General features: G+C 51.4%; 45 protein-coding genes and 3 tRNA genes. 29 read left to right on the forward strand and 19 right to left on the reverse strand.

Going from position 1 to position 57671, the window contains the following annotated elements:
* Positions 1–1106 precede the first annotated feature (1106 nt).
* Positions 1107–1183: transfer RNA gene (locus DXB92_RS04855), tRNA-Arg, on the forward strand.
* Between the two features lie 176 nt (positions 1184–1359).
* Here the strand turns inward: DXB92_RS04855 and DXB92_RS04860 are convergent.
* Positions 1360–1446: transfer RNA gene (locus DXB92_RS04860), tRNA-Leu, on the reverse strand.
* A gap of 79 nt (positions 1447–1525) precedes the next feature.
* Between DXB92_RS04860 and DXB92_RS04865 the strand changes: the two genes are divergently transcribed.
* From DXB92_RS04865 to DXB92_RS04880, 4 genes are all read left to right on the forward strand, one after another.
* Positions 1526–2509: a DnaD domain protein gene (locus tag DXB92_RS04865; RefSeq protein ID WP_117732825.1), complete on the forward strand. Its 984-nt coding sequence runs from the start codon at positions 1526–1528 to the stop codon at positions 2507–2509.
* 787 nt (positions 2510–3296) lie between these two features.
* Entirely contained in the window at positions 3297–3833 is a 537-nt protein-coding gene (locus DXB92_RS04870) for a nitroreductase family protein (RefSeq protein ID WP_117732827.1), read from the forward strand.
* Positions 3834–3961: 128 nt separating this feature from the next.
* Complete coding sequence (locus tag DXB92_RS13520; RefSeq protein WP_181976911.1) at positions 3962–4201, forward strand: hypothetical protein; 240 nt, start codon at positions 3962–3964, stop codon at positions 4199–4201.
* A gap of 208 nt (positions 4202–4409) precedes the next feature.
* A complete protein-coding gene (locus DXB92_RS04880) occupies positions 4410–5144 on the forward strand; it encodes a YwaF family protein (protein ID WP_117732831.1) in 735 nt (244 codons plus the stop codon).
* Between the two features lie 161 nt (positions 5145–5305).
* Here the strand turns inward: DXB92_RS04880 and DXB92_RS13525 are convergent, their stop codons facing one another.
* Complete coding sequence (locus tag DXB92_RS13525) at positions 5306–5443, reverse strand: hypothetical protein (RefSeq protein WP_181976912.1); 138 nt, start codon at positions 5441–5443, stop codon at positions 5306–5308.
* A 340-nt stretch (positions 5444–5783) separates the two neighbouring features.
* Positions 5784–6029, reverse strand: coding sequence for an AbrB/MazE/SpoVT family DNA-binding domain-containing protein (locus DXB92_RS04885; protein WP_021682769.1), 246 nt, complete (start codon positions 6027–6029; stop codon positions 5784–5786).
* 403 nt (positions 6030–6432) lie between these two features.
* Here DXB92_RS04885 and DXB92_RS04890 point away from each other — a divergent pair.
* Both DXB92_RS04890 and DXB92_RS04895 read left to right on the forward strand, forming a co-directional pair.
* A tRNA-Lys gene (locus DXB92_RS04890) sits at positions 6433–6508 on the forward strand.
* A 13-nt stretch (positions 6509–6521) separates the two neighbouring features.
* Positions 6522–7850: a serine hydrolase domain-containing protein gene (locus DXB92_RS04895; RefSeq protein WP_117732833.1), complete on the forward strand. Its 1329-nt coding sequence runs from the start codon at positions 6522–6524 to the stop codon at positions 7848–7850.
* A 2079-nt stretch (positions 7851–9929) separates the two neighbouring features.
* Here the strand turns inward: DXB92_RS04895 and DXB92_RS04900 are convergent.
* Entirely contained in the window at positions 9930–11255 is a 1326-nt protein-coding gene (locus DXB92_RS04900) for a cation:proton antiporter (protein WP_021682740.1), read from the reverse strand.
* A gap of 405 nt (positions 11256–11660) precedes the next feature.
* Positions 11661–13829: a glycoside hydrolase family 9 protein gene (locus tag DXB92_RS04905; RefSeq protein ID WP_117732835.1), complete on the reverse strand. Its 2169-nt coding sequence runs from the start codon at positions 13827–13829 to the stop codon at positions 11661–11663.
* Between the two features lie 1591 nt (positions 13830–15420).
* Here DXB92_RS04905 and DXB92_RS04915 point away from each other — a divergent pair.
* The 6 genes from DXB92_RS04915 to DXB92_RS04940 all read left to right on the forward strand — a co-directional run bounded on the left by DXB92_RS04915 (position 15421) and on the right by DXB92_RS04940 (position 22918).
* Positions 15421–16359, forward strand: a complete 939-nt coding sequence (locus DXB92_RS04915) for an L-lactate dehydrogenase (protein ID WP_040647891.1) — start codon at positions 15421–15423, stop codon at positions 16357–16359.
* Between the two features lie 158 nt (positions 16360–16517).
* Positions 16518–17696 carry a malic enzyme-like NAD(P)-binding protein gene (locus tag DXB92_RS04920; protein WP_117733068.1) on the forward strand — a complete coding sequence of 393 codons (1179 nt, stop codon included), beginning with the start codon at positions 16518–16520 and terminating at the stop codon, positions 17694–17696.
* A gap of 485 nt (positions 17697–18181) precedes the next feature.
* Positions 18182–19024, forward strand: coding sequence for a helix-hairpin-helix domain-containing protein (locus tag DXB92_RS04925; protein ID WP_117732839.1), 843 nt, complete (start codon positions 18182–18184; stop codon positions 19022–19024).
* Between the two features lie 346 nt (positions 19025–19370).
* Entirely contained in the window at positions 19371–20864 is a 1494-nt protein-coding gene (locus DXB92_RS04930; protein WP_117732841.1) for a carbohydrate ABC transporter substrate-binding protein, read from the forward strand.
* A 123-nt stretch (positions 20865–20987) separates the two neighbouring features.
* A complete protein-coding gene (locus DXB92_RS04935) occupies positions 20988–22031 on the forward strand; it encodes a sugar ABC transporter permease (RefSeq protein WP_117732843.1) in 1044 nt (347 codons plus the stop codon).
* Positions 22031–22918: a carbohydrate ABC transporter permease gene (locus tag DXB92_RS04940; RefSeq protein ID WP_117732845.1), complete on the forward strand. Its 888-nt coding sequence runs from the start codon at positions 22031–22033 to the stop codon at positions 22916–22918. Before DXB92_RS04935 ends, DXB92_RS04940 begins: the two co-directional genes overlap by 1 nt.
* Positions 22919–23078: 160 nt before the next feature.
* On the opposite strand, the gene folD is transcribed toward DXB92_RS04940, so the two are convergent.
* Genes folD through DXB92_RS04960 form a run of 4 tightly spaced genes read right to left on the reverse strand, consistent with a single transcriptional unit; the run spans position 23079 to position 27614 of the window.
* Positions 23079–23930 (reverse strand): bifunctional methylenetetrahydrofolate dehydrogenase/methenyltetrahydrofolate cyclohydrolase FolD, encoded by an 852-nt coding sequence (folD, locus tag DXB92_RS04945; protein ID WP_021682959.1) that lies wholly within the window; start codon positions 23928–23930, stop codon positions 23079–23081.
* A 6-nt stretch (positions 23931–23936) separates the two neighbouring features.
* Positions 23937–25028 carry a prolipoprotein diacylglyceryl transferase gene (lgt, locus tag DXB92_RS04950; RefSeq protein ID WP_117732847.1) on the reverse strand — a complete coding sequence of 364 codons (1092 nt, stop codon included), beginning with the start codon at positions 25026–25028 and terminating at the stop codon, positions 23937–23939.
* A 20-nt stretch (positions 25029–25048) separates the two neighbouring features.
* Positions 25049–26335: a pitrilysin family protein gene (locus DXB92_RS04955; RefSeq protein WP_021682957.1), complete on the reverse strand. Its 1287-nt coding sequence runs from the start codon at positions 26333–26335 to the stop codon at positions 25049–25051.
* A gap of 1 nt (position 26336) precedes the next feature.
* Positions 26337–27614 carry an insulinase family protein gene (locus DXB92_RS04960; RefSeq protein WP_021682956.1) on the reverse strand — a complete coding sequence of 426 codons (1278 nt, stop codon included), beginning with the start codon at positions 27612–27614 and terminating at the stop codon, positions 26337–26339.
* 1277 nt (positions 27615–28891) lie between these two features.
* Between DXB92_RS04960 and aroB the strand changes: the two genes are divergently transcribed.
* Genes aroB through DXB92_RS04985 form a run of 4 tightly spaced genes read left to right on the forward strand, consistent with a single transcriptional unit; the run spans position 28892 to position 32892 of the window.
* Complete coding sequence (gene aroB / locus DXB92_RS04970) at positions 28892–29944, forward strand: 3-dehydroquinate synthase (protein ID WP_117732851.1); 1053 nt, start codon at positions 28892–28894, stop codon at positions 29942–29944.
* Positions 29941–31185 carry a 3-phosphoshikimate 1-carboxyvinyltransferase gene (gene aroA, locus DXB92_RS04975; protein WP_117732853.1) on the forward strand — a complete coding sequence of 415 codons (1245 nt, stop codon included), beginning with the start codon at positions 29941–29943 and terminating at the stop codon, positions 31183–31185. Before aroB ends, aroA begins: the two co-directional genes overlap by 4 nt.
* Positions 31163–32254, forward strand: coding sequence for a chorismate synthase (gene aroC, locus DXB92_RS04980; RefSeq protein WP_117732855.1), 1092 nt, complete (start codon positions 31163–31165; stop codon positions 32252–32254). Before aroA ends, aroC begins: the two co-directional genes overlap by 23 nt.
* Before the next feature lie 59 nt (positions 32255–32313).
* Complete coding sequence (locus DXB92_RS04985; protein ID WP_117732857.1) at positions 32314–32892, forward strand: DUF4364 family protein; 579 nt, start codon at positions 32314–32316, stop codon at positions 32890–32892.
* 481 nt (positions 32893–33373) lie between these two features.
* Here DXB92_RS04985 and DXB92_RS13540 read toward each other — a convergent pair whose 3' ends face one another.
* From DXB92_RS13540 to DXB92_RS05005, 4 genes are all read right to left on the reverse strand, one after another.
* A complete protein-coding gene (locus tag DXB92_RS13540; RefSeq protein WP_181976915.1) occupies positions 33374–33523 on the reverse strand; it encodes a hypothetical protein in 150 nt (49 codons plus the stop codon).
* An 18-nt stretch (positions 33524–33541) separates the two neighbouring features.
* On the reverse strand, positions 33542–34255 hold the full coding sequence (locus tag DXB92_RS04990) for a DUF4230 domain-containing protein (RefSeq protein ID WP_117732859.1): 714 nt from the start codon (positions 34253–34255) through the stop codon (positions 33542–33544).
* 186 nt (positions 34256–34441) lie between these two features.
* Positions 34442–35800 carry an NADP-specific glutamate dehydrogenase gene (gene gdhA / locus DXB92_RS04995; RefSeq protein WP_117732861.1) on the reverse strand — a complete coding sequence of 453 codons (1359 nt, stop codon included), beginning with the start codon at positions 35798–35800 and terminating at the stop codon, positions 34442–34444.
* Between the two features lie 766 nt (positions 35801–36566).
* On the reverse strand, positions 36567–37217 hold the full coding sequence (locus DXB92_RS05005) for an HAD family hydrolase (RefSeq protein WP_117732864.1): 651 nt from the start codon (positions 37215–37217) through the stop codon (positions 36567–36569).
* A 614-nt stretch (positions 37218–37831) separates the two neighbouring features.
* Here DXB92_RS05005 and DXB92_RS05010 point away from each other — a divergent pair.
* The 5 genes from DXB92_RS05010 (at position 37832) to DXB92_RS05030 (ending at position 44831) form a co-directional block, all read left to right on the forward strand.
* Positions 37832–39322: a transglutaminase domain-containing protein gene (locus tag DXB92_RS05010; protein ID WP_181976917.1), complete on the forward strand. Its 1491-nt coding sequence runs from the start codon at positions 37832–37834 to the stop codon at positions 39320–39322.
* Positions 39323–39334: 12 nt separating this feature from the next.
* A complete protein-coding gene (locus tag DXB92_RS05015; RefSeq protein WP_117732868.1) occupies positions 39335–40138 on the forward strand; it encodes a dockerin type I domain-containing protein in 804 nt (267 codons plus the stop codon).
* 502 nt (positions 40139–40640) lie between these two features.
* A complete protein-coding gene (locus DXB92_RS05020; RefSeq protein WP_181976918.1) occupies positions 40641–41510 on the forward strand; it encodes a prohibitin family protein in 870 nt (289 codons plus the stop codon).
* A 56-nt stretch (positions 41511–41566) separates the two neighbouring features.
* Positions 41567–42277, forward strand: coding sequence for an NERD domain-containing protein (locus DXB92_RS05025; protein WP_117732872.1), 711 nt, complete (start codon positions 41567–41569; stop codon positions 42275–42277).
* Positions 42278–42539: 262 nt separating this feature from the next.
* Positions 42540–44831 (forward strand): GGDEF domain-containing protein, encoded by a 2292-nt coding sequence (locus DXB92_RS05030; protein WP_181976919.1) that lies wholly within the window; start codon positions 42540–42542, stop codon positions 44829–44831.
* Between the two features lie 92 nt (positions 44832–44923).
* Here DXB92_RS05030 and pflA read toward each other — a convergent pair whose 3' ends face one another.
* The 4 genes from pflA to pflB all read right to left on the reverse strand — a co-directional run bounded on the left by pflA (position 44924) and on the right by pflB (position 48448).
* The gene (gene pflA / locus DXB92_RS05035; RefSeq protein ID WP_117732876.1) at positions 44924–45685 is read right to left on the reverse strand and encodes a pyruvate formate-lyase-activating protein; all 762 of its coding nucleotides are present in this window, start codon (positions 45683–45685) and stop codon (positions 44924–44926) included.
* 144 nt (positions 45686–45829) lie between these two features.
* Positions 45830–46069 carry an autonomous glycyl radical cofactor GrcA3 gene (gene grcA3, locus DXB92_RS05040; RefSeq protein ID WP_046436038.1) on the reverse strand — a complete coding sequence of 80 codons (240 nt, stop codon included), beginning with the start codon at positions 46067–46069 and terminating at the stop codon, positions 45830–45832.
* A gap of 57 nt (positions 46070–46126) precedes the next feature.
* The gene (locus DXB92_RS05045; RefSeq protein WP_021680445.1) at positions 46127–46336 is read right to left on the reverse strand and encodes a hypothetical protein; all 210 of its coding nucleotides are present in this window, start codon (positions 46334–46336) and stop codon (positions 46127–46129) included.
* A 36-nt stretch (positions 46337–46372) separates the two neighbouring features.
* Positions 46373–48448, reverse strand: a complete 2076-nt coding sequence (gene pflB, locus DXB92_RS05050) for a formate C-acetyltransferase (protein WP_117733070.1) — start codon at positions 48446–48448, stop codon at positions 46373–46375.
* 432 nt (positions 48449–48880) lie between these two features.
* Here pflB and DXB92_RS05055 point away from each other — a divergent pair, with 432 nt between their 5' ends.
* A complete protein-coding gene (locus DXB92_RS05055; protein ID WP_117732878.1) occupies positions 48881–49741 on the forward strand; it encodes an LD-carboxypeptidase in 861 nt (286 codons plus the stop codon).
* Here the strand turns inward: DXB92_RS05055 and DXB92_RS05060 are convergent.
* Complete coding sequence (locus DXB92_RS05060; protein ID WP_117732880.1) at positions 49721–50842, reverse strand: SLC13 family permease; 1122 nt, start codon at positions 50840–50842, stop codon at positions 49721–49723. The two genes, DXB92_RS05055 and DXB92_RS05060, sit on opposite strands and share 21 nt — an antisense overlap.
* 340 nt (positions 50843–51182) lie before the next feature.
* Between DXB92_RS05060 and mnmA the strand changes: the two genes are divergently transcribed.
* From mnmA to DXB92_RS05075, 3 genes are all read left to right on the forward strand, one after another.
* Positions 51183–52268: a tRNA 2-thiouridine(34) synthase MnmA gene (gene mnmA, locus DXB92_RS05065; RefSeq protein WP_021680449.1), complete on the forward strand. Its 1086-nt coding sequence runs from the start codon at positions 51183–51185 to the stop codon at positions 52266–52268.
* Positions 52269–52461: 193 nt separating this feature from the next.
* Positions 52462–52896: an Rrf2 family transcriptional regulator gene (locus DXB92_RS05070; protein WP_021680450.1), complete on the forward strand. Its 435-nt coding sequence runs from the start codon at positions 52462–52464 to the stop codon at positions 52894–52896.
* Positions 52897–53383: 487 nt separating this feature from the next.
* The gene (locus DXB92_RS05075; protein WP_040646368.1) at positions 53384–54313 is read left to right on the forward strand and encodes a magnesium transporter CorA family protein; all 930 of its coding nucleotides are present in this window, start codon (positions 53384–53386) and stop codon (positions 54311–54313) included.
* Between the two features lie 76 nt (positions 54314–54389).
* Here DXB92_RS05075 and DXB92_RS05080 read toward each other — a convergent pair whose 3' ends face one another.
* Positions 54390–55646 (reverse strand): hemolysin family protein, encoded by a 1257-nt coding sequence (locus DXB92_RS05080; RefSeq protein ID WP_117732882.1) that lies wholly within the window; start codon positions 55644–55646, stop codon positions 54390–54392.
* Between the two features lie 157 nt (positions 55647–55803).
* Between DXB92_RS05080 and DXB92_RS05085 the strand changes: the two genes are divergently transcribed.
* From DXB92_RS05085 to DXB92_RS05095, 3 genes are all read left to right on the forward strand, one after another.
* Positions 55804–56313: a GtrA family protein gene (locus DXB92_RS05085; RefSeq protein WP_117732884.1), complete on the forward strand. Its 510-nt coding sequence runs from the start codon at positions 55804–55806 to the stop codon at positions 56311–56313.
* A gap of 78 nt (positions 56314–56391) precedes the next feature.
* Positions 56392–57075: a DUF421 domain-containing protein gene (locus DXB92_RS05090; RefSeq protein WP_117732886.1), complete on the forward strand. Its 684-nt coding sequence runs from the start codon at positions 56392–56394 to the stop codon at positions 57073–57075.
* Positions 57072–57446 carry a DUF4363 family protein gene (locus DXB92_RS05095; RefSeq protein ID WP_117732888.1) on the forward strand — a complete coding sequence of 125 codons (375 nt, stop codon included), beginning with the start codon at positions 57072–57074 and terminating at the stop codon, positions 57444–57446. Before DXB92_RS05090 ends, DXB92_RS05095 begins: the two co-directional genes overlap by 4 nt.
* Positions 57447–57671 lie beyond the last annotated feature (225 nt).

Raw genomic sequence — 57671 nt, forward strand, 5'->3', positions numbered from 1 at the left:
ACTTTTATTATACGCGATTTTTTCCGGTTTGTCAAGTCTGTTTTTGCTTGGCAACTGCGAGGAAGCCATATTTATTCTTGCGAAAAACAACGAAAACTATGGTTTGACATTTTTCGCGTAGTGTGATATAATAAAAAGCCGAGGGCATACCTGAAACGGTAGGCGGTTTGTTCGGAGTACTCCCTCCCATTTGCATAATCCAGCATATGGGAGGTGATTGCAGTGGATAGTTTTGTTACATTTCGTGATTTACTGGAAATCGGAACGTTTCTGATTTCTCTGGCAACATTTATCACTTCATTGTATAAAAAACATGGCAACCGTAATCACAAGAAGAAAAAGAAATAACCGCCCCTGAAGTTCCCCAACTTGTGACGGTTATTCTATAACATATTCGCAAATGGGAGCAGACCGTCTACTGGTGTGCTCTCTTTACTTTTATTATACGCGATTTTTGCTGGTTTGTCAAGTCCGTTTTTGCTTGACAACTGCGAATAACCTATACTTATTCTTGCGAAAAACAGCATAAACTATGGTTTGACATTTTTCGCGTAGTGTGATATAATAAAAAGCCGAGGGCATACCTGAAACGGTAGGCGGCTCGCTATCCTTGGGCGAGTCTGCCGTCGCCATTTCCGCTGGGCGACGGGCTGGTCGATTCCGGCTCCCAGAAAGGGAGTGAGTGATATGGAATACGTAACTTGGTCAGATTTGATTCAGTACAGTATCCTGATCGTTGCTATTATAGCATTGATGCACGATATTTTCCATAATAACGATAATAAACGGAAATAACCGCCCCAAAGCTTCCAACTAAAGGCGGTTATTTCTTAACCATTTCATTGGGAGCAGACCGTCTACTGGTGTGCTCTCTTTACTTTTATTATACGCGATTTTTTCCGGTTTGTCAAGTCTGTTTTTGCTTGGCAGCAAATGCACTGCGTTTGCCCTTTCTGTCACTCCCTTAAGCAAAAAACCGCCGAAATTGCGTGTGATACAGACTTTTTTTGAAAATCCCGAAAAAAATTCGAAAAAACGCTTGACAAGCTGCAAAAGATGTGATATAATAGCTATTGTTGTGAGGACAACGGTTCTCAAAAGAAAATGTGCCCATAGCTCAGCTGGATAGAGTGACTGGCTACGAACCAGTAGGTCGGGGGTTCGAATCCCTCTGGGCACGCCAAGTATTTCTTTCGAAGTACGGAAACATACCTGTGTTACATTATGTAGCATGGGTTTTTTTTCTATCTGTTTGCCGGCAGTCAGGCATGTTCCCCGCCGGACAGGCATAGAATTTCATGGGGCATCTCCCATGGAAAACAAAAATCGCCCATACCAAAGGGTACAGGCGATCAGATTTGGTGCCGACAGTGGGACTTGAACCCACACGCCATTGCTGGCAACGGATTTTGAGTCCGTCTCGTCTGCCAATTCCAACATGTCGGCGACAACATAACTAATTATAGCACAAACGTCAACCGCTGTCAAGTCTTTTTTGCAATTTTTTCGCAGGGAGGAATTTTTTGTGAATCTTAGCGTACATATCTCCGGCTTCGGGCAGATGTTCGGCGTGCCGAATGCCGTGGTAGACCAATATCTGAAGCTGGCAACGCCGTCCCAGCTGAAAGTGCTGCTCTATCTGCTCCGCAGCAACCGCCCGAACCTTGCACACGATGAGATCGCCAAGGCTCTGGGCATTCCGGAGGAACTGGTGGAAGAAGCGGTGCTGTTCTGGTCGCAGACTACCCTGTTCACTGTGGAAGAACAGTCTGCCGAACAGCCGCAAAAAAACGCGGAGCAGCCCACAGCCAGACCGGCTGCGGAAAAGCAGTCCCGCGGCAGTCAGCCGCATCTGCTCCAGACCAGCAAAAAATGCGGCGAGATGAGCCCGCTGGAAATTTCCACCGCACTGGAAGCTTCCGAGGACTTGAAAGACCTGTTTCGCATGTCGGAGCAGCAGCTGGGCAGACCGCTGCGGCACATCGAGCAGAAGTCCCTCGTCTGGATGCACGACGGCAACAACATCGGCAGCGAGATCATTCTCACGGTGCTGCTCTACTGCAAGTCCATCGACAAGTGCAGCGTCAACTACGCCGAAAGCATCATTACGCAGTGGTGGAACGAGGGCATTCACACGCTGACGCAGGTCAACGATGCCATTAACGATATGGAATACCGCCGCAGCTTTACCGGACACATTCAGAAAGCCTTCGAGATGCACCGAAAGCCCACCACGAAACAGCAGGAGTTCATCGACATGTGGCAGGATAAAAAGATCCCCATGGAACTGATCGTCTACGCTTACGAAAAGACGGTGGAGAGCACGGGAAAACTGGTTTTCGAATATCTGAACTCGATCCTCACCCGCTGGACAGAAGCCGGATACCGCACCCGTGTCGATGTGGACACGAAAGATACCCCGCCCAGCAGCAAAAAGACCGGCGGTAAACCCAGCACGCCCCAAAGCGAAAACGGCGACGCGTATCAGTCGTTTATTTATAATGAGTAATAGGCGGGAAAGCCTGAAAAAGCCTCCCCTGAAAGGGGTGACTCCCCACGGGGTGGGGAGATGCCCGCAGGGCAGAGGGGACCGCTCAGTACGAGGGGAACCGCCGGCAGGCGGTGGAGGGGTTCTTCGTGAAATCTTTTGCTTGATGTAAAAGATTTACGAGATAACCCCTCAGTCAAGCCTGCGGCTTGCCAGCTCCCCTATAGGGGGAGCCTATACACAAAAAGGGAGCCTGAATGAAAAAGCCTCCCTTGAAAAGGGAGGGGGACCAGCGAAGCTGGTGGAGGGATATTTCGTAAATCTTTTCCCTGTTGTATCAGATTCCACAGAAGCACCCCTCAGTCACCTGCGGTGCCAGCTCCCCTAAAGGGGAGCCTGATTAAAGCCTCCCCTTTAGGAGTGACTCCCCACGGGGTGGGGAGATGCCCGCAGGGCAGAGGGAACCGCTCAGTACGAGGGGAACCGCCGGCAGGCGGTGGAGGGGTTCTCCCTTTGTGAAATCAAGGGCAGCTAATCCCCCGCAAAGTTCCCCATTCCCCCCTTGCAATCCCCCAAAAAACATGCTATAATGAAGGCAATACCGCACAAAGAGCGTCTGACGACTTTGCACGCCATCTGCTTGCAAATTTCCCGTCATATTTCACAAAAATGCTCGTGAATACATCAAGTATTCACTCCGCTTTTTGTTTCATCTGACGAAAAATTTGACGACGCATCTGTCGCACAATCTTTGTGCGGTATTGCCTGAAGAAAAACCACCCGCGACCACCGGAAAGGAAGATACGTCATGAATTTTATGGAACTTGCGAAAAAGAGATGCTCTGTCCGTGCCTATGAGGACAAGCCCGTTGCACCGGAACACTTACAGGCGGTACTGGAAGCCGGACGGCTGGCTCCCACCGGAAAAAACCACCAGCCCCAGCGGCTTCTGGTGGTGCAGTCGCCGGAGGGACTGGAAAAAATGGCAAAGGCGATGCACAACACCAACGCCTATACCGCCAAGGCAGTCATCATGGTTTGTTCCGATACATCGGACTGCTGGGTTCGCAGCTTCGACGGGCACTGCATTCATGAGATCGATGCGTCCATTGTCACAACGTATATGATGCTGGCGGCAACGGAACAGGGACTGGGCTCTCTCTGGGTGGAACGGTTTGATCCGGCGATCCTGCGGGAAGAATTCCACCTGCCGGAAAACTACGTGCCGGACGCTCTGCTCTGTCTGGGCTACCCCAAGCCGGAGGCAGTCAAGGAGCCGTCCCGCTACGACACCGAACGCAAGCCGCTGGAAGAAACCGTGTGGTTTGAAACTTATCAGGATTGATGCGGAGCATATTAAGGTAAGGCAATACCGCACAAAGATTGTGCGACAGATGCGTCGTCAAATTTTTCGTCAGATGAAACAAAAAGCGGAGTGAATACTTGATGTATTCACGAGCATTTTTGTGAAATATGACGGGAAATTTGCAAGCAGATGGCGTGCAAAGTCGCCAGACGCTCTTTGTGCGGTATTGCCGTAATAAAAAGACCGGATTTCTCTTGGAGAATCCGGTTTTTTGTTTGGTGCGGTTTTGGCAATTGGCTGCCTTTGAAATGCAGGAGGAGGGTGTAAAGCGTGACATGGTGGGGGAAGATTTCCCAGAAGAAATCCCTCCGGCACTTCGTGCCACCTCCCTTTTCAAGGGAGGCTGAATAAAAAAATGCCTCCCCTTTAGGGGTGACTCCCCACGGGGTGGGGAGATGCCCGCAGGGCAGAGGGGACCGCTCAGTACGAGGGGAACCGCCGGCAGGCGGTGGAGGGGTTCTTTCGTGGAATCTTTTCCCTGTCTGGACGTATTCCAATAAGAACCCTTGTATTTTTCACAAAAATGCGGTATACTGAATAGGAGAGGGTGAGGAGATGACGTACTTCTGGACAATTCAGGAACATGTGCCGGACGGGCTGGGGTTTCGGCTGTTTGGCATTGCCCATTTGCTGTGGCTGGGCGGGATCGTTCTGGCAGTGCTGGCGATTGCCCTGACCTGCTGCCGCTGGAAACCGGAAACTGTGCACCGGCTGTTATGCGGGCTGACATGGGCAGCACTTTTGCTGGAGATCTGCAAGGACGGCGTGCTGCTGTACACGGGGCAGTTTCGTCCCAACTATCTGCCGCTGGATCTGTGCGGGCTGTCCATTTTTGTGGAATTTGCCGCAGTGCGAAAACCCCGTCCGCTGCTGCTGGAACCGGTCTACAGCCTTTCACTGCCGGGAGCGTGTCTGGCACTGCTGTTTCCCAACTGGTTCTCGCTGCCCCTGTGGAACTTTTTCAGCCTGCACAGCTTCCTGCTCCACGGGCTGCTGGTGCTGGTGCCGGCGGTGCTGCTGGCTCGCGGGATACTTCGCCCCAACTGGAAACGGCTGCCGTTTTGCTTCACCTGTGTGGCGGCGGCGTGTGTGCCGGTTTCGCTGGTGAACCGCCACTTCGGCACCAACTTTTTCTTTCTGGAACGCCCGTCCTCCGGTTCGCCGCTGGTCTGGTTTGAACAGGTGTTCGGCAGTCATCTGATCGGGCTGCCGGTGCTGATGGCTCTGATCTGGGCAGGCATGTACGGAATTCCCGCGGTACTCCGACGTTTGTGCGGCGGGCGGAGGTAGAATCGCCGGTCATATTGTTGCATAAATCGATAAGCAAAAACAGACTTGACAAACCGGAAAAAATCGCGTATAATAAAAGTAAAGAGCGCACACCAGTAGACGGTCTGCTCCCACTGCATTATGTTAAAGAATAACCGCCGCAGTTTGGAGACTAGGGGCGGTTATTTCTTTTTCTTGCCGTGGTGATTCTGATTACTATTTTTATGATTATAGTAAATGTATAAGATCACGCTGATGCAATCCAGCAGAAAGCTGCCGATTCTCAGCAAATCACCTAAAGTGATGTATTGATCCATCATACCGATCACCTCCCATCTGTTCCAATGAGCAGTGGGAGCAAAAATCAGAAAAAGACTTGACCGCCTACCGTTTCAGGTATGCCCTCGGCTTTTTATTATATCACACTACGCGAAAAATGTCAAACCATAGTTTGTCTTGCTTTTCGCAGGGAAAAATACAGTTTGTCAAGCAAAAACAGACTTGACAAACCAGCAAAAAATGCATAAGAAAAGAGAGTCTGCCAGTACAGCAGACGATCTGCTTTCACGCAAAAGGCTCTGCCTCAAAGCAAAAAAACGCCGGACAATGCCGGCGTTTTCTTCTGTCCGGTAAAGAAAGCTGCTGCCGGACAGTTTGTTTTTAAAGATAGTCCTTGATAAGGCCAACGCAGGACTTGCAGACTTTCTTGTCGTTGAAGTCGATCAAGTCATCTGTGCGTCCGCAAAGAGCACAGCTGCACTGTGCCTTCTGGATAATGATTTTTTCACCTTCGGTGTAGATCTGCAGGTAGTCGTTGCACTCGATCTGCAGCTGCCGACGCAGTTCTTTCGGCAGGACAAAACGTCCGAGGCTGTCTACACGACGCATAATGCCAGAGTCTTTCATTTTACACAATCTTCCTTTCTGCCTGTTTGCTTTTACCAGAAGTAAACAGATTCCTTTGCCTGTTTTTGAAAAGAAATACACAGTTTCTGCCGGATCTCTGCGGGCAGACCTGTCGGTTTTACTGCTGAAAAAACAGCGATTCCGCAGTGCTACAGAGATCTAAAGTGCATTTTCTATGGAAAACAGGTCGCTTTCAGACCGGAGGAATGTATTCCGATCTACAAGTGCTATTATACAACATTTTCCGAAATCTGTCAATCTATAAAATGACTTTTTTCTCCCTATTTCGGAAACTTATCATTCCATAATTTTTTCTTATATTGAAATTGTAAGAAAAAGCAAAAAAGCACTTGACAGAACCGGAATGATGTGCTATAATAATATACGTTGCTTGCAGCATCATGAGATATTAGCTCAGTTGGCAGAGCATACGCCTTTTAAGCGTAGGGTCGAGGGTTCAAATCCCTCATATCTCACCAAGAAGTCCGTATCATGGTTTGTGATACGGACTTTTTGCTGTATGCGGCAATCTTATCAAAAATCCGCCTGTCGGATTTTTATGAGGTTGTCCTGAAGCCGGTTCCGCGGGCAGCCGGCAGGAGAGAAAGGCGGCGTAGCGGCGTGGAACTGGAAAAACAAATCCGGCTGGCTGGTCGGGTAGATTCTGTCATTCAAAAAGGCATGCAGGAGGGAAAGATCACCGGTGCCTGCGTAGGCGTATACCAGAATCAGGAAGAATATTTGTGTAAGGCATACGGTCTGGCAGATCGGGAACAGGAAACGCCCATGCGGACGGACACCCTGTTCCGCATCTTCTCCATGACCAAGCCGGTGACGGCGGTGGCGACCATGCAGCTTTGGGAGTCCGGCAAGCTGGAACTGAGCGATCCGGTTTCGTGGTATATTCCTGCCTTTCGGGAGAAGCTGGTAGATGTGCACGGTGAACTGGTGCCGGCGAAGCGGGAGATCTGCATTCAGGATTTGCTGAACATGACCTCCGGCATTCCCTATCCGGACTGCTGGAGCGAATCCCAGAAGAAAATGGGGGCGTTTTATGGCGAGATCGACCGCCGGAACGCCACTGACCACCCTGTGGATACGCAGGAATTCGCATGGCGTGTGGGGGAAGAAGTGCCGCTGCTGTTTCAGCCGGGAGAGAAGTGGTCATATGGAGCTTCGGCGGATATTCTGGGGGCAGTGCTGGAAAAGGCGGCAGACATGCCATTGGACGAGCTGTACCGGAAGCAGATCTTCCAGCCGCTGGGCATGACAGATACAGATTTCTACGTGCCGGCGGAAAAGCGTTCCCGTCTGGCACAGCTGTATCAGTATCACTGGGGCGAAGATTTCTGCGGGCTGGCGATAGAGCCGGATCCCCATCTGGGCATGACGGACTACCGGAAGAAGCCGGCGTTTTTCTCCGGCGGGGCGGGGCTGATCTCTACCATGCAGGACTATGCCCGGTTTGCCAATCTGCTGGCGGGAAAAGGTCTGCATCGGGAAAGCGGCGTGCGTCTGATCGGCGAGAACACATGGCGGTATCTCACCACGCCGCAGCTGAGTGATGCCCAGAAAACGGGAATTGACTGGGAGCAGCTGAAAGGCTATACCTATGGCAACCTGCTGCGGGTGCTGGAAGATCCGCTGGTGTGCATGACCAATGTGCCGGCTGGGGAATTCGGCTGGGACGGCTGGACAGGACCGTATTTCTGTGTGTCCCCGCAGGACGGCACTGTGCTGTTGTATCTGATTCAGGTCTGCGGCGGCAGCACCAGCGATATTGTGCGGAAACTGCGGGCGATCACATTCGGGTGCTTGTGATGATAAAGTGAAAAACAGACTTGACAAATCAGCAAAAATCGCGTATAATAAAAGTAAAGAGAGCACACCAGTAGACGGTCTGCTCCCACTATGTGCTATTCGAAGATAACCGCCTAAGTTGGGAAGCTGGGGCGGTTATTTCCGTTTTTTGAAGTTTAAGTAAGCAAGATACGCCTTAAAGACTTCGCAAACCATGCTAATGCACTTGACGAGAATGTCTATGTTCATTCGCACTCACTCCCTTCTGGGAGCAGGAATCGACCGCCTACCGTTATTGGTATGCCCTCGGCTTTTTATTATATCACATTACGCAAAAAATGTCAAACCATAGTTCCCGTTGTTTTCGCAAGAATAAAAATGACTTGACAAATCAGCAAAAATCGCGTATAATAAAAACAAAGAGAGCACACCAGCAGACGGTCTGCTCCCACTGTTTATGGTTAAGAAGAAATAACCGCCGCGAGTTGGTAGCTTCAGGGCGGTTATTTCCGTTTTTTGAAGTTTAAGTAAGCAAGATACGCCTTAAAGACTTCACAAACCATGCTAATGCACTTGACGAGAATGTCTATGTTCATTCGCACTTCCTCCCTTCTGGGAGCCGGAATCGACCAGCCCGTCGCCCAGCGGAAATGGCGATGGCAGACTCGCCCAAGGATAGCGAGCCGCCTACCGTTTTAGGTATGCCCTCGAGTATTTCGTATATCACACTACGCAAAAAATGTCAAACGATAGTTTCCGTTGTTTTCGCAAGAATAAAAATGACTTGACAAATCGGAGAAAATCGCGTATAATAAAAGTAAAGAGAGCACACCAGTAGACGGTCTGCTCCCAAGTTTGAGTTATTTGAAATAACCGCTCAAGGTGGCAGCTTTGGGGCGGTTATTTCCGTTTATTATCGTTATTATGGAAAATATCGTGCATCAATGCTATAATAGCAACGATCAGGATACTGTACTGAATCAAATCTGACCAAGTTACGTATTCCATATCACTCACTCCCTTCTGGGAGCCGGAATCGACCAGCCCGTCGCCCAGCGGAAATGGCGACGGCAGACTCGCCCAAGGATAGCGAGCCGCCTACCGTTTTAGGTATGCCCTCGAGTATTTCGTATATCACACTACGCAAAAAATGTCAAACGATAGTTTCCGTTGTTTTCGCAAGAATAAAAATGACTTGACAAATCGGAGAAAATCGCGTATAATAAAAGTAAAGAGAGCACACCAGTAGACGGTCTGCTCCCAAGTTTGAGTTATTTGAAATAACCGCTCAAGGTGGCAGCTTTGGGGCGGTTATTTCCGTTTATTATCGTTATTATGGAAAATATCGTGCATCAATGCTATAATAGCAACGATCAGGATACTGTACTGAATCAAATCTGACCAAGTTACGTATTCCATATCACTCACTCCCTTCTGGGAGCCGGAATCGACCAGCCCGTCGCCCAGCGGAAATGGCGACGGCAGACTCGCCCAAGGATAGCGAGCCGCCTACCGTTTTAGGTATGCCCTCGAGTATTTCGTATATCACACTACGCAAAAAATGTCAAACGATGGTTTCCGTTGTTTTCGCAAGAATAAAAATGACTTGACAAATCAGAGAAAATCGCGTATAATAAAAGTAAAGAGAGCACACCAGTAGACGGTCTGCTCCCACGGTTATAAAATAGCCGCCTTAAGTTGGAGCTTGGGGGCGGTTATTTCTTTTTGTATGCTAAGTATGCAAGAACTGCACGAAAGACATTACAAAAAATGCTTACGATAAAAGAAATTACATCCATCATCATGCATCACCTCCCATCAATTCAAATAGAAGATTGTGGGAGCAGGAATCGACCAGCCCGTCGCCCAGCGGAAATGGCGACGGCAGACTCGCCCAAGGATAGCGAGCCGCCTACCGTTTCAGGTATGCCCTCGAGTATTTCGTATATCACACTACGTGAAAAATGTCAAACGATAGTTTATGCTGCTTTTCGCAGACACCCACAAAAAAACACCAGCATCAACCGGAACGTCCTCCCGTTGATGCTGGTGTTTTATTATATGGTTTCCGTCAAAACGTCAAACTTATACAGTGTTTCCTTAGGATTCTTCCAGACCGGTATTGATACCGCTTTTTTCCAGTCCTGCCAGTTCTCCGGACGGTGTTTCTCCGGAGTTGTCTTTCTTTTTCGGGAAGACGAACTTCAGCAGGATCGGGGTGACGATCGTGGTGAATACCACCATGATGACCAGCGGTGTCATGAACTTCTCGCTCATCAGCCCTACAGAAGCACCCTTGTTGGCGACGATCAGGGCGACCTCACCACGGGAGATCATACCGATACCGATCTGCAGGCTCTCCTTGTTGGTGTACCGCATGATCTTTGCACCCAGACCGCAGCCGATCACCTTGGTGACAACTGCCAGCAGCATCAGCAGCAGCATGAACACGATCAGCTTTCCGGTCAGACCGTCCAGCGTCATTGCCAGACCGATGTTTGCGAAGAAGATAGGGGACAGGAGCATGTAGGACAACGTGTTGAAACGGTTGACTACATACTCGTTCTTTTTCAGACCGGATACTGCCAGACCGGCAACGAATGCACCGGTGATGTCGGCAACGCCGAAGCAGATCTCGGCAATAAAGGACAGCAGCAGGCAGAAAACAAATGTCACGATGTTGTGACGGCGGAGGTTCTCGTTGCTGGATTCCCGCCACTTTTTAAAGAAGAAGTGGTACAGTACAGCGGCACCGATCGCCACAATGAAGAACGCCAGAATGTTGATGACAACAGCGAATACGCCGTCGTTGACCAGCAGTGTGCCCAGTGTCTTTTCGCCGCCGCCGTCGCCGGTCTTCTTGCCGCCCAGACTGATAACGACAGTCAGAGCGATAATGCCCAGAATGTCATCGATTACGGCAGCACCCAGAATGGCATTGCCGGCACGGGAGTTCAGGGCACCCAGTTCCTTCAGAGTTTCTACGGTGATGCTGACGGAAGTTGCAGTCAGGACAACACCGATGAAAATGTTCTGCCAGAACAGGGAAGCCATTTCCGGATTCTGTTCCGTATTGTAGAAGTCGGCGAGGAAAAATCCGCCTACCAGCGGAACAATGACGCCCAGCAGGGCAATGACAAAGGAGGCAAGTCCTGCCTTTTTCAGTTCCTGAATGTCGGTTTCCAGTCCGGCACTGAACATGAGGACGATAACGCCCAGTTCTGCCAGACTGACGATCAGGTCATTCCGTTCTACAACGTCCAGCAGCATCGGGCCGAGAATGATGCCGGCTGCCAGTGCACCAACGACCTGCGGCAGGCTGATCCGCTTGGTCAGCAGCCCCAGCAGCTTGGTGGACAACAGAATGATCGCGATTTGCAGTAAAAAAGAATAATCATTGTTGAATAAAAAATCTTTCAAACCCATAATGGTTTCTATCTCCCTTTATAATTTGCTTTCTGTCAAGAATGATCCTATGTCAGTTTTGGTTTGACGGTACCATGTGGTCAGTTTTATCAAAGCACTCCCTCCGCCTGCCGCAGAGCCTAACTAGCCTCCCCTTTCAAGGGAGCCTAAATCAGCCTCCCCTGAAAGGGGAACCGCCGTTAGGCGGTGGAGGGGTTCTCACGTGGAATCTTTTTCATAATGTTTTAGGTTACACAGAAGTACCCCTCAGTCAAGCCTACGGCTTGCCAGCTCCCTTACAGGGGAGCCTATAATACAACAAAGGAGAGCCTGAACAAGCCAAGCCTCCCCTTTAGGGGAGGGGGACCGCCGTTAGGCGGTGGAGGGGTTCTCACGTGGAATCTTTTTCATTACAAAAAAAGACTTTCAATCCCCCGCCAGATTCTGCCGCAGCACTGCCGCGTCCAGACCGTTCACCATCTTGTCGGCGTGGAGATCGGCGTTGGCAGCCCCGGCCTTGGAAAGCTTTTTGTTGCCCAGCAGATACTGGATCAGCAGCACCAGATCAGCAGTGTTCACCTTGCTGTCTGTATTGACATCGCCCAGCAGCGTATCCGGCTTCTGGGGCGTGGTAACAGTAGTTGTCACCGGCTCCTTGCCGTCCGGCTCTCTGCCGGAGATCAGCACGCCGTTCTGGTATACCGGAATGCAGTCCGAAATGACATACTCGCCCACGTTTTTCAGCAAGTCCGTGTTGGAATAGTCGTTGGAAGCGTCCCAGCCAGTCTGGTAATCCGGGAAAACCAGAGCCAGCATCAGTTCGCACTGGTGCTGTCCCTCGGAGATCGGCATGGCAACACGGCCGTCCGGATAGGTCACTTCAATATAGTAGATGTTGTCCTTGTAGTGCTGCACTTCCGAGATCTGTGCCGGCGTGTAGTCGTCGTACATCTTCGCCTGATCGCGGTCTACCCGCATGACTACATCGCCGGGCTGGAAGCCAGCGTTGATGACTTCAGACAGATCCATGTAATACCGATAGGACAAGTTGTCCTCGATCCGTGCCGGCCATGCCGAGTGGTTGGTCAGCTTGAAACTCAGCGTCACGCCGCCGGAAGTTTCCGTCAGCTTGGTTTCCACATAGAATTCCTTGTCCCGCGTTTCCGGTTCCGGAAAATCCGGATCCGGTGTGCCGCCGTAGGCTTCGGTCATCTTGCACAGCAGTGCCGTGAAACCGGCGTTGTAGTCGCATGCTACCTCGTTGTTGATGTAGTTCTGCCGGTCGTCCTCGTAGGAACCGTCCTCGTTGGGGCCGCCCACCAGTGCTCCATATAAGATGTGGCGGTTGGTTTCCGGCGTATCCAGTGCATTTTTCCACGAGCCGTGAGCCGTCCGGTGGTGGGGATTCTGCGGGGATTTTTCTCCGTAGCCCACCACGAAACTCTGCCCGTCCGGATTGTCCCCCAGACAGTAGTTGATCTGGTCTTCGTAGAACTGCTGATACTTTGTCGTGTCGGTGCCTTTCAGCACGGTGTCACACGCCACGCTTGCCAGAAATCCGGCAGTGGTGGCGTACCGCAGACAGCCCCAGGTGGTCAGCCACTTTGCACCGCCGTCCAGCGTTTTCACAGAGTCCGTCCAGTAGTTCAGGTGCTTCTGTACCCGTCCGATGTAGAAGCTGTCGTTGGTGTTGATCGCGTACAGAAGCAGACCGCCCTGCATCACGTCGTCCCAGCACATGCCCCACGAATATTTCAGTTCGTCAGAGCCCAGTTCCTTTCCCAGATTGGGAATATAGGAAGTCGCCTTGTCCAGATAGGACTGCTCGCCGGTGGCGATGTACAGCCAGTTTGCCGCGTAGAACAGTTCGTCATAGAAGTGGGACGAACGGTAGAATCCGCTGGCATCACTATTATTATAGGCTTCATCGCTTCGAGTTTCGTCTGCCAGCCGGAACAGGTTCTCGGCGTGTTTCAGATAGTCGCCGGTCTTGTCGCTTCTGCCCTTGAGGGCACAGGAGCCAGCCGCCAGTGCCGCCGCCATTTCACCGCAGACAGCGGAATCCGTTCCGCGGAGTACGGCTCTGGCTTTGGCGTAGTCTGCCCCGTTGTCCTTCATGCCGTATTCCAGCAGCTCCACCGGCCCCCACCAGGTGTGATCCATCTGTCCGTTGCCCACCTGATAAACGGCGGTGTCGCCCTCGTCACAGGCGGCGAGATAGTCCAGCACAAAAGAGAGGTTGTTCACATAGGTTTCCAGTTCGCCGGTCTGCTCCAGCCCGTCAGGGTACTGGTACAGTCCCCACGCCAGCATGGAAGCGGAATACGCCATAGGCAGATTGAACTTGACATGGTCGCCGGCATCGTACCAGCCGCCGGTGATTTCGTCGGACATGGTGGAATCGGCACGCCACTCCACTTCGTTCCATTCCGGAAGCGGCCCTGCCTGCTGGCATTCATAAAAGTACATGGACTTCTGGAGAGCCTCGGCGTAGTTGGCGGAAAAGTCCGCCGCAGAAACAGACACCGGCGGCAGGGCACTGACACCCAGACAGACTGCGGTCAGCAGAGCTGCGGCACGTGTGCATCTTCGCATTTGTATCATCTTCCTTTCTGTTAGGGCAGTACCGCACAAAGCTTGTGCGTAAGGTGCGTTGTCAGATTTCTGGGCAATATGACGGGAAATTTGCAAGCAGATGGCGTGCAAAGCCGTCAGACGCTCCTTGTGCGGTATTGCCTTAGGTTCGGGCAGTAACGCACAAGTTCTGTACGATCCTGCCAGCTTTCTGCGGCATATTTCAGCTGCGGGGGACACCCGCCGGAAAAATACCGTTTTCCTTTTTATTATCGCACGTTTTCACGACATTGTCAAGCAGTTTTCATGAAAATATCACAGGAAATCGCCATGAAATCCCACGATCTTTTTGCAGGGCGAAGCGTAAACCACATTGGGGAGAAAAAATGTCTGTTTTTGGGGTGATGTATAAAATGGGGTACTTCCGTGAAAACTTACACACTAAGCAAAAGACTTCACGAAAGAACCCCTCCACCGCCTACGGCGGTCCCCCTCCCCTTTCAGGGGAGGCTTTTTTATTCAGGCTCCCCTGAAAGGGAAGCTGGCACCGCAGGTGACTGAGGGGTTATCTTGTAAATCTTTTACATCAAGCAAAAGATTTCACGGAGTACCCCTCCACCAGCTACGCTGGTCCCCCTCCCCTAAAGGGGAGGCTTATTTTAGGCTCCCTTGAAAAGGGAGCTGGCAGCCGCAGGCTGACTGAGGGATTATATCGTAGACCTTTTACATTAAGCAAAAGATTCCACATAAAAATCCCTCCACCGCCTAACGGCGGTTCCCCTCCCTTTTCAAGGGGGGGTTTTTATTCAGGCTCCCCTGAAAGGGGCGGGGGACCAGCGTAGCTGGTGGAGGGGTTCTTTTGTGGAATCTTTTGCTTAGTGTGTAAGTTTTCACAGAAGTCCCCCTCAGTCAAGCCGGCGGCTTGCCAGCCCCCCTTTCAGGGGAGCCTGAATAAAAAAGCCTCCCCTGAAAGGGGCGCTGGCAAGCCGCAGGCTTGACTGAGGGGGACTTCTGTGAAAACTTACACACTAAGCAAAAGATTCCACAAAAGAACCCCTCCACCAGCTACGCTGGTCCCCCTCCCCTTTCAGGGGAGGCTTTTTTATTCAGGCTCCCCTTTAGGGCACCCGTAGGGCGTGCCTTGTGCTGAGCTGGCAAGCCGCAGGCTTGACTGAGGGGTTATCTTGTAAATCTTTTACATCAAGCAAAAGACTTCACGAAAGAACCCCTCCACCAGCTTCGCTGGTTCCCCTCCCCTAAAGGGGAGGCTATTTCAAACTCCCAAAACAAGCTGTAATTTGTAGAGATTGTCGGCTTCCAACGGGAAAAATCTGTATGAAGTGACAAAAATTCTGGAAAACCAGATTGCATCTTGCAAAAAAGTGCGGTTCATGTTATAATAAAATTGTATAGGCAGACGGGTGTTGGATTTTGTACCTGCACCGGCTGTCTGTGCCGTTGCAGAGGGCAAAGGCGGTTTTCTTCTATCATTCTGTCACTGCGTGGCGTATGATAAAGAGAGATCCTTTCTGCGATCTGCATGGAGTATGGATTCTCAGGGCAATATTGTCCTAGATAAGGTTTTAGGAGGAATTCTGAAGTGGAAAAGAAGCTGAAAAAAGGAAAGAAAGTTACCGTTCTCGGTGCCGGAAATGTTGGTGCGTCTATCGCATTTGCTCTGGCGATCAAAGGTCTTTGCTCTGAACTGCTGCTGATCGACATCAACAAGCCCAAGGCAAAGGGTGAGGCTATGGACATTATGCAGGGTAATGCATTCTGCCCGTCCTGCGATATTCACGACGGTGATTATCCGGACGCAGCAGATTCCGATATGGTCATCATCACCGTTGGTATTGCCAGAAAGCCGGGTCAGACCCGTATCGATCTGTGCAAGACCAATGCAAAGATCATGGCTTCCGTAATGCCGGAGATCGTGAAGTATGCTCCCCACGCATGTTATCTCGTAGTCAGCAATCCGGTTGACGTGCTGACCTATGAAGCAATTCGCGTATCCGGTCTGGACCCCAAGCAGGTCATCGGTTCCGGTACCGTTCTGGATTCTTCTCGTCTGCGTACCTGTCTGGCAGATCACGCTGGTCTGAACATCAAGAACATTCACGCATATGTATTCGGTGAACACGGCGATTCTTCCATGATCCCGTGGTCCCTGTCCAGCATTGCGGGCATGAAGTTTGATGAATACTGTGCAAATGTAGAAAATCTGGGCGACAAGGACGAGATCGAACAGGAAGTCCGCGACGGCGGTGCAGAGGTCATCAAGTGCAAGGGTGCAACATATTATGCAATTGCACTGTCTGTCAGCCAGATCACCGAAGCAATTCTGCGGGATACCAAGGCAGTTCTGACAGTTTCCACACTGCAGGACGGCACACACTACGGCGTAAAGGACGTTTGCCTGAGCCTGCCGTGCGTACTGGGTGCAAATGGTGTAGAACACGAGATCACACCGCCGATGACTGACGAGGAAATCGCACGCTTCCAGAAGAGCGGCGAAGCACTGCGTTCTGTAATCGACCAGATGGCTCTCTAATTTAAATAGTATAAAAGCACTCGCACGCCGGCACAGATCTCTGTGCAGACGGCTGCCGTACAGCGGCGGGGCTGATGCACCGGCACTGTCCGCTGACAAAAACTTCGGCAAACTGCCGAACACAGGTAATTGATTGGTTGGAAAGGGACAAAAAAATTATGGATTATGCAGCAGAATCTCTGAAACTGCACTACAAATGGCAGGGTAAGATCGAAGTCACACTTCGTGCACCGCTGGAAACCGCCGATGATCTTTCTCTGGCGTACACCCCCGGCGTTGCAGAGCCTTGTCTGGAAATTCAGAAAGATGTTTCCAAAAGCTATGACCTGACACGCCGCGGCAATCTGGTCGCAGTCATCACCGACGGCACCGCCGTTCTCGGACTGGGCGACATCGGACCGGAAGCCGGCATGCCGGTCATGGAGGGCAAATGTGCACTGTTCAAGCGTTTCGGCAATGTCGATGCGATTCCGCTTTGCGTTCGCTCCAAGAATGTGGACGAGATCGTAGAAACGGTTCGCCTGATCGCCGGCAGCTTTGGCGGTGTCAATCTGGAAGACATTTCCGCACCCCGCTGCTTCGAGATCGAGCGTCGTCTGAAGGAATGCTGTGACATTCCGATTTTCCACGATGACCAGCACGGCACTGCCGTTGTCACACTGGCAGCTATGCTCAACGCACTGAAGCTCACCGGCAAGGACATTCACGACATCAATGTGGTGACCAGCGGTGCCGGTGCAGCCGGACTTGCCATTATCCGCCTGCTGATCGCGATGGGTCTGGATCCGCACCATGTCATTCTGTGCGACCGCCACGGTGCGATCTACGAGGGACGGGATAACCTCAACCCTCAGAAGGAAGAAATGGCAAAGATCACCAACAGCGGCCACAAGGCAGGCACACTGGCAGAAATGCTGGTAGGGGCAGACGTTTTCATTGGCGTATCGGCTCCGCACTGCGTGACACCGGAAATGGTGAAGTCTATGGCAAAGGATCCGATCATCTTCGCGATGGCAAACCCCACGCCGGAGATCATGCCGGACGAAGCACTGGCAGCCGGTGCGGCAGTAATGGGCACCGGACGCAGCGACTTCCCGAACCAGATCAACAACGTTCTGGCATTCCCGGGAATCTTCCGCGGTGCACTGGACGTTCGTGCCAGCGACATCAATGACGCCATGAAGATCGCCGCAGCCAAGGCAATCGCCGACTTTGTAACACCTGATAAGCTGTCTGCGGAATATATCATTCCCAGCCCGCTGGAAGAAGGTGTCAGCGAAGCCGTTGCCAAGGCAGTGGCACAGGCAGCCAAGGATTCCGGCGTTGCAAGAGTGTAACGTATTCTCGTGACAGCCGGTTTCCCGAAACAGGCTCGAAACATTTTTGAAATGAGGCAGGGTGCCGGTTTCGGTGCCCTGCTTTTTTTGCCTGAAATCGAATGAAATTCAAGGGGAAAGCGTAATATTTTTAAGTGAAATCCCGATTCGGCGGCGAATGTTTTGAAAAATGATTAAAGATAGAAAAAAACCGGAAAAGCACTTGCGGATTTGTGTGAAATGTGCTAAAATAGACAGTGGACTTGCGGAGAACCTTTTGCAGGATTACAACAAAGCAAGGGCAATACCGCACAAAGAGCGTCTGGCGACTTTGCACGCCATCTGCTTGCAAATTTCCCGTCATATTTCGCAAAAATGCTCGTGAATACATCAAGTATTCACTCCGCTTTTTGTTTCATCTGACGAAAAATTTGACGACGCATCTGTCGCACAATCTTTGTGCGGTATTGCCCAAGGAAATTTTCCGCAGGACGGGGTAGGAACGCATGAAACAGGAATGCTTGAAATGGCTGATGCGGGGCGGAACTACGGTTCTGCTGGCAGGTGCCGTGGGGCTGCTGCTCTGGCAGGGGACACGGCACGTTTCCGAAAGGGAACTTTCCGCCCGACCCCAGCGGCTGGCTGCCGCAACGGTGGAAACTACGGGCATGGAAGCAACTGTTTCTGCCGTGGAAACTACTCTGCACACCGGTACCCGCCGGACAAAAACGGCTTCTGCCAAGCGTGCCGGACAGGCTTCCCAAGAAACCCGGACGGCTCCGGAAAGCACCACGCCGGCAGCCGAAACCGTGACCTTTCCGCTGGAACTGAACGCGGCTTCGGCGGCGGAACTGGAACAGCTGCCCCACATCGGGGCGGTGCTGGCGGAACGCATCACGGCATACCGCGACCAGATCGGCGGGTTCTCCAATCGGGAACAGCTTCTGGAGGTGGAGGGCATCGGCGAGGCGACCCTGTACGAAATTTATGATCTGCTCTATCTGGAAAACGAAACGTTTCCCGAACCGGAGCCGGAACCGGAACCGGCAGGAGCTCCCGCACCGGCGGCAGCACCGCAGCCGGCAGAAACGGCTCCGCCTGCAACAGAACCACCGGCGGCAGCTGCACCGGCAGTGACGTTCCCGCTGGATCTGAATCAGGCGACGGCGGCGGAACTGGAACAGATTCCCGGGATGCAGCCGGAACTGGCGGAGAAGATCGTGGCGTTCCGGCAGCAGATTCAGGCGTTTTCGTCGGTATATGAACTGCTCTACGTGGACGGCATGACGGAGGCGTATTTCGTGCAGCTTCGGGACTATGTGCAAATTACCGAGGAACTTGCCCAGTAGCCGCACTTTTTTGAGGAAACTCGACATTTTAACCAGTTTGTAACCTTTTACAGAAATGTTCGAAATACTTGGCGGATTGCACAAAAAAATCAACTGATTTTTGTACCGTATCACTGAAAAAAATGAAAGAACGGTATAAGGCATTGACATTTGTTTCGAATTGTTGTATATTAGGCTTATCACAAGAAATGTTCCCTAGGCGTGTTTTGTGCATTTTTATGGGAACAGGGTATGCCGCGGCGGAGAAATTCCGGCGGGCGGCATGGTATCATTTTTTATTGTTTATTGCACTGCTGTACCAAACCGGCACAACGTGTGATATATATATTTAAGGAGGAAATTTCCAATGAACAAGTTGAAAAGAACACTGGCTCTGATGGCTGCTCTGGCTATGACTGCAACTGCATTCGTAGGATGCGGCGGCAATGACAGCTCCAGCACTTCTGAGTCTAAGGCTGAGTCTTCTGCTGAAGACAGCAGCGAAGCAGATGCAGATTCCGCTGAAGATTCTACCGCTGAAGAAGAATCTTCTGTTGAGTCCGCAGCTGGCTACACCAACGTTGATGTTCCGGCTCTGGGCGAACCGGACGGCTCCCTGAAGGACGGCGGCGACAAGCTGACTATCCTGTGCTGGAACGATGATGACCTGAAGTACATGTACGACATCGTTGCTGATGCAACCGGCATGGACAAGAGCATGATCAACTACAAGAACGTTGGTTCTAACGGTACTGATGCTAACGAACAGTACGCACAGGTATTCCTGTCTGGCGACGACGTTGACCTGTACTTCTGCGACGCTGACTGGAACATGGCTTATCAGAACAACGATGAGTATTCTGCTCCGCTGTCTGCAGTAGGTATCTCTGAAGACATGTATGCAAATGCTTATGACTACACTGTAGCCATGGGCAAGGACAAGAACGGCGTCCTGAAGGGTGCTTCTTGGCAGGCTGCAGCAGGCGGCTATGCATACCGTGCAGATCTGGCTGAAGAATATCTGGGCGTAACTTCTCCGGAAGATATGCAGGCACAGGTCGGCAGCTGGGATGACTTCTGGAAGACCGCAGCTACCGTATATGAGAAGTCTGGCAACACCACTGCTATGGCTGACTCTCTGGGCGGCGTATGGAGAGCTTACTCCAACGGTAACAGAACCAAGTCTTGGGTAAACGACGGCAAGCTGGATCCTTCTTCCGTAGGTGATTTCATCTCTATGGCTAAGGAGAACTTCGACAAGGGTTACATCTCTGGTGCAACTCAGTGGAATGATGACTGGCTCCCGCAGGGTATGTCTGACGGTGCTCAGGCTAACAAGACCTTCGGTTTCTTCTTCCCGACTTGGGCAATCGCTAAGGGCGGTTCTCTGGAACAGGCTGAAGGCGGCGAAGGCGGCTCTACATACGGCAAGTATGCACTGTGCGAAGGCCCGACATCCTGGTTCTGGGGCGGCACATGGATCTGCGTATATCCGAAGACCGATAACGCTAAGGAAGCTGGCCAGTTCATCTACACTATGACTGCTGATGCTGATGCAATGCAGAAGTATGTAGACGCTCGTGGTGACTTCGTAAACAACAAGGGCGTAATGTCTGCTACAACTGAAGCTGGCACAAACAGCAACCCGCTGTTCGGTGGTCAGGATCAGTTCCAGATCCTGTTCAACTCTGCTGACAAGATCGACATGAGCATTGCTTCTGAGTATGATGCAAAGATCAACACTGACCTGCAGAACGCAGTTCAGGATTACTGCAATGGCGTAACCGCTTCTGAGGATGACTGCCTGAACGCATTCCTGGATGCAATTGCAGCTGATGTAACTGACATCACTGTTGAATAAGCTTCGGCTTCTCAACGCTTTTTGAATGATTGAACGTACAGCCTATAGGATAATTGCGTCCTATAGGCGTATGTTTATCTTTTCTCTTACTATTCTACTGAATTTTTGAAAGGGTGTGTGCAAATGGCATCCGCTGCACAACGTCGTATTAAGTCGATTAGCTATGCGAAATATGGCTATATGTTCATTGCCCCGTTCTTTCTTGTGTATTGTTTCTTCCAGATCTGGCCGCTGATCCAGACCTTTATCCTGAGCTTTCAGGGTAACGGTGCAGATGCGGGCACATTTGTCGGCTTCGACAACTATGCTACCATTCTGTTCGGTTCCGGTGAAGGAATGGGTCGTCGTGCAAAGGCAATGCAGGAGCTGTTTTTGACTTCGTTCAAAAACACGATCATTCTGTGGTTTGGTAACTTTATTCCGCAGATCCTGCTGTCTCTGCTGCTGGCAGTCTGGTTCACAGATTCGAAACTGCACATTCCGGGCGTGGGCTTCTTTAAGGTCGTTATGTACCTGCCGAATATCATCACCGCTGCATCTGTTGCAGCTCTGTTCATGCGTTTTATTTCCAACAGTCAGCTGTCCGCAATCAACACACTGCTGCTGAATGCAGGCAGCGATCCGGTAAGCTTCGAAGCATCTGCTGTTTGGAGCCGCGGCATCGTTATGTTTATTCAGACATGGCTATGGTTTGGTAATACCATGATCATGATGATGTCTGGTATCATGGGTATCAACCCCTCTCTGTTCGAAGCTGCTGCGATCGATGGTGCTTCCAGTGGTCAGGTGCTCCGCAAGGTGACCCTGCCGCTGCTGCGACCGATGGTTGTTTATACCCTGATCACTTCCATGATCGGTGGTTTGCAGATGTTCGATATTCCGTATCTGTATCACACAGGTGCAGGTAAAATCAACGTAAACCTGCGTACCGTTGCGGTATTCGTTTATGAACAGTTCCGTGCCGGTGCAAAGGTTCACCAGCCTGACTACGGCATTGCCGGTGCCGCTTCCGTAATTCTGTTTATCATCACTGCGGCTCTGGGTATTCTCGTATTCCGTATGAACCGTGATGAGGATGAGCATCGGAAGAAGCAGGAGCGTAAGGCTCTGGTCAAGGAATACAAGAAACAGCAGAAGCTGGCTAAGAATGGAGGTCTGGGTGCATAATGGAAAACGTTGGTGTTAAGGACAATTACATTCTGGTGCAAAGACTGAAATCGGCTGGCTGCTTCATTGTCTGCGTTCTGCTGGCACTGATCTGCTTGGTTCCGCTGTACATCATGATCATGAACGCAACCCACGGGGACGCTGCTCTGCGTGCTCAACCGTTGCAGTTCCTGCCGGGCGGTGACTTGATGACCAATATCAAGAATATTGCCGGCGGTGAATTCCCGCAGTCCCCGAACTTTAACGTTTGGCTGGGCTACCGGAACTCCCTGATCATTGCAGGCTGTACCACAGTTCTGACCGTATTCTTCTCTGCACTGACCTCTTATGGTCTGACCGTTTACGATTTCAAGATCCGTGACGGTGCATATACGTTTATTCTGGCAGTTATGATGATCCCGATCCAGGTTACATCTACCGGTTTCGTAAAGTTCATGGTAGGTACTCTGGGTCTGGCAAACAGCTACATTCCGCTGATCATTCCTGCAATCGCAGCACCTGCCGTTGTATTCTATATGCGTCAGTATATGAAGTCTTCCTTCCCGCTGGACATCGTAGAAGCTGCCCGTATCGACGGAAGCGGCGAGTTCCGCACCTTCCTGACCATTGCAATTCCGATGTGCAAACCGGCAATTGCAGTACAGGCGATCTTTGCGTTCGTACAGAACTGGAACAACTTCTATACACAGAATATGATCATCATTTCCAATGAAAAGCGTTTCACAATGCCGATCATGATCCAGAGCGTTCTGGGTCAGGATAAGCACCCTAATCTGGGTGCACAGTACGCTGCAGTTGCACTGTCTGTTATCCCGATCATTGTGATCTACCTGATTCTGTCCAGATTCATCGTTGCTGGTGTAGCACTGGGCGGCGTAAAGGAATAATCGCATTTCAAATTGTTGTTCATAGAAAGAGCCATTGCCTTCGGGCAGTGGCTCTTTTGTGTTATGGCATGTCACCCTGCGGCGGCAAGATGCAGCATATCAAAAAAACGCCTCTCCGGCAAGTGCACCGGAGGGGCGTTTTTAATATAGAGGATTGAGATTACTTCTGTTTCATTTCTGCTGCACGCAGGGTGTTTTTCATCAGCATGGTAATGGTCATCGGTCCCACGCCGCCGGGAACCGGTGTGATATAGCTTGCCTTGGGTTCCACTTCGGCGAATTCCACGTCACCGCAAAGCTTGCCGTTTTCGTCGTGGTTCATGCCCACGTCAATCACGATCGCACCCTCTTTCACCATGTCCGCGGTGATGAAGTGTGCCTTTCCCACGGCACTGACCAGAATATCCGCCGATGCACAAACCTCCTTGAGGTTCTTGGTGTGGGAGTGGCAAATGGTAACAGTTGCGTTCCGGTGGAGCAGCAGCATTGCCATGGGCTTGCCCACGATGTTGCTTCTGCCGACAACCACGCAGTTCTTGCCGTCGATCTCCACGCCGGTGCTGTCAATGAGTTCCATGACACCCGCCGGTGTGCAGGGGAGAAAGTCATAGTCGCCGATCATGATCTTGCCCACGTTTATGGGGTGGAATGCGTCCACATCTTTCAGCGGGGAAATGGTCTTGATGACCAGCTGTTCATCGAGGTGATCCGGCAGCGGCATCTGTACCAGAATGCCGTGTACCTTGTTGTCCTTGTTCAGCACGCCGATCAGATCCAGCAGCTGTTCTTCCGTTGCGTTTTCGTTCAGCTTGTACTCGAATGCGTGAAAGCCCACTTCCTCGCAGGCTCTCTGCTTGTTGCGAACATAGATCTGCGATGCCGGATCATTGCCCACCAGAATCACGGCAAGCCCCGGCTGAATACCGCGGTCTTCCCGCAGCTGCTGTGCCTGTTCCCGAATCTTCTGGCGAATCTGGGTGGAAACTTCCTTGCCCGAAATCAGTTTTGCCATGGTTATTTACTCCTTTTCTGTTTGGTTGGTATCAGTTTCTGCTGGTGTTTCGTCCGATTCTGAAGAATCTGTCGTATCTGTTTCTGCCACTTCGTCTGTCGAAGCGGTGTCCTTGTTGGTGTCGTCCTCCGGCTCTTTCACAAATTTGGCAGCCTCATATTCTGCCAGCATCTGCTTGGATTCGTTGGTGTCCTTGTACATGCGGTAGTCCACGCCCATGCGTTTCACTTTGGTGCCAATTGCGATTTGCAGAATTATGGAAATCACCACGCAGGTGATCGCCAGTATCTGGGACACGCGGACGTTGCCGATTACCAGACTGTCCGTCCGCAGGCTCTCCACCACGGCACGCTCTGCACCGTACCAGCAGATATAGATCAGGAAGATCTGTCCGTCGTACCGGCGAATTTTCTTGGCGAAAATTGCCAGCAGTACAAAGCCCAGCAGGCACCACAGGGATTCGTACAGGAAGCAGGGGTGTACCGGCTGAGAAGCGTCCAGCGTGGTGCCGAAGTTGGCGAAGTAGGTGGTAGAGGGGTACTGGTCGGTGATCCACTCCTGAATCCGTCCGCCGGACATGCCGAACAGGCTGTCGGTGTTGCAGCCGAACGCCTCCTGATTAAAGAAGTTGCCCCAGCGGCCGATGCCCTGTCCCAGCAGGAACCCGATGCCCACGATGTCCAGCAGGGGGAGAAACTTCACCTTGCGGATCTTTGCCACCAGAAAGCCCACCAGCAGACTGCCGATGATGCCGCCGTAAATGGCAAGCCCGCCGCCGCGAATGTTGAAAATGCTTTTCCAGTTGCCGGCGTAATCGCTCCAGTTCAGCAGCACGTAGTAGGCACGGGCACCTACCACGCCGCCGATGATGCCGCCGATGATGCAGTCCAGCACGCGATCCGGATTCAGCCCGTACTTTTTTACTTGGGTGAACGCGTAGATCATTGCCAGTACCAGCCCCAGCGTGATGAGAATGCCGTACCATTGAATGTCCAGCCCGCCGATCGAAAAGGCGGTGCTGTTGACGTGGAGATCGATGCCCAGCTTCGGGAAAACGATCTCGTTGTAGTCCAGTGTCCCGATTGTTTCAGTTGCCATATGTTTTCGGCTCCTTTGGATTATTCTGCCGGTGTGATGACAGACAGGCTCATGCGGCGGACATCGACTTCTTCCCGCAGGAAGCGGTTGCAGTCGTCCAGTGTCATTTCAGACAGCACCTGCATGGGGTCGTACAGTCCGCAGCCAGCCATGTGAGCTGCTACCAGCGTGTTGGTGACGGCGGAAACATTGCCCAGCTTCCGCACCAGTTCTCCGTAGGCGGACTTTTTGGACTCGTTGAACATGACCTCGTCCAGCCCGTTTTTCTGTGCGTCCAGAATTGCCGCGGTGACCTTTTCCCGTACCGCCTGCGGGTCGCGGGATTCGCCGCCGAAGATCATGGTAAAGAACCCGTCGCCGTTAAAGACCTCGCTGGAGAAACTATCGTTGACCAGTCCGCTTTGCAGCATTTCCTGATACAGGGGAGAGGAACTGCCGGATAAGGTCTGCATGGTGATGTCCGCCAGCATTTCCGCACGGAGATTGTCCAGTCCCTGCCGCGGCTGGCACTTGATGCCCAGATTGAACAGCGGCTGTCCCACTGCGGCAGATTCCACCGTTTCCTCCCGTACAATGTCCAGCGTTTCCTCCGGAAAGACGGTTTCCAGCTTCTGATCTTCGCAGGGCTTCAGCAGCCGGTCGGCAACCTCCAGCACCTCGTCCACCGTGCACTTTCCGGCAACTGCCAGTACCATGTTGTGGAGGTTGTAGAACGTGCGGTAGCAGCGGTACAGCAGATCGTCTGTAATTTCCGCAATGCTTTCAATGGTGCCGGCGATGTCGATGCGAACCGGATGCTTCTGGTACAGACCGCACAGCATGTTGAAGAATACCCGCCAGCCGGGGTCGTCGTCGCACATACGGATCTCCTGCCCGATAATGCCCTGTTCCTTGGCAACGCTTTCCGGCGTGAAGTACGGCGACTGGACAAAGGAGAGCAGGATCTCCAGCGAAGCCTTGAAGTTGTCGGAGCAGCTGAAGAAATAGCAGGTCTTGTCGAACGAGGTGAACGCGTTGGCGTTGGCACCAGTCTTGGCGTACAGGTCGAACACATCGCAGTCCTCGTTCTCGAACAGCTTGTGTTCCAGGAAGTGGGCGATGCCCTCCGGCACGGTGCAGTAGTCCTTGTCCGCCGCGGTCTTGAACTGGGTGTTGATCGAGCCGTACTTTGTGCCGAACATGGCTTCGGTGGTGCTGTAGCCCTCCATTTCGCAGACTAAGATCTCCAGCCCGCTTTTGTGGTGGATATGGGTGTACTTGTCACCGGTCTGGGGGGAAACGATCGTCTTTTTCGTGGTTTCTGCCATGTTATTCCGCCTCCTGTTCTTTGCATTCCATAATATAAACGGTATCCGGCTGCATGGACTTTGCCGCCGCGATGATGTCCTCTCTGGTGACCTGACGGTACCGTTCTTCTTCCTCCGCCGGTGTCAGCTTGGTGCCGCGGCAGAACTGCCCGAAATACCATGCAATATAGCTGCTGGCAGTATCGCCCACACCGCAGAGGGTGTTGTGAATGGTCATCATGGTGCTGTGCATTTCCTCGTCCGAAATGTCGCCGCTGCAAATGGCTTCCAGCTGTGCCGCAATGGCAGTTTCGGCAGTTTCCAGATTTTCGGTTTCAATGCCGCTGTCCACCTGCATGAACGACTTGCACTCGTTGAAGTTTGCCGCACAGTAGTAGCAAAGGCTCATCTTTTCCCGCACGTTGGCGAACAGCTTGGAGCTGGGTGTACCGCCGAGGAGCATCGTCATCATTTTCAGGGCATACCGGTCGGTATAGCTGGTTTTCCAGCCCATGACCATTTTGCATTGGTTGACCGGCAGGGCTTCCCGCACGGTGACAGGCTCCGGCTTGCAGGGGCTGGGGGACAGGAACGAAACGGGAACCGGCTTCCGGTCGGCAATGGCAGCGAAAGCCTGCCGCAGGGTGTCCGCCAGCTGGGGAACAGCTTCCGGTCCCACAAAGTAGATCTCGATCTGTGCCGTCCGGAGCAGCTGCTGAAATGCTTCGTAAGCAGCCTTCGGAGTCATGGCTTCGGCAGATTCGCGGGTGCCGTAGCAGGAAAACGCAGCCGGTTCGCCGGCGAATGCGGTCTTGTGGGTTTGAGAAATGGCGTACTGCCGCTTCTCGTTGACTTCCGCATCAATGCAGTCCAGCAGGTTGGTCTGCTGAATGCGGAACTCGGTTTCGTCGAATGCACCGTCTGTCACATTCGGCTCAAAAATGCAGCCCAGCAGGATCTGGGTGAGTTCCGAAAAGACAGCTTCGTGTTCCAGAGCATAGCGGTCAGCAATGGAAGAAGTCCGCAGGGTGATGACCTGTACATCACCCATTTTGGAAATGCTGCAACTGAGATCTGCCCCGTATAGCATGTGCAGCTTGCGGTTCATGATCGCGTTGGAGGGATAGGCTTTGCTGCTGGAGGCGATCAGAGAACCGCCCAGTCCGCAGGCAGCTGCGTTTTTCTCCGACAAAGGCTGGAGGAATTGGATCCGCAGCGAGTTGGTTTTGAGTTTGGGATCCAGAATTTCAGAAAATGCAATGGCATCTGAAAGCGGGATACGTTGATAACTGGTTGTCATAACATCGTCCTTTCTCAAGGCAGTCCGGAAAAGGGACTGCCCGCACGAATATCAGAACCTGCCATAGGCGGGTTTCGGAGCGTGTTTTTATGGCAATACCGCACAAAGATTGTGCGACAGATGCGTCGTCAAATTTTTCGTCAGATGAAACAAAAAGCGGCGTGCAAAGTCGCCAGACGCTCTTTGTGTGGTATTGCCTTATATCATGTGCACACGCTCTGCATAGTGGCGTATACGCAGAAAATTTCTGACAGAGCAGGCGGCGTGAGAGCCGGCTCGGTATACAGGGAAACGCTGCACAAGCTTTATGCAGCGGCTCACAGAATTTATTATACCACATTTCATTTGGAATTGCTATGGTTTTCACGAAATTCTCAGAAATATTTTCCGGTGCAGGAAATTGTCTGGGTGACAGTGAGAGATGCCTGTGGAATAGCCGTCCCTGAAAAAGAAGTCCAATTCATGAGGGAGCCTGAACAAAAAGCCTCCCTTGAAAAGGGAGGTGGCACGAAGTGCCGGAGGGATTTCTTCGTGAAACCTAACATAGCAAGTAAAAGATTTTCCACATGCACTAGGCTCCTAAGTAGAGGGTGATGCCCACATCGCCCCGTGAAACATAATTTCTAGGGCAGCCATGTCGAAACCGTTCGGCGGAATTCGCTCGTACCTCGCTGTCCGCCTGTGGCTTGCCAACGCCGATTGTTGCCCTTGCCTGTATCGGTAATGTTGATATTCAGGTATTTTTCCGGTATAGGTGGGTGACTTTATTGGATACGGCGTTTGCAAGTTCGTATATAGCCTCCCCTGAAAGGGGAGGGGGACCAGCGTAGCTGGTGGAGGGGTTCTTCCGTGCAATTCGCTACAGCAGCCAACCGATTTCACAAAGAGTTACGCTTCTTTTTTTCTTTGCTGAAAAGAAAAAAAGAAGCAAAAAAAGAAAAGAGTTCGCATTTCCCCTGTACTGTGAGATTCAAGTATCACCCGAAAATTACACGGGAAATAACCTTTTTCGACTAACAAAAATTCCCCGGCGGGGCATGCAGGCGGCTGCTGCCGCCGTAACACTACCCTTTTCACACTTAAAATTGGGGCGTAAGGTCAGCGGTGACTCACCGCATTTTTGCATGGTTTACAATTTGTTGTTGAAAAGAAAAAGGATTTTTAGTATAATAAAATATGAGAATCTATTCGAAGATGTGTACGCTTTCAGAGCCTGCCACGCGTCTGAACACGTCAGATGCAGAACAGGCTTTCGGCTCCAACGGGAGGAAAATACCATGAAAACAATTACCGTGCACGCCAGCCAGACGTATCCCATTTGGATCGGGAGAGGACTGCTGGGACAGTGTGGCACATATCTGAAGCAGCAGACCAAGGCACAGACTGCCGCTGTCATTACCGATGACCATGTAGACTGCTATTACGGGGACATTGTGACCAAGTCGCTGGAAGAAAACGGCTTCCGGACGATCAAGTTCGTGTTCCCACACGGAGAAGCCTCCAAGTGCAGCAAAACGCTGAACCAGATCTACGACTTCCTCTGTGAAAATAATATCACCCGCACCGACTGTCTGGTTGCACTGGGCGGCGGCGTGGTAGGAGATATTACCGGATTCGCGGCGGCGACCTATCTCCGCGGTCTGGACTATCTCCAGATCCCCACCAGCCTGCTGGCACAGGTGGATTCGTCCGTAGGCGGAAAGACTGCGATCGACCTGACCGGCGGCAAAAATCTGGTGGGAGCCTTTAAACAGCCGGTGGCAGTGCTCTGCGATCTGGACACCCTGCACACCCTGCCGAAGCTGTTTCTGGCAGACGGCATGGGCGAAGTCATCAAGTACGGCATGATTCGGGACGAAAAGCTGTTCACACTGCTGGAACAGCACACGCTGGAAACCGTCAGCGAAGTCATGGACGAGATCGTTCCCACCTGCATCGACATCAAGCGGGACGTGGTGGAACACGACGAGTTCGACACCGGCGAGCGTATGATCCTGAACTTCGGGCACACGCTGGGACATGCGGTGGAAAGCTACTACCACTACGAAACCTATACCCACGGCAGTGCAGTTGCCGCCGGCATGTGCATGATGACCAGGGCGACCTGTACGCCGGAACTGTATGTGCGGCTGTGCGACTGCGTAAAGGCATACGACCTGCCCACAGAAGTAGACGCTCCCGTTGCGGAACTGGTGCCCCTGTGCGGCAATGACAAGAAACGTGCCAGTGCATCGCTGCGGTTTATCGTCTGCGAAACCATCGGCAGGGCGGAGATTCGCTCCATGCCTTTCACAGAATTTGCCGCATGGATGGGAGGCGTGGACGCATGAACATTCTGATTACGCCGTCCCGCCTGCACGGCACTGTGCGGATCCCTGCTTCCAAGAGCATGGCACACCGGCTGCTGATCTGTGCCGCACTGGCAGAGGGCACTTCAGTCATTTCCGGCGTGGATATGTCCCGTGACATCACCGCCACCATGGACGTGCTCTCCGCATTCGGGGCATCGTTCCGGCAGGAGGGCAGCACCATTACCGTAACCGGCGTGGGCAATGCCCGACCGCAGGCGGCTGTGGCGGATTGCTGCGAAAGCGGCTCTACGCTGCGGTTCCTGATTCCCGTGGCAGCAGCACTGGGTATACACACCACCTTTTTCGGACAGGGCAGACTGCCTCAGCGTCCCGTTACCGCGTACCTGCGGGAACTGACCAAAAAGGGCATCACGTTCGACTACCACAACACCATGCCCTTTACCATTGACGGCAAGCTGCGATCCGGCGTGTTCGAACTGGAGGGCGACGTTTCTTCCCAGTATGTGACCGGTCTGCTGTTTGCCCTGCCGCTGCTGGACGGGGATTCCGAAATTCGCATGTTGTCCAAGCTGGAATCCAAGCCCTATGTCGATCTGACCATTGCCTGCCTGCGGCACTTCGGCATTGCCGTGCAGGAAACCGAACAGGGTTACGCTGTTGCCGGCGGACAGCAGTATCATGCCTGTGACCTCACAGTGGAGGGGGATTATTCACAGGCGGCGTTCTTCTGCGTGGCGAATGCACTGGGCAGCGACATCACCCTCACCAATCTGAATCCGGAAAGTGTGCAGGGCGATAAAAAAATTGTGGAAATTGTCCGCGAGATGTGTTATAATAGAGAACAGGGGCTGCCGGCAGGATTTACCGTAGATGCGGCAGACATTCCTGACCTTGTGCCGATTCTGGCAGTGCTTGCCACATTTGGTACGGCACCGTCCAGCATCACCGGAGCACACCGCCTTGCCATTAAGGAGAGCGACCGGCTGGCATCGACTGCCGACCTGCTGAACCGGCTGGGCGGCAAGGTGACCGCCACACCGGACGGTCTGGAGATCGAACCGGTGGAACATCTGCACGGCGGCACCGTGGACAGCTGCGGCGATCATCGTATCGCCATGTGTGCTGCGGTGGCAGCCACACGCTGTGCCGGAGAAGTGACCATTCTCCATGGAGAATGCGTGGAAAAATCATATCCTCGGTTCTATGAGGATTATCGTCAGTTAGGAGGAATCGCCAATGTCATCGTTCTGGAGTCGTAATATTTCCCTTTCTATTTTTGGGGAGTCCCACGGACCTGCGATCGGTGTCGTGATCGACAATCTGCCGCCGGGGGAATACATTGATCTGGAAAAGCTGCGGCAGTTTATGGCACGCCGTGCCCCGAAAAAGGACGGCACCACCACACCCCGCGGGGAAAAAGATCTGCCTCAGATCATGTCCGGTCTGCTGAATGACCGCACCACCGGCGTGCCGCTGTGTGCGTTTATCCAGAACACGGATACCCGTTCCAAGGACTACAGCAATCTGGCAAGACTGCCCCGTCCCGGTCATGCGGACTATACCGGTGCCATGCGGTACCGCGGGTTCAATGACGTTCGCGGCGGCGGACATTTCTCCGGCAGACTGACTGCACCGCTGTGTTTCGCCGGAGCCGTCTGCGGACAGATTCTGGAACGCCGTGGCATTTACACCGGTGCCCATATTGCCAGCATACACGGAATTCAAGATGATGCATTCAGCCGCACCAAAGTGACCAAGGAAGACATTCTGGAAGTACGGGAAAAGGATTTTCCGGTGCGGAACGATGCACAGGGCGAAGAGATGAAAGATGACATTCGCGATGCCAGCCACGGCGGCGAATCTCTGGGCGGCATCATTGAGTGTGTCACGATCAATATGCCTGCCGGTGTAGGCTCGCCCATTTTTGAGGGACTGGAAAACACCATCGCCCAGCTGATCTTCGGCATTCCCGCGGTAAAGGGGCTGGAATTCGGTGCCGGTTTTCAGGTTGCCGAAATGGTGGGCAGCCAGAACAACGACCCGTTCTATATTGACGAAAAGGGTCACGTGATGACAAAGACCAATAACCACGGCGGTATTCTGGGCGGCATTTCTTCGGGCATGCCGATCACGCTGAATGTGGCGATCAAGCCCACCGCTTCGATCGCCAAGCCGCAGGAAACCGTGGATTTTCGGGCAAAGACAAACGAGATGCTCCAGATTCAGGGACGGCACGACCCGTGCATTGTGCCCCGTGCAGTGCCCTGTGTGGAAGCGGCGGTGAACATCGCTCTGCTTTCCCATATGATGGATTATCCGCATTTTTGAGGAAACACTGTAGATTGCACTTGTGAGATGCGAGGTGACAGGCTGTGCAGGAAGAAAATATGATGAAAATGTCGAAAATGGCAACGCCGCCGATCATGGATCCGCATACGGCAAATATTCTGATTTGTTATTTGCTGTATAAGATCGATAAACCGGTGCAGGTCAGCCATTTGTACGACATTGCGGTAGGAAGCAACATTATCAACTATTTTGCCTATCAGGATTCGATCAGTTATCTGACGGAGCACAATTCTGTGGCAGTGCGTCAGAATGAGGAAGCTGTCGATTACTATGTGCTGACAGAAAACGGGATTCGGACGGCAAAGGAACTGCGAAACTATGTGGGAAAGGCGTATCGGGACAAGCTGGTTTCGGCGGCGTTCCACTATTTCGCACGCATCAAGCGGGAGAGCGAAGTCAAGATCGAGTATATCCCGCTGAAAAAGGGCTACTATGTGCATGTTCGCTGTCTGGACATTGAGGATGATCTGCTGGACATGAAACTCTATGCACCGGACTACACCCAAGCCAAGTATCTGGGCGAACAGATCATGCTGAATCCGGCGGGATTTTACGGAAAGATTCTCGATGCGGCGTTTTCCAATCAGGAAGAACCGTATGATTTGAGCGATAATTGAGGATATAAAGTGAAAAAGCGTGGAGCAGGGAAGCTTCACGCTTTTTTGCGGCTTGCCCCGCCGGGGGATTTTTGTTGGTGAAAATAAAGCCTCCCCTGAAAGGGGAGGGGGACCGCCGTTAGGCGGTGGAGGGGTTTCTACGTAACGTTCAACGTCAAACAAAAGATTTTACATCAGTGGAAGATTCTCTGTATAATCTTCGTGTAATGCTTTTGCAATGTAGTACAAGTGCAACGCGAACTCTTTTCTTTTTTTGCTTCTTTTTAGCAAAGAAAAAAAGAAGCGTAAGTCTTTGTGAAACCGGTTGCTTGCTGTAGCGAATTACACGGAAGAACCCCTCCACCAGCTTTGCTGGTCCCCCTCCCCTTTCAGGGGAGGCTTTTTATTCAGGCTCTCTTGAAAAGCGAAGTTATCCTTCCCCACACGCCAACAAAAACAGCCCATTTCCGGCAGACACACCGGAAACGGGCTGTTTTGATTTTTACAAGAAAAATGTAAAGACACCGTATGCTCCAAATATAACTAAAATAATACCAGCTAAGATTGAAATTATTTTTAGAGTTTTAGACTTTTTCCCAAAAACAATAAATAAAATTCCAGTAATAAGAGCAATCAAAAAAATCAAGAACATAGTGCATTTTCTCCTTTATTAATCAAATACAATGGTATAATCTTTTGTAAGTGATGCAGATTCCAAAAATAAACGCAAAACAGATTCGGCATTTGTTTTTGTTTCTGTAAGCAAATCATTATTTTGCATAACTTCATTAGCTTTATTTTCTTTTAGCGTATTTAATAAATCAATATTTCTTTTTAAATTACTTTGGTTAAACACGGAATTATTTTCATATGGTATATCAAAAGAACTTGTATCAATTTCATTTGCAAGGATTTCTACTTCTGGAAGTTGTATATGAATTTCTTTTTTAGTAGGATCCACAGGTTTAACCTTTATTTTAGACATATCGATACCGATGCTAATAGTGCCACTGTATGTGAAAACAACTTCACTTTTTGTAAAGGGCATTTTTTTGCCAAATAATTCTTTGTAATTTTCATCAGTATCTGCATCTTTGTAGTAATATTTAGTAGAGATAAGTTCAGCTGCTGGTTTTATGATTTCTTCAATATTGGATACACTAATGAAGTGAAGTTCATGTTCGTTACTTGTTTGAATTTTGTTATCAACATTAGTGATTATTGAGGCTGCTGTTGACTTCTGATAACGATTATTTTGGAGCAGTTTGCTACGACCAATTTCAAAAGCAAGAAAAATCAGTGCAATAACCACAATGATTTTGAAAAATGATACAATAATTTTTTTGATTTTTAGAGTTGCCTTTTTAGATGTGCTATCATTCATAATAATCAGTCCGTTTCTTTAAAAGTAAGGAAAATCATATTATTTCTATTTTTATTATACCTTGTTTTTTATGAAAAGTCAAGTTATTTGTTCTGTCAACAAAAACAGCCCATTTCCGGCAGACACACCGGAAACGGGCTGTTTCTTATTTATCAGATGAGAGAATGATACAATCGAACGCTTCGATTAGTATGCAACGCCCTGCCACTTCATAGCATCAGCAACCTTCAGGAAGCCGGCGATGTTTGCACCAACAACCAGATTGCCCTCTACGTCGTACTCCTTGGAACGATCGTATGCGTTGTGGAAGATGTTGATCATGATCTGCTTCAGCTTAGCGTCAACTTCTTCGAATGTCCAGGACAGACGTTCGCTGTTCTGGGACATTTCCAGACCAGAGGTAGCTACGCCGCCTGCGTTAGCAGCCTTTGCCGGTCCGAACAGAATGCCGGCAGCCAGGAACTTGTCGATAGCTTCCGGAGTAGACGGCATGTTTGCACCTTCTGCAACAACCTGAACGCCGTTCTTCAGCAGGATCTCAGCAGATTCGCCGTCGATCTCGTTCTGGGTTGCACACGGCAGAGCAATGTCACACTTGATGGTCCAGATGCCCTTGCAGCCTTCCGTATAGGTAGCACCTTCTACGCGGTTTACATATTCCTTGATGCGTCCGCGTTCTACTTCCTTGATCTGCTTTACAACGTCCAGCTTGATGCCGTTCGGATCGTAGATGTAGCCGTTGGAGTCAGACAGTGCAACAACCTTTGCACCCAGTGCCTGAGCCTTTTCAGTTGCATAGATCGCAACGTTGCCGGAACCGGAAACAACAACAGTCTTGCCCTTGACGCTGTCATTCTTCATGCAGCTCATCATTTCTTCTGTGAAGTACAGCAGACCATAACCGGTAGCTTCTGTTCTAGCCAGAGAACCGCCGTAGGACAGACCCTTACCAGTCAGAACGCCGGTGAATTCGTTACGCAGTCTTTTGTACTGACCGAACATGTAGCCGATCTCACGAGCACCAGTACCGATGTCGCCAGCCGGAACGTCGGTGTCAGCACCGATGTGCTTGGACAGTTCTGTCATGAAGCTCTGGCAGAAACGCATGATTTCGTTGTCAGACTTGCCCTTCGGGTCGAAGTCAGAACCGCCCTTGCCGCCGCCCATCGGCAGTGTGGTCAGGCTGTTCTTGAAGATCTGCTCGAAGCCCAGGAACTTCAGAATGCTTGCATTTACGGACGGGTGCAGTCTCAGACCACCCTTGTACGGACCGATTGCAGAGTTGAACTGTACACGGTAGCCACGGTTTACCTGTACGTTGCCGTTGTCGTCAACCCAGGATACACGGAACTGAATCATGCGCTCCGGCTCAACAATACGATCAATGACACCGTTTGTTTCATAGGACGGATCCTTTGCAACAACCGGCTCCAGAGACATCAGGACTTCGCCTACTGCCTGCAGGAATTCCGGCTCATTGCTGTTCTTCGCTACGACCTTGTCGTATACACCCTGAAGATATGCGTTCTTAAATGTAAATGCCATGGGAATCTCCTCCTGTTGGATAAAAAAATTAAAATGTAGCAAAACATTCTGTCAAGAATACAGGTGATCCTGCCGCTGCGAGAGACGTTTTGCCGGCAAACTGCCCTGCAAAATCCCGCCTGTGTGTGTTGGCGATGATCCCATATCCCCACGCTGTCCAAACTCAAAATGTATGTGATGCCTGTGCATTCGCTTCAAACACCTGTACACGCACTTCGAACAATATCTATTATACACCATTTGGCTATGTTTTTCAATGCAAATTTTGCGGATTTTTGCACTTTCTTCATATCGAAATCCGAGAAACCGTATTTTCAAAAGAAATCCTGCTTTTCAGTTTGAATTACAAATTTTGAAACGCGGAAAGAATCACATTGCAAAGCGAACAGCTGTATGGCTTTTTCTGCGGGACGGAGGAACCGTTCCCGTTGTACTGCCGCCGCCGGAGCAAAGAAAAAAGCCCTGCCTTTGTGGAAAAGGCAGAGCCAAAAGAAGCATTTTCTGCAAAGCGGGCAGCCGGTCGTAGAACAAAAAAATAAAAATTCTTGGGCGATGCCGCAGAGAGCCGTTCGGAAACGCCGTGCGGATCGTCGCAGATAAAACAGCTGTCAGCTGCAAAAAAGCGGAACGCAGCACGTTCCGGAATGCCGTTCTCATTCCGAAAGCATCTGTTTTGCTCCAAAAAACATTATATCGAAAAAAGACCGGATTGTCAAGCAAATTTCAATTTTTCCCGAAATATGCGAAAAAACAAACGCGTTTTTTGTCAGATCTCCATGAAACGCAGGAGATCGGCGGGAGTTCGGGCGAGATCGTCTGCTCCGGCACGTTCCAGCTCCTGTTCCCCGCGGAATCCCCAGACGCAGCCAATGGTATGCACGCCGGCATTTTTGCCTGTCTGAATATCCACGTCGGAATCACCGATCATCACCGCCTGTGCTTTGGACACGCCGGCAGTTTTCAGGATCTGTTCCACGATTGCCGGAGCCGGCTTTTTCGGGCGGTCATCGCTGCTGCCGAAGATCTGGTCGAAGCAGTCGCTGCCGAAATAGTGCCGGACAATGGTTTCCACAAAGGGCTGTGTCTTGTTGGAAGCCACCGCCAGATGTACGCCGGCAGCTTTCAGCTGTGCCAGAACCGCGGGAATGCCGTCATAGGGAGCCGTTTTGTCCAGACAGTGCCGGCTGTAGTAGTCGTTGAATTCCGCAAAAAAGGTTTCCACTTCTGCGGCAGGTGTGTCCGGCGGCAGACAGCGTTCGCAGAGTTTGTGCACGCCGTTTCCTACAAAGCGGTAGTAGGCATCGATAGGGTGCGTGGGCAGGTGCCGCTGTTCCAGCAGGTGGTTGGCGGTGCCGCCCAGATCGGCGATGGAGTTGACAAGTGTGCCGTCCAGATCAAAAATGGCAAGCTGATACATAAAACATGCTCCTTTGGTCGGAACCGCATGGCAGTTCCGGTTTTGGTGCGGGCAGCCTGTGTGGGCTGTCCATGCATTTATTATAGTACATGCTGGGGAATTTGTCAAACGCAGTAGACTTTTCAGCGTGCTTTTTGGGGACACTTCTTAAGGCAATACCGCACAAAGAGCGTCTGGCGACTTTGCACGCCATCTGCTTGCAAATTTCCCTTCAGAGCCTGTTTCGTATCTTCCCGCACGCATCTTGCGTGCATATTTTCCGAGATATTTCGGGAAAATACTCGAAAATCCACAAAGGATTTTCCCCGTTTTTCCCTTCATCTCTCAAAAAATCTGACGACGCAATCTGCATACGTCAGATACGAAACAGACTCTCATATTTCACAAAAATGCTCGTGAATACATCAAGTATTCACTCCGCTTTTTGTTTCATCTGACGAAAAATTTGACGACGCATCTGTCGCACAATCTTTGTGCGGTATTGCCTTAAAAAATATCATAATTGCGAAAAAAAGTGTCTTTTTTCTTGACAAACCCGTTGGAATTTGATACTCTATAGAATGGAAGTGAAAAGAGGGAACATCGTATTCGCAATAGGGAAGGGGAAATGTTTCATGAAACGAAAAACCATTTGTTTTCTGGCAGCCTTTGGGGCAATTCTGGGCGGCAGCATGCTGTTCGGCGGAACAGCTTCCGCGGAAGAAGCGGAAGTGACGGACGTGCCTGTGGCAACAGAGGTCACAGAGGTCACGGTTCCGGCAGTGGAAAATTCCGGCTGGCAGGACGAGGACGGGGTACGCCGCTATTATGACGAATCCGGAAACTTTCTGACGGGTGAACAGGAAATTGACGGGGCGTATTATCTGTTCGACTATGACGGCGTGCAGAAAACCGGCTGGCGGACGGTCAACGGCGTGCGGCGGTATTACGATCCGGAAACCGGAAACATCGTCAGCGGCTGGGTGGATTACTGCGATTACCGGTATTATACAGATGCAGACACCGGCAAGAAAACCGGAGAACTGCAAGACGGCGAAGAACGGTATCTGCTGGACGCAGAAACCGGACAGCAGCAACTGGGGCTGTGCACATTTTCGGATCACACTGTTTCGTATTATGATGCAAACGGCAAACCAGTTTCCGGCTGGGTGAAGGACAAAGGAAAAACATACCATTTCAATAGCAAGCATCTGATGCAGACCGGCTGGCAGGACTTCGGCGGCAAAAGGTACTACTTTGCCTCTTCTGGTGTCATGCAGACCGGCTGGCAGAACCTCTCCGGTGCAAAGTATTATTTTGATTCCGACGGTGCAATGCACAAGGGATTTCTGCGGTTGGACAATCATACATACTATCTGAACAGTCAGGGAAAAATGGCGAAAAGCTGGCAGACTGTAAACGGACAGAAATATTTCTTCGACAACAACGGCGTTATGCAGACCGACTGGAAGATGATCAGCGGCAAGCTGTATTTCTTCGGCGATAACGGCATCATGCAGAAAAACAAGGAGATCTTCTGCTACTATGATGAAAAGCACTATGGCGACTATTATTTGCAGGCAGACGGCACTGCGATCTCCATGGCATGCTACCGGCTGAATCAGGCTTCGCTGAAGCCGCATACCAGTTTTGTTGTCTATAACCGGCAGAAAAGTTCGCACAGCCAGTGGACTTCCTATATTTCCGCAAAGGACAAGCAGATCCTGCAAAAATTTATCCAGCAGCATTTCAAGGCAGGCATGACGCGGGAAGAACAGCTCTGGACGACCATGGAGTGGATTCACAACAACGTGGAATATGCGTATGTACAGAACGGTGCATGGGCACAGATCACGAACAAGACCTATGTCGATGCCGTTTTCACATATCGGAAGGGACAGTGCATTCAGTACAACGCGGCAATGGCAGCGATGATGGCGTATCTGGGCTATGATGTCAATCTGGTTCAGGGCTATGTAATGAGCGAAGGAAACCAGCATTTCTGGTGTGAAGTGCACATCAACGGCAAGACCTATGTCATGGAAACCGGAAATGCAGGCAAAAACGGAGACTGGATGCACTTCCTGGAACCGTACAGTGAAGCAACAGAGTATATTCAGCATTAAGGAGGCTTTACCATGAAAAAAAGACAAAGACTTCTCGCTGCACTGACCGCAGCGGGAATGACAGCGGCGGCAGTTCCCGCTGTGGCAGTATTCGCAGACGACAGCGTTGCCGTTACCCCCAGCAAGTATTTGCAGGATCAAAAGGGCACACTGACCATGACGGTTTCCGGTGATCGGGACGTTCGGGTGAAGATCGAGAAGGACACGCTGGACGGCGTTATCACGTACTACGACACCACACTGGAAAACGACGGTACCTACGATTTCACGCTGGACAGCTGTGAGTATAATGTGAATACGGAAACCTATGATTCCTCTTTCACCGTCAGCGTGTGGGACAAGGCAGACAGCAGTTGTTCCTATATAGAAGAACATCTGGTCGTCATGGATCCGGGCTTTACCCAGAATGTGGAACGGAGCCAGTTTGACTGGAACCTCACTTTGCAGGAGGGGGACAAGCAGGACGTTTCCGCAGTGGTGACAGATGCTTCTGTGCAGGACGGCATCTGGGCAGGCGGCACAGACCTGACCATGCAGTATGTGCCGTATACGCTGGGAGATGTGGACAACGACGGCTTTATCGATTCCACTGACGTGTTCGAACTGCTGCTGTACGTGGCAAAGAAAAGTTCCGGTCAGAAGAATGCGACTTTCACAGGAGATGCGTCCTCTATGGCGGAAACCGTGGCAGCCAATGCGGCAGATATTGACAAAAGCGGGGACATGGACAGTACAGATCTTTACTATCTGCTGTATTACATCGCCCTGAACGGTGCCGGCGTTTCGACAAACTGGGAAGAAATTCTGGCAAACTAAGGCAATACCGCATATTAGAAGCACAACACCGCATGCCCTTTCCGGATCTCTTCCGGTCAGGCAATGCGGTGTTTTTTCATAGGCTGAATGGAGCAGGGACAGATTTCGCAGGAACCACGGAAATCAATTTTCAAAAATATGTTGATTTAAATTGTGCCAAATTATGAAGTTTGACAAGTGAGGCTCCCCTGAAAGGGGAGCTGGCAGTGCGTAGCACTGACTGAGGGGTTTCTACTTATGCTGAAAACGTCATAAAAAAGATTTTACGAAAAAACCTCTCCACCGCCTAACGGCGGTCCCCCTCGTACTGAGCGGTCCCCTCTGCCCTGCGGGCATCTCCCCACCCCGTGGGGAGTCACCCCTTTCAGGGGAGGCTATCATGAAAATTGATTTCCGTGGCACCGGAACGTGCATATCTTGACAAAAAGAGCGAAATTATGCTATAATTAAGGAAACACCCAAAGAAAAACGAACATTTCAACTGTTCAGGAAAGGAATGTCTATGAAAAACAACAAACTGCGGAACGGGATCCTCATTGGTGCGGTAGTGCTTCTGGCTCTGATCGCCGGCACGTCTGCTGTGACCATCGTTCCGGCGGGACACACCGGCGTGATCGTCACCATGGGAAAGGTTTCTGATCGGGTACTGAGCGAGGGCATGCATCTGAAAGTGCCCTTTGCCCAGCAGATCGTGATGATGAACAACAAGATTCAAAAGACCGAGATCGATTCCAACGGTGTTTCCAAGGATCTGCAAACCGTTTCCAGCGGCGTGGCGATCAACTACCACATCAACAAGGACGATTCCGCCAAGATCTATCAGAGCATCGGCGAGGGCTATGCCGACACCGTGCTCCAGCCGGCAATTCAGGAATCCATGAAAGCCATTACCGCCCAGTATACCGCGGAAGAACTGATTACCAAGCGTTCCGCCGTAGGCGAGGAAATCGGTGCCACACTGGCGGAAAAGGTGCAGGAATACGGCATTCTCATCGACAAGTTCAATATCATCAACTTTGACTTCTCCGAGGAGTTCAACGCGGCGATCGAACAGAAACAGGTTGCCGAGCAGAACAAGCTGCGGGCAGAAACCGAAAAGGAACAGAAAGTCATTGAAGCACAGGCAGATGCCGAACAAAAGGTGATCGCCGCCAAGGCGGAGGCAGATGCCATTCGGCAAAAGGCAGAGGCAGAAGCCGAGGCAAACGAAAAGATCAACGCGTCCCTGAACGAAAACGTTCTGAAGTACCAGCAGATCGAAAAGTGGAACGGCGAATACCCCAATGTGGTTTCCTCGGATTCCTCGATTCTGGTGGACGCTTCTTCCGGCAGAGCCGCTTCGACACAGCCGGCAGAAAACGCGGGAGAATAACGGCAGCGGCAGAGCATCACTGCTTTGCCGTTTTTGCATAGACCGGAGGGAAGAACATGAAGTGGCTGGCAGCGTCCGGCAAAAAAGGCATACAGGGCGAAAAACAGGTTGCCCGCCGGCTGCGGCGGCTGGATTCCCGACAGTACATCGTGCTGTCAGACCTGCTGCTTCCCTGCGGCAGCCGTCTGACACAGATCGACCATGTGGTGGTGTCCGTCTACGGCATTTTTGTGATCGAAACCAAGAATTATCACGGCACCATTTCCGGCAGCATCTGGAAAGAGTTCTGGGTGCAGGAGTGTCACGGCAGGCAGTATGACCTGCGGAATCCCTTTCGCCAGAATTATGCCCATGTGCAGGCACTTGCCAGTTTGCTGGGGCTGGAACGGGACTGTTTCTTTTCCGTTGTGGCGTTCGCAGATGATGCCGTCTTACAGGTGGTACAGCCGGAGGACAGTACAGAACAGCTGGTGCCTATTTCCAAGGTGTGCCGTGCCGTCCGTCGCCGGAAACAGCCCCTGCTGCTGTGGGACGATGTCCGCTATTACGCCGGCGTGATTTTGTGTGCCAACATCGAGGACCCGCAGGCACGGGAACAGCACCTCTCCCAGATCGATGATGAAATTGCCTATCGGCGGTTTGCCCTGCGGCGTGGGCTCTGTCCCCGCTGCGGCGGAAAGCTGGTGCTGCGGCAGGGCAGGTACGGCTCGTTTTATGGCTGTACCAACTATCCGGAATGCCGCTATACGCTGGAAAATGAAGTGTAATGAGAAAGTTAAATTATGCAAGTTAGTCATTATTTTTATGAAAATAAAATGTGAAAAAACTCTTGCATTTCCAAATCAAATATGTTATACTACAGAAGTGCATGAATACAGAATGCATGCAATCAAAGGCAATACCGCACAATCTTTGTAATGCTATAATGCTTTCATAATATTCCCATAAAGCAGCACCGCACAAATCATTTTGTGTGGTTTCATTGCAATGACAAGTGGAGTTTTGGATAGAAGACAGGGGAGAGCAATCATGACTGAGAAAAAAAGGCTCCAGATCGGTCTGATGATACACCATCTGGAAAATGAATATGCGAGCGAAATTCTCAAGGGTGCGATTGTTGCGGCAGAAGAACTGGACATCAACCTGATCCTGCTGCCGGGCAGAGGCATCAATGCAGTAGAAGATGATGAAAAATACTCGATCTATGATTATCAGTACAACGTGATCTACAACTATGTTTCTGAAAGGAATCTGGACGGTCTGCTGGTGTCGGCAGGCACTGTCGGCTCCTATATCAGTCGGGAGGAAATGGCACAGTTTCTCCACTCCTATGATCCGCTGCCCCTGCTGACTATGGAAGTGGAATTCCCGGGATACCCCTGCATTCGGTTCAATACCAACGCCATGAAGCTGGCTGTAGAACATCTGATACACCACCATGGCTGCCGGAAGATCGGCTTTGTTTCCGGTCCTATGGGAAATCAGGATGCCATGGAGCGTCTGCAATGCTACCGTGCAGTGCTGGAGGAAAATCATATTCCGTATGACTGCACCAAGGTGGTATACGGCAACTTCTCCGAGACTTCGGAAGAAGTGGTGCGGAATCTGCTGGATCTGCACCCCGATCTGGAGGCGATCTGTTTTGCCAATGATAAGATGTGCATCGGCGGCTATGAGGTGTTCAAGGAACGGAAAATGCGTGTCGGCGAGGATATTCTGGTCACCGGCTTTGACGATTCCGAAGTTGCCACCAGTCTGAAACCCATGCTGACGACCGTGCGTACCAATATCAGCAGCATGGGCTACCAGTCTGTGCAGGCTTTGGTGGAACTGATCCGGACAGGGGAAACCCGGAGCAGGACGCTGGACGCACGGCTGATCGTGCGGGAATCCTGCGACCTGACAGAGGAACAGATTCAGAATCTGACAGATCACTGTGCGGCGGAAGAAATTGTGGGCATGATCTTCAACAAGTACATCGGCGATCTGGAAAGTGCGACAAAGACCAGATTCATTTGGCGGGTGTGGGAACTGCTGAAGAAAGAATTTCAGGCAGTTTGCAGCCATGAACCGCTGCCGCTGGCGGAATACCAGAAGGAAATCTCCGAGATGTTCGACCAGACGGACGTGATTCCGATACAGGTGCCGCTGCTGAAAAAAGTTGTGACGTATGCGAAGGAACTTGCCGTGCAGATCTGTCGGGAACAGCCGGAAAACCTGCTGGCAGCAGAACGGCTCCACGAGTTCTTTCTGGATAACCTGCTGGACTACAGCATGCAGCAGCAGTATCTGCTCCGTACCAATCTGGTGTACAGTAATTTTTTGATCAGCAATATCAACAAGGACATGATGATCAACAGCAATGATGAAGAAAAAAGCTTTTTCTCCATTGTGAAAAACCTCTATCGGGTCAACTTCAAGAGCAGCTATATCTACGTCTTCCATTCGCCGGTGGTGCACTATCAATATGAGCAGTGGATCATGCCGGAAAATCTGTACCTGAAATCCTACCATATCGGGCAGAAGTTACAGCGGGTAGAGCCACCGGAACAGCAGATTTCTATTTACTCCTGCATTGCCAACCGCTATATGCCGCAGGACCGGCGGTATACGTTTGTCATGGTGCCGCTGTTCTCCAACGAGGAGCAGTACGGGCTGTTTATCTGTGAACTGGACTATAACCATTTTTCCCAGATCTATTCCGTAGCACCGCAGATCTGCTCTGCCATTAAGATGACGCGGCTGGTCAAGGAACTGGAGGGCAATCTGGAGGAAGCACGATTTGCCAACAGCCGTCTGAAGCTGATCTCCGACTCGGACGAACTGACCGGTGTGTACAACCGCCGCGGTTTCTATCGTGCAGCAAATGCCATGCTGAGCAGTCAGGAATCCGCTGGGAAAGGCGGCGTGCTGATTCTGGCAGACTTGGACAATCTGAAGATCATCAACGATACATTCGGACACGACGGCGGCGACCATGCCCTGAAAACCTGTGTGCAGTATCTCAGTTCTGCTACGCCGCTGCTGGACGCAATCGGCAGAGTGGGCGGCGATGAGTTCGCCGGCTTCGTCATGGCCGATGATCCGGAAACCGCCGGAAAACAGATCTACGACAGCATCAAAAAGGCTGCCCAGCAGTATAACGCTACCAGTGCCATTCCCTATAACATCACGCTGAGTGTCGGGGTGTATACTGTGACATGTCAGGGCGGGGAACAGTTGCAGAATTACGTCAAGTACGCCGATCAGAAGCTATATCAGGATAAGAAAAACAAGAACCGCATTGTCATCAAACCGCAGAATGATTCTATGCCAGTGTAACTGTCTTAGGAATCAAAAAGCCGCATCACCGGAGCCCTCTCCGTGATGCGGCTTTTGTTGTTTTTATTGCATGCGGTCTGCGTGCAGATCTTTCACTTCTTGTGAATATCTTCCCGAATCCGTTCCTTGATGCCCTCGAAAATCACCTGTTTTGCGTGGATCGCCTGTTCCTTGGTTGCTGCCGGAATGCCTTTCAGCGGATAGTCGATGCCCAGATTTTCGTACTTGACTTCGCCCATGGTGTGATACGGCAGCACGTCCAGAGCTTTCAGATTATCCAGTCCGCCGATAAAATGCCCCAGCTGTTTCAGATAGGTATCATTCAGCGTAATGGTCGGCACGACCACGTGGCGGATCCAGACGGGAACGCCCTTTTCGTTCAGGTACTCCGCAAATTCCAGAATGTGCTTGTTGCTCTGCTTGGTCAGTTTCTGGTGCTCGGTGTCATCAATGTGCTTGATGTCCAGCATGACCAGATCTGTCACTGCCATAAGGCGGTCGAATTCCTCGCGGCGTTCCTGCCGGAACAGGATTCCGGAGGTGTCCAGACAGGTATGGATGCCCTTCTTCTTGGCAGTTTCAAACAGTTCTGTCAGGAACTCCATTTGCACCAGTGGTTCGCCGCCGGTGGCGGTAATGCCGCCATCATGGAGAAATTCCTTGATGCCGTCATACTCTTTCAACAGGGATTCCACAGAACGCAGATTTGCGGTGTTGCCGTTGTCGATCGTCCACGTGTCCGGATTGTGGCAGTACTGACATCGCATGGGGCAGCCCTGAAAGAAAATCACAAAGCGAATGCCAGGGCCGTCAACGGTGCCGAAGCTTTCGGTAGAATGAATGTGTCCTTCCATGTTGTACTCCTTTCCTGAAATGCAGCATTTCACGAATATTCTGCCGCACTCCGATCATTTTGATACAACAATGGGCGTACAGAAACTGCACGCCCACTGCTAACATTATGTTATGCTAATTTTGCTGTTTCAGTACGTTTCCGCTTACAGAGCAGCGTGGAAAGTTCTGGTGATAACGTCGTCCTGCTGTTCCTTGGTCAGCTTGATGAAGTTAACAGCATAGCCGCTGACACGGATCGTCAGCTGCGGATACTTTTCCGGATGTGCCTGAGCGTCCAGCAGAGTTTCGCGGTTCAGAACGTTTACGTTCAGGTGGTGTCCGCCTTTTTCTGCATAGCCGTCCAACAGACCTACCAGATTTTCAATTTGCTTTTCGTTTGCCATGATAAATTCCTCCTTGAGAATTTACAAATCAGGATATACGCGGGACTGGTGAAAAACTCACTCGTCCTCTATAAATTCAGTCGGCTGACAGCAAGCCATGTTCCCCTTCGAGCAATCCATGCTGCGATAGGTCTTCACATTCAAGCCCTCGCCCATGAGATCGTCTTCCGAAATCGTGAGATGACCGCTGCCATCTTCCATGAGCTTTTCAATCATGTCCACCAGTTCGTCCGACTTATCCTGTTCCTTGACTTCATGTTCTGCCATGACCCTGTGCCTCCTTTCAAATAGTCCTTTTCAGACTTACTGCTTTTCCATTTCCTCGCGGATAGAAGCGATGTCAATATCACCAGCGAATACCTTGGAATCCTTACCCAGAGCATCCGGAATGATGGTGAAGGTGTTGGAGATACCGTCCTGTGCATTCTTCCACGGCAGCTTTGCAACAGATGCCATAGATGCTGCTGCACCGTGAGTGTCACGGCCGTGCATCGGGTTTGCACCCGGAGCCAGCGGCTGACCCTTCTTACGGCCGTCCGGAGTGTTACCGGTCTTCTTGCCGTATACAACGTTGGAAGTGATGGTCAGGATAGAAGTGGTCGGAACGCCGCCTCTGTAGCAGTAGTTGCTGCGGATCATATCCATGAACTTGTCCAGGATCTCAACAGCAATGCTGTCTACACGGTCGTCGTTGTTGCCGTACTTCGGGAAGTCGCCTTCTACTTCGAAGTCAGTTACAACGCCGTATTCGTCACGAATGCACTTTACCTTTGCATACTTGATTGCAGACAGGGAGTCAGCAACAACAGACATACCAGCGATACCAGTTGCGAAGTAACGCTTTACATCTCTGTCGTGCAGAGCCATCTGGATTGCTTCGTAGCAGTACTTGTCGTGCATGTAGTGGATGCAGTTCAGGGTATCTACGTACAGCTTAGCCAGCCATGCCATCATGTCTGTGTACTTTGCCATAACGTCATCATAATCCAGATAATCGCCTTCTACCGGACGATACTTCGGACCAACCTGATTGTGCTTGCCGGTCTTAGCGTCCAGTCTTTCATCGACACCGCCGTTGATTGCGTACAGCAGGCACTTTGCCAGGTTTGCACGGGCACCGAAGAACTGCATTTCCTTACCAACACGCATGGAGGATACGCAGCAAGCGATCGCATAGTCATCACCGTGTGTCACACGCATCAGATCATCGTTCTCATACTGGAACGAAGAGGTGTTGATGGACAGCTTTGCACAGTAGTGCTTGAATGCCTTCGGCAGACGCTTGGACCACAGAACGGTCAGGTTCGGCTCCGGAGCAGTACCCAGATTTTCCAGAGTATGCAGATAACGGAAGCTGTTCTTGGTAACCAGGGTTCTGCCGTCGATGCCCATACCGCCGATAGATTCAGTAACCCACTGCGGGTCGCCGGAGAACAGTGCGTTGTATTCCGGAGTTCTTGCGAACTTGACCATACGCAGCTTCATGATGAAGTGGTCGATGTATTCCTGAGCCTGTTCTTCAGTCAGAGTGCCGTTGTCCAGATCACGCTGAATGTAGATGTCCAGGAATGTGGAGGTACGGCCGAGGCTCATTGCTGCACCGTTCTGATCCTTGACAGCACCCAGATATGCAAAGTATGTCCACTGGATTGCTTCCTTTGCATTGGTAGCCGGAACAGAAATATCATAGCCGTACTTCTTTGCCATGTTCTTCAGAGCCTTCAGAGCCTTGATCTGGTCTGCCAGTTCTTCACGCAGGCGGATCTTTTCTTCGGTCATGGTGCCGGAAGTAATTGCCTTCTGGTAGTTCTTGTCTTCGATCAGGCGATCGATACCGTACAGAGCCACACGGCGATAGTCACCGATGATACGGCCGCGACCATAAGCATCCGGCAGACCGGTGATGATCGCATTATGACGAGCAGCACGCATTTCCGGTGTGTAAACATCGAATACGCCCTCGTTATGTGTCTTTCTGTAGTGTGTGAAGATATAGGTGATTTCCGGATCTACTTCATAGCCGTAAGCCTTGCATGCTTCTTCAGCCATACGGATACCGCCGAACGGCTGCAGAGAACGCTTCAGCGGCTTGTCAGTCTGCAAACCTACGATAGTTTCCAGATCCTTGTCGATATAACCTGCTTCGTGAGAATCTACTGTTGATACCAGCTTGGTATCCATGTCCAGAACGCCGCCGTTTTCACGTTCTTTCTGGAACAGATCCATTACTTCGCTCCACAGCTTTGTTGTGGATTCTGTCGGGCCAGCCAGGAAGCTTTCGTCACCCTCATACGGAGTGTAATTCTTCTGGATGAAGTCACGAACGTCGATGGTCTTTTCCCAAGCACCGCCAACGAAGCCTTCCCATGCTTTTGCCATTGTCTCTGCCATTTTAAGATCTCCCCTTTGCCGGATAAACCGGCGAAATTTGATTTGGATTTTTCCAAAGCACAATCTTTTGGGCAGGCAATTTTCACGACGCTTGCACGACGTGTTTTTTGCCGTCAGAGGACTGTGTTTTGATCTGTCTTAATAATATCACATCTCAACTACGATGTCAATAGGTTTCTTGCAAATTCCCAAGATTTTTTTTTGCAAAACCTTACTTTTTGATCTTTTCCGGCGATTTGTTGGATTCCTCTTAAAAAAAAGAAAAGTAAAATCGCATTTCCTGTTTCGTTTGTAAAATTGTAGGTCCAATTTCAGCTTTGACGGTGACTATCTGATGTGTTATACTAAAGCAGATTTATAAGGCAATACCGCACAATCTTTGTGCGGTATTGCCTTATAAATAAGAACGGAGGTCTTTTCATGTTACAGCTTTCTCCCCGCAGTACCATTGCACTGGTGGGCAGTTCCGACGGGCTGCCCCGGGACAGTGATACGGTTTCGCGTCTTTGTGCTGTTCTGGAATCACTGGGACTGCACACCGTGATTTTTCCATCCCTATACCAGACTGCTGCCGGCAAGCCGCAGCCGGCAGAACGACGCGCCGCAGACATACAAGCCGCGTTTGCAGACCCGGAAGTGGATGCTTTATTCGATCTGACCGGCGGTGACGCAGCAAATGCCATTCTGCCCCATCTCGATTTTAAAGAGATCGCCAGATGCTCAAAGCCCTTTTTTGGGTACAGCGACGTCTCGGTTCTGCTCAATCCGCTGCAGGATTTCGGAGACGTCCCGGTGTTTTATTTGCAGGCGCGCTTTCTGGCAAGCAGTTCCGCCGCCAAAGAACGGTTTGCGCGCTGGATACAGCAGCAGGACGATGCTCTGTTTCGATTTCACTATGCCTTTTTGCAGGGCAGTTCGCTCTCCGGAAGGGTCTGCGGCGGCAATATCCGCTGCACGCTGAAGCTCACCGGCACACCGTGGCAGCCAGATCCCACGGGACGGGTACTGTTTCTGGAGAGTTATTCCGGCAGTTTTGCTCGAATGGAGACTATGCTGCACCAATACCGGCAAATGGAAATGTTCTCCCGATGCAGCGGCGTGTTGCTGGGGAACTTTTCGGAACTGGCGGAAAAGCAGCAGCTCCCGACGCTGTACCGGTTGGTGCAGGACATCATAGACGATCCTGCACTGCCCATTGCCGTGACCACAGAATTGGGGCATCAGCCGGAGGCGCATTGTCTGGCATACGAGGGAATCCGCTTAGAAGGATCGCAGCTGTAGCCATCCCACTGCCAGCAAAATCGCCAGCATTCCGAAATTCACAGCAGAAAAAATGCCCAGATATTTTCCCGGACGGGAATGCGCTGCCTTACTGTAAAACTGATAGGAGATCAGACTCGCCAGAGATGCGATAGGCGTTCCAAGGCCGCCCAGATTCACGCCCAGCAGCAGTGCATTTGCATTTTCTGTAAAGCCGGACAGCATCACCGCCGCCGGCACATTACTGATACACTGCGAAAGCGCTGCCGAGACCCACAGTTCCCTGCCCTGCATCACGCCGGCAAAGAAATCCCGAACCACATCGACCCGTGCAATATTGCCCACGAACACGAAAAAGCAGACAAATGTCCCCAGGAGACAGTAATCTGCCTGGGCAAAGAGCTTTTTGTCACAGAGAAATACCAGTACAGCAGTCAGCAGAAGGCAGAGCCAGTCCGGAAGCACCCGGAACACAGTCAACAGACACGCCAGAAACAGCAGCAGATATACCGCCGCCGGCTTTTTCGGTATGGCAGACGAAGCCGTTTCCACAGGCTTTCCGGCACAGGGCGTTTTCGGCAGCAGGAACGACAGTCCCAGAAGGATCAGCCAGCTCAGCACGCCGGCGGGGAGCATGGTACGGAAGAAGTCTGCGGTATGCAGCTGATACGCCGCATAGAGGTATAGGTTCTGAGGATTGCCTACCGGTGTCATCATGCTGCCCAGATTGGCGGCGGCTGTCTCCAGAACAATGACCCAGATGCGGCTTTTCTCATCCCCGATTTCCTGGAACAGCAGCAGTGTCAGCGGCACAAAAGTGAGCAGCGCCACATCATTGGTCACCAGCATTGCGCTGAAAAAACAAAGCTGAACGAGGAACATTCCCACACGCCGCACCGTCCCGGCACGTTTCAACAAGTTTTGCGTCACCTGTTCAAACACGCCGATGCTGCGCAGTCCTGCCACCGTGAGCATCAGACAAAACAGCTGGATCAGCACAGCCCGGTTGCAGTAGGACAAATAGCCGGCATCCGGCGGCACAAAGCACATGGACACCAGCGCCGCCAAAAGCGAGATCCCCAGCACCGGCTGTCCTTTCCACCATTGCAAAAAACGTTTCATTGATACATTCTCCTTTTCTGTTACGTTCTACATACTTTCCAGTATAACACTTTTCCGGGAAAAGTCAAACGCTCCTGTCAGATGATTTTCCACATTTCCTTGGGCAATACCGCACAAAGATTGTGCGACAGATGCGTCGTCAAATTTTTCGTCAGATGAAACAAAAAGCGGAGTGAATACTGGATGTATTCACGAGCATTTTTGTGAAATATGACGGGAAATTTGCAAGCAGATGGCGTGCAAAGTCGCCAGACGCTCTTTGTGCGGTATTGCCCTTGACTTTTCCCCCGTTCTCGTTTATACTGAATATAATATAAGATTCTAGGAAAAAGGTGATCGTATGAAAAAGGCACTGATTGCGATGAGCGGCGGTGTAGACAGCTCCGTGGCGGCTCTGCTGATGCAGCAAAAGGGCTACGAATGCGTCGGGGCGACCATGAAGCTGTTTGAAAACGAACAGGCAGGCGTAAAGCGGGAAAAGACCTGCTGTTCTCTGGACGATGTGGAAGATGCCCGCAGCGTGGCTTACCGGCTGCACATGCCCTACTATGTTTTCAACTTCACGGCAAACTTTGAAAAGGAGGTCATGGATCGGTTTGTCTGTGCCTACGAAAAGGGCTGGACTCCCAACCCCTGCATCGACTGCAACCGGTACTTGAAATTTGAAAAGCTCTATCTGCGGATGCAGGAAATGCAGATGGACACCATTGTCACCGGTCACTATGCCCGCGTGGTCTACGATGAAGCTTCCGGACGGTATCTGCTGAAAAAGGGGCTGGATAACAGTAAGGATCAGAGCTACGTCCTGTACAATCTGACACAGGAACAGCTGGCACACACCCAGTTCCCTGTGGGGGAACTCTCCAAGCACGAGGTGCGGGAGATCGCTGAGGCAAACGGCTTCATCAACGCGGACAAGCCGGACAGTCAGGACATCTGCTTTGTTCCCGACGGCGACTATGCCGGATTCATTGAACGCTACACCGGCAAAACGTCCCGGACCGGTGCGTTTCTCAACACAGCCGGTGAACCGATCGGCACCCACCGCGGTGTCATTCACTACACCATCGGACAGCGAAAAGGGCTGGGTATCTCTGCCCCGCATCCGCTGTATGTCTGCGGCATCTGTCCGGAACAGAACACCGTCACGCTGGGCGGCAGTCAGGACTTGTTTTCCCGCAGGCTGACCGCCACCGACGTGAACCTGATCTCCTGCGACAGTCTGGAAAAGCCGGTTCGCGTACAGGCGAAGATCCGTTACCGCCATCCGGAACAGCCTGCCACGGCATGGTGCACACCAGACGGCGTACTCCATGTGGAATTCGACGAGCCGCAGCGGGCGATCACCTGCGGACAGGCTGTCGTTCTCTATGACGGCGAAACCGTTGTGGGCGGCGGCAGAATTTCCAGTGCGGAAAAGTCCTGAGGCAATACCGCACAAAGGCGTATTTCGCCGTTTTCCACAATTTCGGCAGCGTTGTTTTGTACACCTTTTTGAAAAAAATTGCTGTTTTGCCCTTGAAAACCTACAAAACCTATGGTATAATAGTAGTATATGATAAAAAAGTATAGGCAGAACGGCGTGTAAATGCTGCCTGTCACGCTGGAAAGGACGACACATGAAAATCTCAACCAAAGGACGATACGCCTTACGCATGCTGCTGGATCTGGCACAGAATCAGGGGGACGGCTACGTTTCGCTGAAAGACATTGCCCAGCGGCAGGACGTTTCGAAAAAATATCTGGAGCAGATCGTTCCGCTGCTGAACAAATCCAATATGCTCCGCACCAACCGCGGCTATCAGGGCGGTTACCGGCTCTCCAAGGCTCCGGAGGAGTATACTGTCGGCGAGGTGCTCCGCATCACAGAGGGCGACCTTGCACCAGTGGCATGTCTGCAAACCGGTGTGGTGGACTGCCCCCGTGCGGAACAGTGCCTGACGATCTCTGTGTGGGAAGGACTGTATAAGGTAGTCAACCGTTATCTGGACAGCATCACACTACAGGACATTTTGAACAGCGGACCGGGCTGCGGAGATGATTACTGTATTTAAGAAAACACAGCATAAAGCCCGCCTGACGGCTTTGCACGCAATCTGCTTGCAGATTTTCCGTCATATTGCCCAGAAATCCCTTGCCAGACATACAGTCTGCCTGCGGAATTTCTATGCAATCTGCCGAAAAATCTGATGACGCATCTTACGCACAAGCTTTATGCAGTGTTTCCTTAAGGCAACCCGTCCGCTGTCCGGCGGATCTCGTTCGGCGTTGTTTCAGTTGTTTCAAATTTTACAAAAAACCGTCTTGTCAAAGGCGGTTTTTTCTGTTATAATAGAAAATGCGGCAAATTGACGCGTGATGCACACGCCGGAAAATTTGCCGGAATATGATAACACTAGGAGGTGCGGCATGAACGCTGACCCTTATCCCTTGCCATGTACGCGATATGACTTTGGCAAACGGATGAACACACGGAAAATGAGCAAGGACAGCTGATGCCGGCACCGGTCGGGCTGCCTTGCGGGAAAGGTGGTATCCGATTTGGTTTCTTATTATAAAACCGTGGCAAACCGGTTGATCGAGGTGGATTCTCTGATGCCGGGGTGCTGGATCTCTGTGGTAGACCCCACAGCACAGGAACGGAAAATGCTGATCGACGATTACGGTCTGGACAGCGACTTTCTGAAATCCTCACTGGACGAAGAAGAATCGTCCCGTGTGGAGCAGGAGGAAAACCAGACGCTGATCATCGTGGACACAGCCGTTTCGGAAGTGCAGAAGGACGACACGCTGATTTTTTATACCATGCCTCTGGGCATTATCCTGACCGATCATTATGTTTTTACCATTTCTCTGCGGGAGAACAAGGTCATCAATGATGTAGTCAGCGGACGGGTGCGGAATATCCAGACTCAGTTCCGGACACAGTTTGTCCTGCGGCTGATGATGAACATCACCGCATCTTTTCTGGTATACCTGAAACAAATCGACAAAACTTCCAGTGCCATGCAGCGGAAACTGCACGGTGCCATGAAGAATCACGAACTGATTCAGATGCTGGAACTGGAAAAATCCCTGATCTACTTCTCCACATCGCTGAAATCCAATGATGTGACCATGAACAAGATCCTCCGCGGCAGAGTGGTGAAGCTGTACGAAGAAGATCAGGATCTGCTGGAAGATGTGCTGATCGAGTTGAAACAGGCACAGGAAATGGCGAGCATTTACTCCGGAATCCTGTCCGGCGTGGTGGACGCGTTCGGATCTGTCATTTCCAACAATCTGAATATCGTCATGTGGCGATTGACTATGGTGACGATCATTCTGGCGATCCCGACGATGGTCTATAGCTTTTATGGCATGAATACGCTGGATCTGCCCTTTGCGGAGCATACATGGTTTCCCACGCTGCTGTCACTGCTGCTGACGGCGATCGTGGCATTTGTCCTGTTCAAGTATAAGAAGAAATAGCGGCGGCAACGCAAAAAAAGGCAGCCGGAACGGTTTTCCGGCTGCCTCGCTGTAAGGGAAACACTGCATAAAGCCTTTATTTGGATTCGCCGTTCTCTGCGGGCGGCGGTGTGACCTCCAGCCGAATAGACTGAATGGTCTGGTTTTCCACTTCCAGTACGGTGAAGTGGAAGTTGTCGTGCTCTACGGTTTCGCCGGCATCGGGAATGTGCCCCAGCAGTTCCATGACCCAGCCGCCGATGGTGGTGCAGTCGGTTTCCGGAACCTTTGCAGGAGCGTCCTCCTCGTCCAGTGCGGAACAGACATCGCTGATGCTGAACGACCCCAGAATGGTGTACGTGTGGGGAGCCGTCTTCTGAAACTCGTGAATGACTTCGTCGCTCTCGTCGTAGATCTCACCCACCAGCTGTTCAATGATGTCCTCCAGTGTGACCATGCCCTTGGTGCCGCCGTACTGGTCTACCACAATGGCGAGGTGAGTCTTGGCGTGCTGCATGTCCCGCAGAATATCGCTGATGCGTTTGGTTTCCGGTACATAGATGACGTTCTGTGTGATTTCCGACAGCTCTGTAAATTCGCCGCACATGAGCCGGAAAAAGTCCTTGTTGGTGATCATGCCAATGATGTTGTCCATGTCCTTTTCGTACACCGGAAAGCGGGAAAAGTGGTTGTTGAGGAACAGCTGCTTTGCTTCCTCCACTGTGGCATCCGAGGGGAGAGCTACCATGCGGACACGGGGGATCAGAATATCGCTGACGGAAGTTTCGTCAAACTGGAGGGCGGAAATGACCAGATCGCTTTCCTGTTCTTCCAGTACGCCTTCCTCCTCGATCTCGTCAATGATGTATTTCAGTTCGTCCTCGGTGACACTGGGCGTTTCCTCTTTGGCGGTGAACGCACGGGAGAGCAAACCGAAGAACAGTACAAACGGCGTCATCAGCAGTGTGAATCTGGAGAGAATGCCGCCCAGAGCCAGAGCCAGTTTGTCCGCATGGGACTTGGCGTAGGACTTTGGCAGCACCTCGCCGAATGTCAGCACCAGAATCGTCATGACGACTGTGGAAATGGCTGCACCGGCAGAGCCGAAATACGCGGTAAAGAGAATGGTTGCCAGAGAAGATGCAGCAATGTTGACCACGTTGTTGCCCACCAGAATGGCAGTCAGAGCCTGTTCATAGCGGTTCGCGATGTCCAGAGCCTTTTCGGCACGTTTGTCGCCGGAATCTGCCATGTGCTTTAACCGGATTTTGTTGACGCAGGCGAAAGCAGTTTCCGTGCTGGAAAACAGTGCGGAAAAAGCAACAAGAATGAGAATTGGTATGACGTAACCCAAAATAGTTCCTCCCGAGAAAGTGTGGGCAACACTGCTGTACAAGTTTTGTGCGGTGCTGCCTGTAGAATCATTGATTCTTCTATCATACCATAAAATTTAAAAAAAATCAAGGGAAACCACAATTTTTGTGAAAACTTGTCGAAAAGGGGAATCTTCTATGGAAAAAGCAATTCATTGGATCATCGACCATTTGCCGAAGCCGCTGCAAAAGCTGTGGTACGACCACGAATCCGTGTGGATGTACATTCTCATGGGCGGTCTGACTACAGTAGTTTCGCTGGTGTTCCAGATGCTGCCGACAGCACTGTTCAACACCATGCACATGGCGAACTGGCTGAACACCGGACTTTCCACCACGATCTCGTGGATCTTTGCGGTGACGTTTGCCTTCTTCACCAACAAGAAGTATGTGTTCAAAAGCGAAACCCACACCAGGGCGGCGTTCTGGCGGGAATTCTACATGTTCTACGGTGCCCGTCTGGTGACCTATTTTCTGGAGCTTGCCATTATGGAACTGGGCAACCACTTCTTCGCTACCGTCAACGGCGAGATCGTCACATGGCGTTCGCTGCTGGTGAAGATTCTGGCACAGGTAGTCATTCTGGTGCTGAACTACATCTTCAGCAAGCTGGTGATCTTCAAGAAAAAAGAAACGCCGGAACAGTGAAAAACGGTATTGCCTTTGAAAACTGCATAATCTCCAACACCTCCGGACATACTACTCGTATGAAAGGAGGCGTTTTTTGTGAGTGTGGTTCTCATTCGTTCGCTGATCTTGTACATTGTGGTGATTTTCGGAGTGCGTCTGATGGGGAAGCGGCAGCTGGGGGAATTGCAGCCCTCGGAGCTGGTCATCACCATTCTGATCTCCAACATTGCCACCCTGCCGCTGGAGGATACCAGCATTCCCCTGATACTGGGGATCCTGCCGATCCTGACGCTGGTCTGCTTCGAAGCGTTAATGTCGTGGGTGACGCTGAAATCCCTGCGAATGCGTCGCATCATTTCCGGCAGACCAAAAATCGTGGTGCGGGACGGGCAGATCGAACAGGCGACCATGCAGGATCTGCGGCTGTCGGTAGATGACCTGATGACGGCTCTCCGGCAGCAGCAGGTGTTCGACATCAGTCAGGTGCAGTTCGCCGTCATGGAAACCACCGGCACGATTTCCGTCTATCTCAAGGCGGAGTGCCAGCCTCTGACACCGGCGGACATCACCCTGAAAAAGACGGCACAGAATCCGCCTGTTGCCGTGATACAGGACGGCTGCGTCATGAACAAGTCCCTTGCCATGCTGGGGAAAAATCAGGCGTGGCTGGAACAGAAGCTGGCGGAGCACCGCCTGACGGAAAAACAGGTGTTCCTGATGCTCAGCGATGCCGAGGGCACCTGTACCATTATTCCAAAGAAACGGGGGGACGCGGCATGAATCGGGTACGTCTGGGAGTTGCCATTCTGCTGACACTGGTGCTGTGCAGCTGCGGGACAGCGTGGCTGGTGCGTTCGGAAACCAGCCGTCTGCTGAAACAGCTGGACACCGTACAGCAAATTGCCGAAACCCAGCCGGAGCAGGCGAAGCAGGCATTTGCGGAGTTTCAAAATCAGTGGGAAAAATCAGAACGCCGGCTGAATCTGGTGGTCTGGCGGGACAAGGTGCTGCAAATCGATGTGACAGTTTCGCATCTGGCACCCATGCAGGCAGAGAACTGTGACGAACTGACCTCGGAACTGGAAGAAGTTCGTATGTGGATCACGCGGCTTGGCGAAAGCGAAATGCCGTTCTGGTGGAATATTTTATAGGCAGCACTGCACAAAGTTTGTATGGTATTGCCCTAAAAAACCGCTTCCGGTTCGCGTTGCGTAGAACCGGAAGCGGTTTTGATTTTTTTGTAAAGGCAACACCGCACAAAGCCCGCCTGACGGCTTTGCACGCAATCTGCGTGCAGATTTTCCGTCATATTGCCCAGAAATCCCTTGCCATACGACTGCGTTCGAGGCAGGATTCTGCCCGAGAACAAAGGAGTG

It is taken from the genome of Ruminococcus sp. OM06-36AC (assembly GCF_003438725.1).
GTDB classification, from domain to species: domain Bacteria; phylum Bacillota; class Clostridia; order Oscillospirales; family Ruminococcaceae; genus Ruminococcus_C; species Ruminococcus_C callidus.

Excerpts from the sequence above, each read along its gene's own strand:
- DXB92_RS05095 (WP_117732888.1), top strand. The coding sequence starts at position 57,072 with ATGAATCGGGTACGTCTGGGAGTTGCCATTCTGCTGACACTGGTGCTG.
- pflA (WP_117732876.1), bottom strand. The coding sequence starts at position 45,685 with ATGGAAGGACACATTCATTCTACCGAAAGCTTCGGCACCGTTGACGGC.
- DXB92_RS05025 (WP_117732872.1), top strand. The coding sequence starts at position 41,567 with ATGAAGTGGCTGGCAGCGTCCGGCAAAAAAGGCATACAGGGCGAAAAA.
- DXB92_RS04870 (WP_117732827.1), top strand. The coding sequence starts at position 3,297 with ATGAATTTTATGGAACTTGCGAAAAAGAGATGCTCTGTCCGTGCCTAT.
- pflB (WP_117733070.1), bottom strand. The coding sequence starts at position 48,448 with ATGGCAAAAGCATGGGAAGGCTTCGTTGGCGGTGCTTGGGAAAAGACC.
- DXB92_RS05060 (WP_117732880.1), bottom strand. The coding sequence starts at position 50,842 with ATGAAACGTTTTTTGCAATGGTGGAAAGGACAGCCGGTGCTGGGGATC.
- folD (WP_021682959.1), bottom strand. The coding sequence starts at position 23,930 with ATGGCAAAACTGATTTCGGGCAAGGAAGTTTCCACCCAGATTCGCCAG.
- DXB92_RS05045 (WP_021680445.1), bottom strand. The coding sequence starts at position 46,336 with ATGGCAGAACATGAAGTCAAGGAACAGGATAAGTCGGACGAACTGGTG.
- DXB92_RS05070 (WP_021680450.1), top strand. The coding sequence starts at position 52,462 with ATGAAAATCTCAACCAAAGGACGATACGCCTTACGCATGCTGCTGGAT.
- DXB92_RS13520 (WP_181976911.1), top strand. The coding sequence starts at position 3,962 with ATGACGGGAAATTTGCAAGCAGATGGCGTGCAAAGTCGCCAGACGCTC.
- DXB92_RS05010 (WP_181976917.1), top strand. The coding sequence starts at position 37,832 with ATGAAACGAAAAACCATTTGTTTTCTGGCAGCCTTTGGGGCAATTCTG.
- DXB92_RS04940 (WP_117732845.1), top strand. The coding sequence starts at position 22,031 with ATGGAAAACGTTGGTGTTAAGGACAATTACATTCTGGTGCAAAGACTG.
- lgt (WP_117732847.1), bottom strand. The coding sequence starts at position 25,028 with ATGGCAACTGAAACAATCGGGACACTGGACTACAACGAGATCGTTTTC.
- mnmA (WP_021680449.1), top strand. The coding sequence starts at position 51,183 with ATGAAAAAGGCACTGATTGCGATGAGCGGCGGTGTAGACAGCTCCGTG.
- DXB92_RS05055 (WP_117732878.1), top strand. The coding sequence starts at position 48,881 with ATGTTACAGCTTTCTCCCCGCAGTACCATTGCACTGGTGGGCAGTTCC.
- DXB92_RS04955 (WP_021682957.1), bottom strand. The coding sequence starts at position 26,335 with ATGGCAGAAACCACGAAAAAGACGATCGTTTCCCCCCAGACCGGTGAC.
- DXB92_RS05020 (WP_181976918.1), top strand. The coding sequence starts at position 40,641 with ATGAAAAACAACAAACTGCGGAACGGGATCCTCATTGGTGCGGTAGTG.
- DXB92_RS04990 (WP_117732859.1), bottom strand. The coding sequence starts at position 34,255 with ATGAATGATAGCACATCTAAAAAGGCAACTCTAAAAATCAAAAAAATT.
- DXB92_RS04885 (WP_021682769.1), bottom strand. The coding sequence starts at position 6,029 with ATGAAAGACTCTGGCATTATGCGTCGTGTAGACAGCCTCGGACGTTTT.
- DXB92_RS05015 (WP_117732868.1), top strand. The coding sequence starts at position 39,335 with ATGAAAAAAAGACAAAGACTTCTCGCTGCACTGACCGCAGCGGGAATG.
- DXB92_RS05030 (WP_181976919.1), top strand. The coding sequence starts at position 42,540 with ATGACTGAGAAAAAAAGGCTCCAGATCGGTCTGATGATACACCATCTG.
- aroB (WP_117732851.1), top strand. The coding sequence starts at position 28,892 with ATGAAAACAATTACCGTGCACGCCAGCCAGACGTATCCCATTTGGATC.
- DXB92_RS04925 (WP_117732839.1), top strand. The coding sequence starts at position 18,182 with ATGAAACAGGAATGCTTGAAATGGCTGATGCGGGGCGGAACTACGGTT.
- DXB92_RS04930 (WP_117732841.1), top strand. The coding sequence starts at position 19,371 with ATGAACAAGTTGAAAAGAACACTGGCTCTGATGGCTGCTCTGGCTATG.
- DXB92_RS04905 (WP_117732835.1), bottom strand. The coding sequence starts at position 13,829 with ATGCGAAGATGCACACGTGCCGCAGCTCTGCTGACCGCAGTCTGTCTG.
- DXB92_RS13525 (WP_181976912.1), bottom strand. The coding sequence starts at position 5,443 with ATGATGGATCAATACATCACTTTAGGTGATTTGCTGAGAATCGGCAGC.
- DXB92_RS05085 (WP_117732884.1), top strand. The coding sequence starts at position 55,804 with ATGGAAAAAGCAATTCATTGGATCATCGACCATTTGCCGAAGCCGCTG.
- DXB92_RS13540 (WP_181976915.1), bottom strand. The coding sequence starts at position 33,523 with ATGTTCTTGATTTTTTTGATTGCTCTTATTACTGGAATTTTATTTATT.
- DXB92_RS04985 (WP_117732857.1), top strand. The coding sequence starts at position 32,314 with ATGATGAAAATGTCGAAAATGGCAACGCCGCCGATCATGGATCCGCAT.
- gdhA (WP_117732861.1), bottom strand. The coding sequence starts at position 35,800 with ATGGCATTTACATTTAAGAACGCATATCTTCAGGGTGTATACGACAAG.
- aroA (WP_117732853.1), top strand. The coding sequence starts at position 29,941 with ATGAACATTCTGATTACGCCGTCCCGCCTGCACGGCACTGTGCGGATC.
- grcA3 (WP_046436038.1), bottom strand. The coding sequence starts at position 46,069 with ATGGCAAACGAAAAGCAAATTGAAAATCTGGTAGGTCTGTTGGACGGC.
- DXB92_RS04920 (WP_117733068.1), top strand. The coding sequence starts at position 16,518 with ATGGATTATGCAGCAGAATCTCTGAAACTGCACTACAAATGGCAGGGT.
- DXB92_RS04895 (WP_117732833.1), top strand. The coding sequence starts at position 6,522 with ATGGTTTGTGATACGGACTTTTTGCTGTATGCGGCAATCTTATCAAAA.
- DXB92_RS05005 (WP_117732864.1), bottom strand. The coding sequence starts at position 37,217 with ATGTATCAGCTTGCCATTTTTGATCTGGACGGCACACTTGTCAACTCC.
- DXB92_RS04880 (WP_117732831.1), top strand. The coding sequence starts at position 4,410 with ATGACGTACTTCTGGACAATTCAGGAACATGTGCCGGACGGGCTGGGG.
- DXB92_RS04960 (WP_021682956.1), bottom strand. The coding sequence starts at position 27,614 with ATGACAACCAGTTATCAACGTATCCCGCTTTCAGATGCCATTGCATTT.
- DXB92_RS04900 (WP_021682740.1), bottom strand. The coding sequence starts at position 11,255 with ATGGGTTTGAAAGATTTTTTATTCAACAATGATTATTCTTTTTTACTG.
- aroC (WP_117732855.1), top strand. The coding sequence starts at position 31,163 with ATGTCATCGTTCTGGAGTCGTAATATTTCCCTTTCTATTTTTGGGGAG.
- DXB92_RS04935 (WP_117732843.1), top strand. The coding sequence starts at position 20,988 with ATGGCATCCGCTGCACAACGTCGTATTAAGTCGATTAGCTATGCGAAA.